The organism is Caballeronia sp. ATUFL_F2_KS9A, from assembly GCF_023630765.1.
Classification (GTDB): Bacteria; Pseudomonadota; Gammaproteobacteria; order Burkholderiales; family Burkholderiaceae; genus Caballeronia; species Caballeronia zhejiangensis.
Genome location: NZ_JALQEK010000041.1, coordinates 113,669 through 166,037 on the forward strand (window position 1 = coordinate 113,669; position 52,369 = coordinate 166,037).

Consider the following 52,369-nt stretch of genomic DNA (forward strand, 5'->3'; position numbering starts at 1 on the left):
CGACTGTGTCGGCCCGTTTGCACGGGAGATGAACACGGTCATCGACGTAATGCTCGCAATCGATCCGTCATTTCAGGGCGGCCGTGCGCGCCGCGACGTGACAGCGATACGCGTCGCGTTGCCCGATGTGCAAGCCGAAGGTCGGATCCGCGACGCGGTGGCGAGCGCGGTCGCGCGCAGCGGACTCGCGTCGCGCGCCGTGCAGCTCGAATCCATTCAGGATGCGTTCACGGCCGGTCTCGCCGTCATCAACGCCGAGACGTGGCGCGCGTTCGCTCATCTCGTCGGCAGCGGAAAGCTTGGCCCGGATATCCTGGCGCGGTTGAGCGCCGCCGCGAACACGCCGGTATCCGAGCTCGATGCAGCCGAGCGCATACGTCGCGACTTCACGGACGAGGTCGATCGCGTGCTGGCGGACGCCGACGTCCTCATTCTTCCGACCATGCCATCGCTGCCGATCACGATCGAGGCCGCGCGCGCGGGCACTCCGGTGATCGCAATGTCGTCGCTTATCCGGCCTTTCAACCTGAGCGGACATCCGGCGCTTACGTTACCGGTTCCGGTTGAAGGGGCGTCGCTCAAGGCGGGATTGCAGATTGTCGGCCGCAAAGGCGATGACGAGACGGTGTGCGCGGTGGCCGCATACATCGAAGCGATGCTCGCTCCGCATGCGTAACGAGCCGACGAGCCGTGCGCCTCTCAACGCAAGTTCGAGTCGAGCGGCAGACGCACGGTGAAAGTCGCGCCCTGCCCGCGTCCGGCGCTCGCAACATCGACCGTTCCGCCGTGCAGGCTCAGGATGTTCTTGACGAGCCACAGTCCGAGCCCCAGGCCGCCGACGCGTCCGCTCGACTGCGGCGCGATCTGCTGAAAGCGGTCGAAGACGTCCGGCAGCGCATCGGGTGCAATGCCGCGCCCCGTGTCCTGAACGGTCAGCACCGCCTGGCCGTCCGATGTGCTCACGGAAATGGACACGCTGCCCGCGTCCGTGAATTTCACCGCGTTCGTGAGCAGATTCCAGACGACTTGCTCGAGGCGGCTTTCATCCGCCATGACGATGCACGGCTCGACGTGCGGCGTCTGCAATCGCAGGCCCTTGTGCTCCGCGGTCTTGCGGATGTCTTCGACGACGTTGAGCGCGAGCGCACCGATATCCACCGGCTGCAGATGAACCGAGAGCTTGCCGGTAACGACCGCGCCGCTATCGAGCAGATCGTCGACCATATGCGACAGTTGGCGGCCGTTGCGGCGGATCGCTTCGCCCGCCCGCGCGACGTGTGAAGGATCGGCGACGACCTGCAGCAGTTCCGCCCACGAGACGATCGCGTTCAAAGGCGAGCGCAACTCGTGACTGACGGCCGCGATGAAATGATCCATTGTCTTGGCGAGCGCTTCGCTGCGCTCGCGCCCCGAACGTTCCTCGCCGGCCGTCGCGGACAGCTCGAGCTCACGTTCCTTGCGCGACGTGATGTCGAGCGTGAAGCCCATCACCGACTGCATGGTGCCGTCGTCCGCGAACTGCCCTGTGCCGCGAATCAGGACCCAGCGCCGGCCACGCGCTCCATCGATGCATCGTTCGCACTCGAAGCTTCGTTTGGCTTGCAGCGCCTGCCAGTGCTCCGCAACCGGATCGGGCTGCTCGATGAACAGCTTTTGCCGATCCAGCCCGGCGATGTCCGGCAAGCCGAGATCTTCGACGCATTGTTCGCTGCAATGTACCGCGCCCGTTCCGACGTCGAGCTCCCATGCGCCCACGCCAGCGAAAGCCAACGCCCGTTCGAACCGAACGCGATGATCGTGCAGGCGCTGCTCGGCTTCTCTCGCAAGAATCTGCCGGAGCCGCGCGTGCGAGCGCAGTCGCGCTTTCTCTCGCCGTTCCGTGCGCGTCGCCAGCGTGTGCATCGTGACGTCATCGAAGCGCAGCAGGATGAGCGGCGGTTCATCGGCGGTCGCGGGAAGATGCGAGACGTGGATCTGCCAGTACCGCGACGGCTGTTCGTGCGTGGCGGCGCGATCCGGCGTGTCCAGGCTGAAAGCGGGCGAGAGGCGGCGCTGACCCGCGTGCAGATTCGCCACGAGCGCGCGGATCAGATGTTCGCATTGCCCCAAAGCCGCTTCGGTCTCGCCGAACATCGCAAGCCATGCCCGGTTCGCGAACACGACTCTCAGGCCCGGGTCGAGCATGAGATACGGCTCGATCAAGCGGTCGAAGATCGCCCGGTCGGCCGTGCCGACAGCGCTCGCTTCCGCCGAACGGGAAGTCGAGTCGGTCATCGGAAGAGCCGTGGTGATGTTGCCAGAGGACGCTTCGTCACGATCGATCCTCTCCTTGTCCAAATCCCTGCGTGAGTTCGGCAACGGTCTTCAGGAACTGGTCCATCGACGCCGGTTTTCTGAGCAAGGCGTTCCAGAGAACGATGCCGCTTGGCCGAGCCACATGGGCGGACGTATGCAGCACGATGGGAATCGCCGCCCATTCCGGCCGCTCGCGAACGGCCCGGCACAATGCCTCTCCGTCCATGCCGGGCATCATCAGGTCTGTGATGAGCAGGTCGGGCACCGAGCGTTGCATCGCGGCAATGGCCTCTCGTCCATCGCGCGCGCGTTCCACCTCGTAGCCGGAATATTCGAGCGCGAAGCTCCACGCTTCGAGCAGATCAGGTTCGTCATCAACGAGAAGGACACGCGTCATGGACCGCTCACAGCCATACAAAAACGGTTGGAATCCCGGCGCGGGACTGAGTCAAATCCTCAGTATCCTGCTTGTTCGTCACTACGGCTGGCCGCGCAATCCGGCGCCGCCTCTTTCAACATGCAATGTCACCAGTTCGATCAGACGATACGGCGGATAAGGCTTTTGCAGTATTGCCGCGAACAACGCCCGATCGGCCGGATCGATCGCGTGCGGGGCGGCGCTGCACAGGACGATCGGAATCCGCCGGAAGTCATCGTCGCCGCTGAGCGCTCGCGCAAGGTCCACGCCTGAACTGACGGGCATCATGAAATCCGTCACCACGAGCGACGGTCTGATGCGCTGAATCGTCTGCAACCCGTCCGCGCCGTTCGAAGCAGCATGCACGACGTGCCCCAAGTCCTGCAGCAGGAACTTCAGGAAATCGGTAACGAGAGGTTCATCGTCCACGACGACAAGATTAGCCATGCGCGCAGCCTGGCTATCGTCCGCTCGCGTCGTCGCCCATTGCGCCTCGCGCCGTGGACATCGTTCCCGTGACGTGCAGCCCATCGCCGAGTCCGGAAATCTGCACTTCCGCGGTCGATGTATCGAAGAGGCTGTCGCGCACCTTGAGCACCGTGATGCTGCGTCGCAAAGGACCACCCGCCGCCTGATGGCGCATCTCGATCACGTTGTCGATCTGCGACAGGATTTCCGGCGATGGATTGGTGCGCCACGGCCCCGACAGTTCCTTCGTTTCCCAGGTGCACACCGTCGTCACGCCGATCGCGCGCAGCTCGTTGCTCAACGCGGCGAAGAATTCGACCATGCGATGCGGATCGACGGTCGCGCGTTCGAAACCGGCGAGGCCGTCGATGAACAGACGTTCTGCGCGCGTCGTGCGAACCGCGTCGAGCAGCTCGTAGGCGAGCTTGTCGAGAAGATTTTCGGTGAGCGGGCGCCACAACATGCACAGCGCCTTCTTTTCGACGAGCGTTTGCAGATCGAGACCCAGTGCCTTCGCTTTCGCGTACAGCCGCTCCGGCGTTTCATAGAAACCGAAATGCACGGCAGGCCGCTCGACGGTCGCGCAGTTGAGATAGCCGATTCCGAAGGTCGTCTTGCCGCTGCCGGCTGGCCCCACCACGACGGACATCGAGGCGGCAGGCAAACCGCCGCCGAGCCGTTCGTCGAGCCCGCCCGTACCCGTGGCGACCTTCGTCAACCCGACGGTCTCTTGCGTGGACGGTCGAGCGAGAGCGGCTTCGAGGCGAGGGAATACGGCGATGCCGCGCTCCGAAATTTCATAGAGATGCAAGCCGCTCAGCGCACGGCTGCCGCGCGATTTCGCAACGCGAATGTGCCGTACGGTGCGCGACCCGAACAGGTTCTCCTCGAGGTGCAGCACGCCATCGACCATCGTGTGTTCGGGACTGGATTCGTCGATCCGGGCACTGGTCAGGAAGAGAACCGTGCAACCGGTGAACGCAGCATGACCTTGCAATTCCGCGACGAAGGTCTTGATGTCCAGATTGGTTTCGCTGCTTTCGCGGGCATTGAGCAATCCGTCGAGCACGAGAATGCTGGCCTGCGTGCGCGCGAGCTCGGAGCGCAGCAATGCGACCAGCGCATCGAGTCCCTTCTCGCGAAGCGTGCGAAAAAGACTGAGGTAAGTCAGATCCTTGCCGAGGCGGCTCGCATCGTAGAAACTCAGCGCCGATAGCGACTGGAACAGCCGGTCGTGCGATTCCGCGAGCAGCGTGATGTAGAGAACCTTGTGTCCCTGACGGGCTTGCGCAAAGGCAATCTGATTGGCGAGGATGGTTTTTCCCGCTCCCGGCCGTCCCTGCACGATATAAGACGAGCCCGCTATCAGTCCGCCGTCGCAGATATCGTCAAGTCCCGGAACTTCGCTGCGTAGCCGCGCGAGTTTGTCCATTGCGTCGATCCATTATGTTGGGTGGCAAGCCGGGCATCGCTACCCATTTGCCGCCGCCGTTCCGTACCTGTCGGTTCCGATCCCGCCACTTCAGGTCGGCAGTGTACTCGAAATGACAGGGCAAGACGACGCTCCGGCGTTCCCGTCTCGCAGGCTCGACGTCGAGCGCGTCAGTCTTCTGCGTCGATCATGTCGTTGATTTTCAGCACGAGTTCTTCGATCGCAAACGGCTTCGTCAGCAGGTGCGCGCCCTCTTCGACCCTGCCGTTGCCGAACACCGATTTCTCCGCATATCCCGTCATGAAAAGGACCGGCAAGGCGGGCCGCCTGAACCGCGCCCGGTCCACCATCTCCTTCCCGTTCATGCCCGGCATGCCGATGTCGCTGACCAGGATGTCGATCTCCGCGTTCGAATTGAGGATGTCGAGCCCGGACGGACCGTCGCTGGCTTCGATGACATTGAAACCCGCATCCTTCAGCACTTCGGTGCAGCCCAGGCGAATATCGGCTTCGTCATCGACGACGAGCACCGTGCGCTGCTTCCCGACAGCAGGCAGGACGATCGTCGCCGGCAAATCTTCCGCTTCCGGTTTCGAATCCGTCAGTCGCGGCAGATAGATGCTCACCGTCGTGCCCTTGCCGACCTGCGACTCGATCGACACTTTGCCCCCCGACTGACGCGAAAATCCGTACACCATGGACAAGCCCAGGCCCGTGCCCTGCCCCAAGGGCTTCGTGGTGAAGAACGGATCGAACGCCTTGTCGATGATTTCCGCTGCCATGCCGTATCCCGTGTCGGCGACCGCGATCACGACGTAATCGCCATCGCTCAAACCGTGCAGGCGCGCAAGGCGTCCCTTGAAGGAGACGTTGTTCGTGCGGATCGTCAGCGTGCCGCCCGCGGGCATGGCGTCGCGTGCGTTGATGCACAGGTTGAGCACGGCGTTCTCCAGTTGCACCGGGTCGCTCAACGTCGTGTGCAGGGTTTCTTCGAGCCGCGCATTCACTTCGACGGACGGTCCCAAGGTGCGCCTTATCAGATCGAGCATGCCGTCGATCAGGCGGTTCGGCGAGATCGCCTTGGGGTCGAGCGTTTGTCTGCGTGCGAAGGCAAGCAGCCGATGCGTCAGCGCGCCGGCTCGCTGCGTCGCATCGTGCGCGCTTTGGACGAAGCGTTCGATGTCGGCGAAACGGCCCTGGCGCATGCGCAGCTTGGTCAACTCCATGTTGGTGTTGATGACCTGCAGCAGGTTGTTGAAGTCGTGCGCGATGCCGCCCGTGAGCTGACCGATCGCCTCCATCTTTTGTGCTTGCCGAAGCGTTTCTTCGGCCGTCATCAGCTCTTCGGTGCGCTCGGCGACCCGCCGTTCCAGAAGCTGCGCGGCGTCCTTGAGCTCGTCGAGATGCCGTTTCGTCTGAAGCTGCCGTGCGCGCGCGCGAATCAGACCGCGCGCCACGCTTTGAAGCACTTCCGCGGTCAACGGGCGTGCGAGCAACGTGACATTGCCGAGCGCTTCGAAGAGACGCCAGCGTTGCACCGTGCTCGGACGATCGCCCGGCACGGTCAGAATGCAGATAGGAATGTCCGACCACGGCGGCTGTTTTTCGAGGCAGTCGGCAAAATCGCCCGACGGCGCCAGCTCGGAAAGCGACTCTTCGGTCAACAGCAGCCCCGCGATGCTCATGCCGTCGTTTTGCCGAAGCTGTTTGCAGATATCGGCCAATGTGCCGATTTCGAGCGCATCGATGCCGCCGGCGCGCAGCGTCTCGACGATGATCCGCGCATCCTGTCCGACCGGCGCGAGCACCTGCACCGTCGTCGGCGCTTCGTCACGCATCATGACGCGTCAGCCGGTTGGTCGCCCTCGCCGATCAATTCTTCGCGGGCGCCTTCGTAGGTCGGAACGCCGGTGAAAATGCCGCGCAAGGTTTCGAGCGGTGGCCCGACTTCCACGCCAATCGACGAAAGCTGATATTCGTGGATCGCGTTGTCGTGCAGGCCCGTTCGCTGTTTGATGACCGAAAGTGCGCGCCGCAAACGGCCCGCGGCTTCGAAAAAGCGCAGAAGCAACACGGTGTCGCTGAGGAAACTGAGGTCGATCGGGTTCTGGACATCGCCGACCACGCCCTGTTGAGCGAGCACGATGATCGTCACGACGCCGCGCCGATTCAGATAGGTGAGCAACTCATGCAGATGCAGCACGAGCGAACGCTCTTCCGGCATCGTGCTCAGATACGAATTGATGCTATCGATGACGACCACGCGAGCGTTGCGGTCTTCGACATCGCGGCGCACGGCCCACACGAATTCGCCCGGCGAGAGACGCGACGGGTTCATCCGCCGCCATGAGAATCGCTCGCTCGCCATGGCCTCGTCCGCGCTCAGGCCCAGGCTGTGGCCGCGTCGCAGGAATGTCTCGTAGGTCTCATCGAACGAGAAGTAGGACGCAAACTCGCCGTTGTTCGCGCTCGACAGCGCATAGCTCAAGGCGATCGACGATTTTCCCGCACCCGATGGACCGATCATCATCGTGGTCGTCCCGCGATCGAGTCCGTGGCCGAGAATGCGATCGAGGTCCGCGAAGCCGCTTTCGAGCGGCGCTCCGCCGGGAAGACTCGCATGTTCGTCGGCGATCAGGCTCGGAAACACGAGCACTTCTCCCGGCACGAGCATGTAGTCATGCCATCCGCTCTGGAAGTTCATGCCGCGCATTTTTGCGACCCGCAGCCGCCTGCGCGCGGCGCCGTAGTCGCGCTCGATCAGTTGGAGCGTGATGACGCCATGGACAAAACTATGAAGTTCTCCGTCCTCTCCGCTCAGAAGGTCGTCGAGAAGGATGGCGGTGACCTCCCTTCCCTGCATGAAGCGCTTGAGTTCGAGCATCTGCCGCCGGTAGGCGAGCTTGTTTTGCGCGAGCATGTGCAACTCCGACACGCTGTCGATGACGACCCTCTCGGCGCCTGTCTCCTCCACGCGGCGGATGATCCGTTCGATGGTCCTGTCGAACTCGACCTCCGACGGAAAGAGCACCGTTTGCTGACGCGATGCGTTGGCCTCGTCCGGTATCAGTTCGAAGATATCGATACCGGACATGTCCCAGCCATGCGTGGCTGCCGCGCTTCGAAGCTCCTGCTCCGACTCCGAAAAGGTGACATACAGGCACTTCGCAGCTTTCTCGACGCCCGCAATGAGGAAGCGCATGCCGATGGTGGTTTTTCCAGTGCCGGGCGCCCCTTCGACGAGATGCAGCCGATGCGTCGGCAGCCCGCCGCGCAGAACGACATCGAGTTCGGGGATTCCTGTCTTCGTGAGCGGCAGTGGAACGATCTCTGGCATAACCGGCCTTTGAGTGGTGTTTTTTACCTCCTAGCAATTTTTCGGCCTTGAAGAGTTTTGGTCGCCAAGTCAGCTTGCTTTGCGAAAAGCACGGCTGAAACGGCAATTTCGCGCGCTCAGGACTGGACTGTCCAGTCTTCGGTCGGCGCGGGCAGAGAGCGAAACGCGGGCTTCGCGAAGAAATATCCCTGCATCAGCGTGACGCCCTGCGCGAAGAAGAAGTCCCGCTCGCCACGGGTTTCGATGCCTTCGGCGATCACGCGGATGCCGAGATCGCCGCACATGGACAACACGCCCCGCACGATGCTCTGCCGCACCGAATTCGTGTCGATTCCGCGCACCAGTTCCATGTCGAGTTTGATGAAATCTGGCTGGAATTCGGCGAGCAGCGTGAGCCCGGAGTAGCCGGCGCCGAAATCGTCGATGGCGGTCTGAAAGCCGAAGCGTCTGTACGCACGAAATATCTCGACCAGATGCGAGCGGCTGATGACGCTCTCGCCCTCTACGGTCTCGAAGATGATGCGATCGGTCGCGAACTTGAATTTCTCGGCCGCCTCGAACGTGCTGCGGATACACGCTTCAGGCTGATAAACCGCGTTCGGCATGAAATTGATCGACAGGAATCCGCTCATGTCGAGCGACGCGGCCTGTTCGATCGCCACGGTGCGGCAGCGTTGATCGAAATGGTAGCGATTGGCTTCGTCGACCCGCGCGAGCACCGATCCCGCCGATTCGCCGTTCGGGCCGCGCACCAGCGCCTCATGGGCATACGCGACGCCATTGCGCGTATCGACGATAGGCTGGAACGCGAAGGCCAGATCGATGACGTCGCTATCGGGGACGCGGCAACCCGTGCACTTGTGCGACGCATCGCCGTGCGCGAGCTGGATGGCTGGCTTATCTTTCATGAATTTTTCGGATCGCGCACGCGGCGCACGTTTTGACTAGTCTTTATCGACGCGAATCGACATGGGCTTTACACCCCGGACGAGAAACCGTGCGCTGCACAGTCGCGCGCCATGTCGCGGCGCGCTCCCGCTTTACTCAGTTCTTCCACCCGCCGAACTGCGCGATGTCGACCACCGGCAGCCGCTTGCGCGGCGCTTGCTCCCGTTCGGCCAACGCGTCGGACAGCACGCCTACATCGCCATGATGCGCAACCGAGATCACGGCGAGCGGCGTGTAGCGCTCCGCGATGCCGAACGCGTCCCGCAAGGCCTTCGCGTCGAAGCCGCTCATCGAATGGGCGGCGAGGCCGCGCGCATGCGCCTCGAGCAGCAGCGCCAGCGCCGCGGCGCCGGTATCGTAGCTCGCGTTCGGATTGACCTCGCCCTTGGCGTTGAGCGTATCCGCGAGCACCGCGATCAGCACTTGCGCGTTCCGGTTCCACGTCTGGTTGAACGGAACCAGCGTGGCGAAGGCGTCCTCGAATGCGGCAGCGTTCCGGGTCTTCTCGAACACGAGAAAGCGCCAGGGCTGCACGTTATACGCCGATGGCGCCCAGCGCGCCGCTTCGAGCAGCGCAAGCACATCGGCGTGCGCGACGGGCTGTTCGCCATAGGCGCGCGGACTCCATCGTCCGGCGAGCAAAGGATGAATGTCGATATCGGTCGGTGCGGGTCGGTGCGTCATGGATTCTGGCGATCGAAATAAAAAAGGGCTTCCAGCATAAGCCGTGCGGCGCGAACGCGATATGACTTCCCGTGCTGATTAAATCGGCGCCGACGATAAGCCGCCTTCCCGCGCCGCGGGCATGTACACGCATATCCTTAGCTCGATTCGTGCTTTCCGCTTGGCGATCCGGGCGACTATCATGGTCAGTCTTAGCCGCCCGCTGAATAGTCGCTGCGCGCTGTTCCGCCTTATCCGGAGTTGCTATCTTGTCCCGTATTGAACCCATTCGCCGGCCGCTCGTGGTCGGCATCGGCGGCACTACGCGCCCTGCATCGTCCACCGAACGCGCGCTGGGCTTCGCGCTCAAAGGCGCGGAAGAATCCGGCGCTCGCGTGCGCCTGTTCGGCGGCGCATTTCTGCACAGCCTGCCCCACTACGCGCCCGAAACGCGCGATCTCACCGACGCCCAGCGCGAACTGATCGAAGCCGTGCGCGACGCCGATGCGCTCGTCATCGCGACGCCCGGTTATCACGGCGGTATCTCCGGGCTCGTGAAGAACGCGCTCGACACACTCGAAGAACTGCGCAACGACGAGCGCCCTTATCTCGACGGCCGCGCGGTCGGCAGCATCGTCACCGCTTATGGCTGGCAGGCGGCGGGCACGGTGCTGACCTCGCTGCGCTCGATCGTGCATGCGCTGCGCGGCTGGCCGACGCCCTTCGGCGCCGCCGTCAACACGCTGGAAACGCGCTTCGAAAGCGCCGACCATTGTTCCGATCCGAAGGTCGTCGAGCAGTTGTTTACCGTCGGACAGCAGGCGTCGAACTTCGCACTCGCGTTCGCTTCGCACCGGCCGGATGCGTGGCATGCAGTGACTCGCGAAGTCGCGCTCGCACAGCGCTGAGGCAGGCAAGACGTCGAAAGCATACGGTCGATCCGTGCGCTTCGACGATGGACGATGCTTGGTATCCCGACGCACGTTCCGCGCGATGCCGAGCGCATCAGCCACGCGCGAAGAAACGGTTGGCCGGCCTCGGCAAGCCGAGATGCTCACGCAGTGTCGAACCCTCGTAAGCGCGACGGAAAATGCCGCGCCGCTGCAACTCCGGCACCACCTTGGCGACGAAATCATCCAGGCCCGCGGGCAGATACGGGAACATCACGTTGAAGCCGTCGCTGCCTTCCTCGACGAGCCACTGTTCCATTTCGTCGGCGATATCCGTCGCGGTGCCGACCATCTGCAAGCCGGAATAGCCGCCGACACGCTGCGCCAGTTGCCGCACGGTGAGCCCCTCCGCGCGCGCCATGTCGATGACGCGTTCGCGCGCACTTCTGCTCGCGTTGGTTTCGGGAATCTCGGGCAACGGGCCGTCCGGATCGAACGACGAGACATCGTGGCCGAGCGCGATCGACAGCGACGCGAAACCGCTGTCGTCATGCACGAAAGTGTCGAGCAATGCGCGCTTTTCCTGCGCTTCGTCACGCGAGTCGCCCACTACGACGAACGCGCCCGGCAGTATCTTCAGATGCTCGCGCGCGCGGCCTGCGCGCTCCATCCGGCCTTTGACATCGGCATAAAAGCGCTTGCCCGCGGCGAGATTCGGCTGCGCGGTGAAGACGGCATCGGCGGTTTCGGCGGCGAGCTGCCTGCCCGCTTCGGACGATCCCGCCTGCACCACGACCGGCCAGCCCTGCACCGGCCGCGCGATGTTCAGCGGCCCGCGCACCGACAGATATTCGCCCTTGTGATCGAGCACGTGCAGCTTCGCGGGATCGAAGAAGAGGCCGCGTTGCGTGTCCTGCACGAAGGCGTCGTCGGCCCAGCTATCCCAGAGACCGGTAACGACATCGTAGAACTCGTGCGCGCGCCGATAGCGCTCGTCGTGCTCCATGTGTTCGTCGCGGCCGAAATTCAGCGCGGCATCCGGGTTCGACGTGGTGACGAGATTCCAGCCCGCGCGCCCTTCGCTCAGATGATCGAGCGATGCGAACCGCCGCGCGATGTGATACGGCTCGTCGAACGTCGTCGATGCAGTAGCGATCAGGCCGATGCGCTCGGTCACCGAAGCGAGCGCGGACAGCAGCGTGAACGGCTCGAACGATGTCGCCGTGTGGCTGCGCTTGAGCGCGTTGACCGGCATGTTCAGCACGGCAAGATGATCGGCCATGAAGAAGGCATCGAAGCATGCTTTCTCCAGCGTCTGAACGAACCGCTTCAGATGCCGGAAGTTGAAGTTCGCATCGGGATACGCGCCGGGATAGCGCCACGCGCCGGTGTGCAGGCTCACCGGACGCATGAATGCGCCGAGATGGAGTTGTCGGGACTGTGGCATCGCGTCGATGAATGAAGGAGTGGCGAACCGCGTCAACTTACTCCAACTCGCGCAAACACGCTCGATCGCGCTGACCATTTGCAAATCATGCGACGGGACATATCCATAGCGTCCGATATTATTTGCCGGGCACGCGCCGCGCCTCTAGCATCGGCTTCTTTCAACCAGCCTGCCTGTCCATTCGTGAAGATCAAGCATTCATTCAAGACTGTCCTGTTCCCGGTCCTGCTCGCGTGCGCCGTCGTGAGCGCGCAGCCGTCGTTCGCGGCGAACCAGACCGTGCGGGTCGGCATCATGTCCGGCGAGGACGAGGATGTCTGGCGCACCGTCGCGGCCAACGCCGCGAAGCGAGGCATCACGGTCAAGGTCACGACCTTCTCCGACTATACGCAGCCCAACGAGGCGCTCGCGCAGCACGATCTCGACGCCAACTCGTTCCAGCACAAGCCTTATCTCGATGCGCAGATCCAGGCGCGCCATTACGACATCGTGCCGGTCGGCTTCACCTATGTGCAGCCGATCGGCCTCTACTCGCGCAAGGTGAAGTCGGTGGACGCGCTGCCGCAGAACGCGTCGATCGGCGTGCCGAACGACCCGAGCAACGAAGGCCGCGCCCTGCTGCTCCTGCAGGCGAACGGCGTCATCAAGCTGCGCGAGAACGTCGGCCTGCTGCCGACCGCTCGTGACATTGCGAGCAACCCGAAGCATGTGCAGATCAAGGAACTGGACGCGGGTATCGTCGGCCGCGCGATCGGCGATGTCGACGCCGCCGTCGTCAATACCGATTGGGCGATCAAGGCGGGCATCCAGATTCCGCAGGAGCGCATCGCGCAGGAAAAGGTGACGAACAATCCGTATCGCAACTTCATCGCGGTGAACGCGAAAGATGCGCAGGCGCCGTGGGTCAAGGCACTGGTCGAGAGCTATCAGCAGGCGAATGTCGCGTCGTCGATTCTTTCCGTGTATCACGGGGCGACGTTGCCGGCGTGGGAAGACGCGCCGCAGCATTGAACGCGACGGCGAAGCATCGCCGATCATCGGGACGCGGGGCCTGTTTTCGGAAGGAAACAGGCCCCGGCTTCATAGTGTCGCCGGATCGCGGCCCGCAAAGAACTGTTCGTCCGGCACCACATTCAACGCGATGGTCAGCCGGTTCGCATAGTTGAAGAACGCCGATATCTCCAGCACTTCGGTCACCGCCTGCTGCGTGAAGCCTATCGAGCGCAGCCATTGCAGATGCTCATCGCGAATGCTGCCCGGCTCGCGCGTGAGGCGCTCCGCGATCTCCGCGAGCGCCGCCTCCTTCACGGACAGCCGCACATGGCGAAAGCCCTGCGCGATGCGCTGCGCACGCACGGTATCGCCCGAGACGGCCGCCAGCGCCTGCGTGTGATTGAAAACGCAATAGCTGCATTCGTTCACGGCCGACGTGACCACCGCGATCAACTCGCGCTCGGCTGCCGTGAGATGGCTGCGGTGCGGATCGAATAGATGCTCGTAGAACGTGACGAGCCGGTACGCCGTATCGGGGTTGACGGAAAGCGCCGCAAGCCAGTTGGGCACGAAGCCATACTGACGGCGAAACTTCGCGTGGATCGCCGCGACGTGCGGCGGCAAGCGGGCCTCGTCGGGCAAGCCGAAACGGGAAACCGGTTCGCGTATTGCATCGGCATCCGAATTCAGCTGATCGGCGAACGGATCTGAAGGTGCAAGAGTGGACATCGTATGGAGTCTCCTGGCGCTATGTTCGGGCATCCAAATTAACGCACTCGCCGACGAGCGGTGTGACTGATTTTTCATAAGCTAATCGGTGTTTGGACACATCGCGCTCGCCGAATTGCAAATCGCAAATCGATATTGGATCGCACGAAAGATCGCTGCGCATAATGAGCCGCAGCTTCTCTTCACTCCTTCCAGGCGAGGCATGTGACATGGCAGAAGTTCTGAGCACTGAGACGCACGTCATCGGACGGCTCGATGTTCCGACGCACGATGCGCTGAGCGACGATCTCCGGCAACTGGTCGAGCAGCACGGCGGCGACAACTGGATTCGGGCGCTGTCCCTGAATGCCGATACCGCGCGCCGCTTCACGCAGTACTTCGAGAAACTTTTCAGCGCGACGGGCGGACGACTGCCGCTCGACGAGCGCGAGCTGATCGCGGTGATCGTGTCGCGCACGAACGGCTGCGGGCTGTGCGCAATCCATCACGCGCATGCGCTCGGCGAGGCGCTCGGCGACCGCGTGCAGGCCCGGCGCATTGCGCTCGACTATCACCTCGCGGATCTGTCCGCGCGGCAACTGGCGCTCGCCGAAATCGCCGAGACCATCACGACATCGCCGCGCGCGATTACCCGTAAGGACTTCGACCGCCTGCGCGCGCTCGGCCTCGACGACGCCGATATCCTCGAAGCGATCGAAACCGCGTCGTGGTTCAACCATACGAACCGCATCTTCATCGCGGCCGGCGTCGTGCCCGACGAGAAGTATTTCTCGGCGCTCGCGTAATGCCGATCCCGCATCCGCACACAGGAGAGTTTCGATGAGCGCCGTACTCGAACCCGTCATCGCGTCGCCCGCGCCGGGTGATGCCTCGCATCTGCTGTCCGACGCGCTGCTCGATGCGATCGGCCAGCGCGCCGCCGGTTATGACCGCGAGAATCGCTTCTTCTCCGACGACCTGCGCGATCTTCACGAAGCCGGTTTCCTGCGCGCCACGGTGCCGATCGAATTCGGCGGACTCGGCCTCACGCTGCCGCAACTGCTGCGCGAGCAGGTGCGGCTCGCGGCCCGCGCGCCATCGACGGCGCTTGCGCTGAACATGCATCTGTACTGGGTCGGCGCGGCGCTGCATCTGTATCGGCGCGGCGACAAGTCCGCGCAATGGATTCTCGAGGAAGCGGGCGCGGGCAAGGTGTTCGCGGCAGGCCATGGCGAGCCGGGCAACGATCTCGGTCTCGCGTGGTCGTCGGTGAAGGCGACGCCGTTGCCGGACGGCGGCTATCGCTTCGACGGCCGCAAGATCTTCACCTCGCTCGCGCCCGCATGGGACTGGCTCGGCGTGCATGGCATCGACGACTCCGATCCACAGGCGCCGAAGATCGTGCATGCATTCATCCGGCGTGACGCGGCGGGACATCGCACGGTGCAGACCTGGGATGCGCTCGGCCTGCGCGCGACGCGCAGCGACGATACCTGGCTCGAAGGCGCCATCGCGCCGCGCGACAAGGTGATCCGCGTGCTGCCCGCGGGCATTCCCGACGATCCTTTCGTCGATGGCATTCTCGGCGCGGTGCTGCCCGGTCTCGGCGCGGTCTATTACGGCATCGCGAAGCGCGCGTTCGACATCGCGGTGGAATCGGCGAAGCAGCGTGCATCGCCGGCCATCGGCGGCAAGACTTATGCGTACAAGCCGCTGACGCAGCAGGCGGTCGCGCAGGCGGCCATCGAGCTTGCGAGCATCGAGGCGCTCGTCGAGCGCGCGGCCGAGCGCTGGTGGACGGGTTACGGCGAAAGCGAACCGTGGATCGCGCACTTGCTTGCGGCGAAACAGCATGCCGTCGATGGCGCGTTGCGCGTGGTGAACCTCGCGCTGAAGATCGCAGGCGCGGCTTCGCTGTCGCGTCATAGCGAGCTGGAACGGCTGTATCGCGATGTGCGCGCGGGCGCGTTTCATCCGCCGAACGCGGATGCGGCGCATGAAGTCATCGGTCAGGCTTGGCTCGGGGTGCTCGGTCAGGCGTGAGCGTCGCGGCGCATGGTTGACTTTTCCATGCGTTGCGCGCTTGAACTTCTGCATTCAGGCTTGCGCTTCGCGAATAACAGTGCTTACCGCGCAACCTCCACTGCGGACGCACGCGCGCCTTCCTCACCGCTTTGCGAAAGCGCCTGCGTCACCGAAGCACCGGGCGCGACGTCGTGCGTGAGCCATACGTTGCCGCCGATCACCGCGCCGCGTCCGAGCGTCACGCGTCCGAGGATCGTCGCGCCCGCATAGATGACCACATCGTCCTCGACGATCGGATGACGCGCGAGGCCCTTCTCCAGATGACCTTCCGCGTCGCGCGGGAAGCGTTTCGCTCCGAGCGTCACCGCCTGATAGACGCGCACGCGATTGCCGATGACCGCCGTCTCGCCGATCACCACGCCCGTGCCGTGATCGATGAAAAAGCCCGAGCCGATGCGCGCGCCCGGATGAATGTCGATGCCTGTTTCCCCATGCGCGAGTTCCGCGACGATGCGCGCGAGCAGCGGCAACCCGAGCCGGTAGAGCTCGTGCGCGACGCGATGGTGAATCATCACGAGAATGCCGGGATAGCAGAGCAGCACTTCATCGACGCTGCCCGCCGCCGGGTCGCCCTGATAGGCCGCGAGGATGTCGCTGTCGAGCAGACTGCGAATGCGCGGCAGGGTTTTCGCGAACGCGCGTATCGCATCGCTCGCGCGCGTTTCGACGGCGTGATCGTCGCGCGGCAGATGACGCGCCTTGTATTGCAGTTCGAGCTTCGCCTGCACGAGCAGCCCTTGCAGCGCGAAGTCGAGCGCGTGGCCGACGTAGAAGTTTTCGCTTTCCTGTCGCAGGTCGGGCGGTCCGAGCCGCATCGGAAAGAGCGCGCCTTTCAGTGCGCCGATGATGTCGCCAAGCGCCTCGCGTGCGGGAAGCTCGCGCCCGCCCGGTTCGAGCGAGCGCTTCTGGGCTTCGCGCCACTGCTGGCGGACTGTCTGAAGCGATTGGACGATGTCGTCGATGTCGAATACAGCCACAGTGCAGTCCTTTCTATGTAATGGGTCAGCTCGCGTGGGCGCGCGATGCGCGAGCGGTAAATTCGTCGCGCGCGCTCATCGATGGGAGCGAGCGGTCGACGCGCCGCCTGCATCGCAGCGAAACAGCGGCGGTTCGACCGGCGGCTGAAACATGTCGACCGCATGGCCCATGTTGAAGTAGCCCGCCTGCGCGAATAACGCGATGTGTTCAAGCCGCTCCGCGCGGCTCGCCTCTCCGTCGCCGCGCGTAGAAGTGCGCGGCGGTTCGCACCCGCACGCATTCATCGCGCGTCTGGCTTCACGCAGAAAGCGGCGCTCGCGCGACCGTTCGAAACGGTTGGACAGCATGTGCCAGCAAGACGTCAGGATATGCGCCATGACTCGCTACCTTCAAATGACGATGACATCAATCTAGGCCCGCGCGACGCGTTTCACAAACGAGCTTTTCTGCGTTGCATTGCAGGCATCGTGCGGACCCGGCTGCGCTCTGCGGAGCGGCGCGAGAGCAGTGCGTGCGCGAGCGCTTGCAGCGCACCGCATAGCATCAGATAGACGAAGCCGACGAACAGGAAGATCTGCGCCGGATAGACCATCAACCGGTTGTTGAGCTGATTGGCGAGGAACGTGAATTCCGGCACGCCGACGATATAGGCAAGCGACGTATCCTTGATGAGCGAGACCCATTGATTGACGAACGACGGCATCATCACGCGCACGGCCTGCGGCAGCACGACTTCGCGCAGCGCCTGCCAGCGCGTGAGGCCGAGCGACATCGCCGCCTGCCACTGCCCGTTGCCGATCGACACGATGCCCGCATGGACCGAATGCGACAGATACGCGCCGCCGATCAGCGCGAGCGCGCATACGACGGTCGCGAGGCCCGGCACATTGACGTGCAGCAGAATCGGCATCAGAAAGAAGGTCCAGAAAATCAGCATCAGCACGGGAATCGCGCGAAAGAACGCAACGAGCGCGGTCAGCAGGATCTGCGCGACGCCGCGTGTCATCGAAAGCGCGATGCCGCCCGCGAGCCCGATGATCGCCGCAAGAATCGCGGAGGAAATGGAAAGCGCGAGCGTCAGCGCAACGCCGCCGAGCGGTCCGGAAGGAAACGCGCCCAGCAGGAGATAGCGCAGCGACGCGAACCAGTCGACCTCGTTCATGCGTGGACTCGCCGCAGCGCGCGCACGCCGGTGCGCTGCCACACGACCAGCGCCGCTTCAATGACCGCGATGGTCAGCACATAGAACACCGTGGCCGTGCCGAATGCCTGAAATGTCCTGAAGGACTCGGTATCGACCTGACGCGACATGTACGAAAGCTCCGCGACGCCTACCGCCATCGTCAGCGACGAGTTCTTCACCACGTTCATGTATTGCCCGGCGAGCGGCGGCGTCGCGATGCGCAGCGCCTGCGGCAGGATCACGTAGCGCAGCGCGGCATATCGGCTCATGCCGAGCGCGGCCGCCGCCTGCTCTTGCGCCGCACTCACGCCACGCATACCCGCACGAAACTCCTCGCCGATGAACGCCGTCGTGTAGCAGGTCAATCCGATCCAGCCCGCGAACAGCTCGAAACTCGGCCAACGCAAAACGAACGGCCCGAACGTCGCGGCATGCGGCGTGTTGAGCCACGTCATCCATTCGGACGGCAGCAACGCGGCCGCCCCGAAATACCAGAACAGCAACTGGACGAGCAGCGGCGAATTGCGAAAGACGAAGACATACGATGCCGCGACGCGTGCGAGCGCCGCATTGCCCGACGTGCGCGCGACGGCCAGCGCGAAGCCGAGCAGCGTCGCGCAGATCGCCGCGCAGGCGGACAACATCAGCGTGACGGCGAAGCCCTGCTCCAGCCACGCGAGATATTTCGGATCGAGCCAGCTATGCATGATCGACGGCGATCAACCGTTCTTCTGCGGATCGCCGATCTTGAAGAGGCGCGGCAGCGGCGCGGCGCTCTTCGGGCCGAACCACTTGTCGTAGATGCGCGTCGCTTCGCCGTCCGTTTCGAGTTTGGTGAGCGTGCCGTTCACGGCGTCGAGCAGGCGCGTCTCGCCCTTCGGCACGCCGACGCCTTCGTAATCGTTGGAGATCGTGAAGGCCGGAATTTCGTAGCTGGCCTTGTCCGGCACGCGCGCGAGCAACGCAACGAGCTTCGGTCCGTCCTGCGTGATCGCCTGCACGTTGCCCGTGCGCAGCGCGGCGAAAGCGAACGGCGTGTCGTCATAGGCGACGATGGTCGCGTTCGGGAATTTCGCCCGCACCTGCTGTTCGTTCGTCGTTCCCTTGTCCGCGCCGATGCGCAGGCTGTTGATCTGATCGGGCGATTTCAGCACGCCCTTCTTCGCGATGAACTGCGTGCCCGATGCGAAGTACGGCGTGCTGAAATCGACTTCCTTTTTGCGCTCGTCGGTGATCGTGAAGTTGGCGAAGACGAGATCGACCTTGCCCGACTTCAGAAACGCGATGCGGTTGGCCGGATTGGTCGGCTGCACTTCCAGCTTGACGCCCAGGCTCTTCGCCACCGCGCGCGCATAGTCGACATCGAGACCGACGAGCTGATTGTCCTTCGGATCGACGAAGCCGAACGGCGGATTGCTGTCGAACGCCGCGACGCGCAGCACGCCGGCTTTCTTGATGTCGTCCAGCCTGTCCGCATGCGCGGCATTCGAAGCCACTGCCAGCAGTGCAGCGAGCACCGCGCCCCAGGTCCTGATTTTCATTGGTGAGTTCCTTGTTCGTTGCGCCGGTGTGCGTCGCCGGGCGGCGGCACGATGGCGAGGCTGGCACTCTATCGGTGCCGCCGCTCCGACGGAACGAAGTTTTTGTCACGAAGAAAGCAGGCGTGGAGATTTGGCGCGACGCCCGCATTGCCGTCGCGTGCACATGCTTATGACTTCCGTTGCGATAGCGATATGTGCATCGCTACGTTGGTCCGAATGGGCGCTCGTCTTAGCATCGGAAGCTCTCGCCAACCAGAGCTTCCGCCATGTCGAAAACAAAAACCACCGATCGCCGCGCTTTTCTCTCCCTGACCGCGCGGGCCGCGACGGGCGCCGCCGCGCTCGCGGTCACGCCGGCATCGTTCGCCCAGCAAGCCGCGCAAGCGCAGCCGCGCGTGTTGCGCATCGGCAATCAGAAAGGCTATCTGAACCTGCTCAAGGGACGTGCAACGCTGGAGAAGCGTCTGGCTCCGCTCAACGTATCCGTGAGCTGGACGGAGTTCTCCGCGGGTCCGGTGCAGCTCGAAGCGCTCAATGTCGGCTCGATCGATTTCGGCGACGTGGGCGAAGCGCCGCCGATCTTCGCGCAGGCGGCCGGCGCGCCGCTCGCCTACGTCGCCGCCACGCCGACGCGGCCGCATTCCGAAGCCGTGCTGGTGCCGGCGCAATCGTCCGTCAAAACGGTGGCGGATTTGAAAGACAAGCGTATCGCGTTGAACAAGGGCAGCAATGTCCATTACTTCCTCGTGAAGCTGCTGCGCCAACATGGCCTTCAGTATCGCGACGTCGAACTCGCCTATCTCGCGCCCGCCGACGCGCGCGCCGCCTTCGAGCGCGGCTCGATCGATGCGTGGGTCATCTGGGATCCGTACTTCGCCGCCGCGCAGCAGTCGCTGAATGCGCGCGTCGTGGCGGACGCGAGCGGCGTCGTGAGCAACCGCGCCTACTATTTTTCGTCGCAAGACTATGTGGCGAAGAATGCCGACGTGATCCGGATCGTCATCGAGGAGATCAAGGCCGTCGATCAATGGGGCAAGCAGCATCCGGACGAACTCGCGAGCGAACTCGCGCGGCTTTGGGGCCTGCCCAAACCTGTCGTCGATCTCGCGGTGAGCCGGCAGGTCTTCGGTACGGAAGCCATCACGCGGGCGATCATCGCGGAGCAGCAGCAGATCGCCGACACCTTCGTCGAGCTCGGGCTGGTGCCGAAACATGTCGACGTGCTGAGGGCCGCGCCGCCCGGTCTTGCCTGACGGCCGTCGATGCCTTGCGCGCCGCGCCTGAAAGCCGCGGCATCGTGTAGCGATCCGCGCAAGACGTCAGAACACGCGCCCTTCGGTCAGATGCGTCGTCACGCCGTTGAGCGCGTAATCGCCGATCACGCGCGCCTTATGCATCAGCGGATTGTGGCTGAAGATCGTGCGCAGATTGCGCCAGTGGCGATCGAAGTTATGCGCGCGCGCCGTCGCCGATGCGCCGCCCGCTTCGAACATGCGCTCCGCCGCGCTCAACGCGAGCTTGCTGACGACGATCTGCGTGCGCGCCGTCGCGAGCGCGCCTTCCAGCACGAGCGCGTCGGCGTCGGCATCGCCGTTGCGGATCGCTTGCGACGATCGTTCGAGCACGCGCGCGTTGTCGCGCACGAGCGCATCGATCGCGTGACTGTTCGCGCTCAATTCGCCCACGACCTGCTGAATGAACGCATCCTCGCGCGCCGACGGCGCCGCGCTATGCAGCACGGGGCGTCCGTGTTTCAGCACATAGCGCTCCGCATCCGCGACGACGTTGCGTACGATGCCCGCCGCCACCGCCACCAGATGCAACTGACGCAGCGCGCCACCGTGACGGCCCGTGAGCGTCGTCTGCACGCGCGGCGTGACTTCGTCCGCGTACACGATCAGATCGTCGAACTCGAGACTGCCGCTCGCGGTCATGCGCTGCCCCATGCCGTCCCAGTCGTCGAGCACGCGCAGCCCCTCGCGTTGAACCGGCACGACGGCTATGGCGGCCTCGCCGTGTTCGTCCTGCACGTTCAGGCGCGCGTAGTCGGAGAACGCGGTGCCCGTCGCGTAGTACTTGCGGCCGCTCAGACGAAAGTGATCGCCTTCGCGCCGAAGTTGCGTCGTGATTTCGCCGGGGCGCGACGTGCCCGCTTCGGTCGATGCGCCGCCGAAGATCGCGCCTTCCGCCACGCGCTTGATCTGCAATGCATTGAACGGCGTGCGCGGCGCAAGCAGCAGCGCTTCGGTCTGGTCGAAGTGAATGCGCAACGCGTGCGCGACGTTGCTTTCGTGCGCGGCAAGCGTTGCGATCACGTCGAAGACGTCTTCGAGCGAGCCGCCGAGTCCGCCCCATTCGAGCGGAAAGCGCAACGTCCCGAGGCCCGATCGACGAAACAGCGCAAAGGCATCGAACGGCAGTTCGCGGCGCGCCTCGCGCGCGGCCGCATCTTCGCCGATGGACTGTGCCAGCTCAGGCAGCGCGGCGAGCGCGGCTTCGAGTTTCTGATTTTTATTCGACATATGACGTGACGTTCCTATGGTATTGATGCGTGCTCTACGCGGCCTGCGCGTCGAATCGTTTGCCGGGAATCGCTTCGAGCAGCGTGCGCGTGTACGCATGCTTCGGCGCGCGCCATATCTCGCGATGATCGCCGCTTTCGACGATGCGCCCGCCATGCATCACATGGACGCGGTCGGCGATATAGCGCACCACCGAGAGATCGTGCGAGATGAAGAGATAAGCGAGCCCGAGGTCGCGTTTCAGCTCGACGAGCAGATTGAGTATCTGCGCCTGAATGGACACATCGAGCGCGGAGACGGGTTCGTCGCAGATCAGCAGCGCGGGCTCGAGCACGAGCGCGCGCGCAATGCCGATGCGCTGCCGCTGACCGCCCGAAAACTCGTGCGGATAGCGATCAAGCGCGGCGCTCGGCAAACCGACGCGATCGAGCATCGCGCTTGCGCGTCGGCGGCGTTCGCGGGCATCCGCGATGCCGTTCACGATCATCACCGTATCGAGGATGTCGCCGACGCTGCGGCGTGGATTCAGCGACGCATACGGGTCCTGAAACACCATCTGCACCTGCGCCCGCAGCGGGCGCAACGCGCGTTCGCTCAGGGGCGCCAGATCGACGCCGCGCAGGCGGATCGCGCCACCCGACGCCGGCACGAGACGCAGGATCGCTTTCGAAAGGGTCGACTTGCCGCAGCCGGATTCGCCGACGAGACCCACGGTTTCGCCGCGCGCGATATCGAACGACACGTCGTCGACGGCGCGCAACGCGCCCCTGCCATGCCGATGCACATAATCGACCGTCAGATGTTGCACCGAGAGCAGCGGCGCGTCGTTGTCGAATCGCGTTTCCGGCGCGCTGACGGGCGCAAGCGGCGTCACGTTGAACGCGGGCTTGTCATCGGCGCCTTGCACGTGACGAATCTCCGGCAGCTTCCAGTCGCGGTAATGCAACTCCGTTGCCACGTTCAGCGATGCGCCCAGCAGCCCGCTCGTGTATGCATGCCGCGGCCGCTCGAAGAGTTGACGCACCGGCGCTTCCTCGACCTTTTCGCCCGCGAGCATCACGGCGACGCGATCCGCATGTTCGGCGACGACGCCGAGATCGTGCGTGATGAGCAGCAGCGACATCGACAGATCGCGCCGCAATTCGGCAAGCAGTTCGAGAATGCGCGCCTGAATCGTGACGTCGAGCGCGGTGGTCGGTTCATCCGCGATCAGCAGACGCGGACGGCATGCGACGGCCATCGCGATCATCACGCGCTGGCGCTGTCCGCCCGACAGCTCGTGCGGATAGTCGAAGACGCGTCGATGCGGCTCCGGAATATGCACGAGATCGAGCAGTTCGACGGCGCGCTTCATCGCCGCTGGCTTCGACAGCGCTTCGTGCCGTCGCAAGGTCTCGACGATCTGCGCGCCGACCGTGAGCACCGGATTGAGCGATGTCATCGGCTCCTGAAAGATCATCGAGATGTCGCTGCCGCGCACATCGCGCATTTCACGCGGGCTCAGCGCGAGCACGTCGCGTCCGTCGAAGCGGACGCTGCCGGTCACGCGGCCCGGCTCCGGCACGAGCCGCATGAGCGACAGCGCGGTCGCCGATTTGCCGCAGCCGGACTCGCCGACGAGCGCGAGCGTCTCGCCTTCGGCTATGTCCAGATCGATGCCGCGCACCGCGCGATGCGCGCCGAAACTCACGCGCAGATCGCGCACTTCAAGAAGATTCGCCACGGACAGGTCTCGGGTCAGGAACGTTCGCGCATGCGCGGGTTGAGTGCGTCGTTGAGGCCGTCGCCGAGCAGATTGAGCGCGAGCACCGCGAGCACGATCGCCGCGCCCGGCACGGCGGTCAAATACCACGCGGTGCGCAACGAATCGCGCCCCGCGCCGATCATGCCGCCCCATGTGACGACGTTCGGGTCGCCCATGCCCAGAAACGACAGCGAAGACTCGATCAGGATCGCGCTCGCGACCATCACCGATGCGGTCACGATCACCGGCGGCAGCGCGTTCGGCAAGATCTCGCCGAAGATGATGCGCGCGTCGGAAAAGCCCTGACTGCGCGCGGCGAGCACGAAGTCCGACGAACGCAGCGTGCGGAACTCGGCGCGCACGATACGCGCGACCGTCGGCCACGAAGCGATGCCGATGGCCAGCGCGATCACCGTCACGTTCGGCCGCCCTATCGCGACGATCACGATCACGAGCAGAAACGACGGCACGGTTTGAAACAGCTCGGTGACGCGCACGAGAAGATCGTCGATGACGCCGCCGAAGAAGCCGCCGATCGCGCCGACGAGCGTGCCGATGACGAGCCCGATCGCCGCCGCCGATGCGCCGATCAGCAGCGACACGCGTGCGCCGTGCGCGATGCCGGCGGCGACATCGCGGCCGAGCGAATCGGTGCCGAGGCGATACAGCGGGTCGCTGCCCGGCCATTCGAAGGGCGCGGCGACCATATCGAGCGGATCGCCGGGAAAAAGATACGGCGCACTCAGCGCAAGCGCGATGAACGCAGTCAGCAGCACGATGCCCGCGAGCGCGGACGGATTGCGCAGCAGCGCGCGCCACACGCCGCGCGAGGCGCGAGCGTAAGGCGCACGTTGAGCGCGCCGCGCGCCGAACAGCGCACCGGCGAGCTGGCGCCGCCACGCCGAGCCGTGGCCGGATGAAGCGAGTTCGGTGGAATCGGAAGCCATGCGTTTTCAGGTTCGATGAGTCAGACGATGCGTGGATCGAGCCACGCCTGCAGCAGATCGACCGTCACGTTGGCGACGATCACGAGCAGCGACGAAAGCAACAACACGCCGAGCAGCACGCTGAAATCGCGCGCCATGACGGCATCGAGCGCAAGACGCCCGAGGCCCGGCCAACTGAACACGGTTTCCGTGACGGCCGCGCCGCCGAGCAGCGTGCCGAAGTGAATGCCGACCATCGTCGTGAGCGGCATCAGCGCGTTGCGCAGCACATGACGCACGGTGACGCGCAGCGGATGCAGCCCCTTCGCGTGCGCGGTACGCACGAAGTCCTGGCGCTTCACTTCGAGCATCGCGGCGCGCGTGAGACGCGCGTAGATGGCGACGAAGAAAGTCGCGAGCGTCACGGCCGGCAGCAGCACATGTTTCGCGACATCGGCGGCATACGCGAAGCCGTGCAAGGACGCGCCCACGGTGATATCGCCGCCGCTCGGCAGCCAGCCGAGATGCACCGAGAACAGCACGATGGCGAGCAGGCCGATCCAGAAGCCGGGCGTCGAATACAGCACGAGCGCGAGCACGGACAGCACGCGATCCGGCCACTTGCCCGCCCAATGCGCCATGACCGCGCCGAGCACGATGCCCGCGACGATCGCAAGGGCGAGCGCCGTGCCCATCAGCAGCAAGGTGTTCGGCAGCCGCGACAGAATCAGCTGCATGACGGGCGCGTCGTAACGCGGCGAATAGCCGAGACTGCCGTGCGCGAGATGCGACAGATACGCGCCGAGCTGATGCAGCACCGGCTGATCGAGGCCGAACTTCGCGCGCAATGCCTGCAGCGTTTCGGCGGTCGCGGAGCCCGCTTCGCCCGCGAGCACATCGGCGGCGTCGCCGGGCATCAGCTTCAGCAGGAAGAAGTTCAGGACCACGATGGCGAGCATCGTCGGCAGGGCCTGCCATGCGGTGCGCCGCGCGATGGCGGCGAAGCGCGTGCGTCGGTTCATCGGCGTCCGTCCTCAGGCGCTCAGCCACACATCGGCGAGATTGCCTTCCAGCCCCTGCGCCGACACCGTGTGATTGCGCACGCGCCGGTTCGCGAGCGTGACCATGCGCGGCGCGACGAGATTCAGGATCGGCAGGTCGCGATACACGATCTGCTGAAACTGCTGATAGAGCGCCACGCGCTTCTTCTCATCCGTTTCGATCGATGCCGATTCGAGCAGCGTATCGACTTCCGCATTGCTGTAGTGCGGCGCGTTCGAGAACGGCACGCCGGGCCGGATGTTCTTCGACCAGTAGAGACGCTGCACGCCCACGCTCGGATCGAACAACGTATTCACGCCGATGCTCGTGAAGTCGAACTGACGGTCCGCATACACGCGCTTGAGGAACGAAGGCAGATCCTGCGAACGCACGGTCACGTCGATGCCCACACGCGCGAGCGCCGACTTCACGTAATCGGCCTGACGCCGGTACATGTCGCCATAAGGCAGGAAATCGTGCGTCAACTGGAAGCGCGGGCCGCCGTTCTTGCGCGGATAACCCGCGGCATCGAGCAGCTTTTCCGCGTTCGCGATATCGAATGCGTAAGGCGCGAGCTTCCCGTCGTGATACGGCGAGGCGGGCGTGATCGGCGTCGGAGAAATGTCGGCGTAACCGTAGGCGATCGTCTTCTGCACGATCTGCGGATTGATCGCATGGGCGATCGCCTGACGCACGCGCACGTCCTTCAGGATCGGATGCGCGAGATTGAAATCGATCTCCGAGAGCGGTTCCAGAAAGCGATAACCGCGCGTTTCCACGGCGAGCTGCGGCAATTGCGTGAGACGCGGCAGATCCGAAAGCGGCACCGGATTCTCGCCGCCGAGATCGAGCGCGCCGGTTTCGAACGCGGCGGAGCGCGCGGCGGCATCGGGAATCACTTTGAACACGAGCGAATCGATATACGGCTTGCCCGCGTCCCAGTAATCCGGATTGCGCTCGTAGACGATGCTCGCGCCCCGCGTCCACGACTTGAAGCGGAACGGCCCGGTGCCGATGGGCGCGTTGTTATGCGGGTTCGTCAGCGGATCGCCGTTCGCGTAGAGATGCTTCGGCACGATCGGCGATTCGCCCGCCGACAGCGCCTTCAGCAGATACGGCGCGGGCTTCGACAATTCGATGATCGCGGTGCGCGCATCGGGCGTCGACACGCGCGTCACGTTGGCGAAGGTGCTGCGCCCGCGCGGATGGATCGACTTCAACAAGTCGATGGAAAACGCCACATCCGCCGATGTGAACGGCTCGCCGTCGTGCCACTTCACGTTCTGGCGCAGCGTGAACGTGTACTTGAGACCGTCCGGGCTCACGTTCCACGCGGTCGCGAGCTGCGCCTTCGGCTTCAGATCGAAGTCATAGGCGAGCAGGCCTTCGAGCACCTTCGAACTCGCGACGAGCGCGGGGCCCGTCGTCTGGAAGATCGATACGAGCACGGGCGGCTCGGGATTGATCAGCATGTTGAGCGTGCCGCCACGCCTGGGTGCCGCTTCCTGCGCGAAGGCGAGCGAAGACAGGCCGGCGGACGCGAGCGCCGCGCCTGATGAGACCAGAAAATCGCGTCGGTTGAAGCCTGCCATGTGATGCCATTCCTCTCTGTTCGTTGTTCGACGGCCGAATATGACGCGCCGCGGCGATCACGATAAAACGGCTGCGCGCGCGCGTGAACGAACGGTTATGCATATGGAAAGCATGGCGGCGCGAAAAGCATGTGACGTTGGGTGCAATGCCGAGAGGCGTGTTCACACTATCGAAGTGTTTCCACGATGAGGGCGAAGTTGATAAAGCCGATGAACATCAGAATGACTTTGTCGAAGCACGAGAAAATCCGACGAAAGCCCTTCAACCGACGGAACAGCCGCGCCACTTCGTTGCGACGTTCGTACATTATCCGGTCGTACTACCAAGGCTCGACGCGCGTGCTTAACGGAGCAATACGTTGAAGTTTGTAGATTCGAAGATTTTTTTACCAGCATCCCGTTGAACTTTTCCAACGAGTTCGTATGCTGACGTCACTACTTCAACCGAGTGGCGTCTTTCCAAAAGCCTGAAAACATATGCCAAAAAGCAAGAATAACCAAACAGGTAGCAGGGCCCAATCATGATGCGCCGGTTTGCTGTGGTCGGCGATAAGCTAAGTAACAACGGTGAGATTTGCGATTACAAAGGGCCCTTTTTCACGTTGAGCGGCCATCAAGCCGCGCTTATCAACGGTGCCGCATATTGTCCCGTCTGCAAGACAACCGGCTATATCGCGAAGGAAGGCGGTCCGCGCCGCATGACGTTAGGTGCAAGCGAGATAGCGCTAGAAAATGATGTCGTCATATGCGACTGTCCGGACCATCCGCGCATCTTCGCAAGACTCGCGGGGGAAGCTTGGTACGAAGATCTTGTCGAGAGTCTCGGGGCCATCCGTCATTGCGCGACTGGAAGTGACAACATCGCTGCCGCGCCTTTGGCGTCCGTGTTCGATGAAGCGTACGTTCTTCGCAGCAAGATGAACGGCAAGCCACTCTCTAACGTGGCGTATCGCCTGATTGGCGAAAGCGGAACGCTCATCGAGGGCGTGACCGACGCAGCCGGCAGGACGCAACGCATCAGGACCAATGCGGCCGAGCGTGTGACGGTCGCGGTGGAGGATGTGAAGTAATGGCAAAGGAGTTCTTCGAAGTTCATTCGTCGATGACTAACACGGTCGAGGGTTCGTCCGTGGATGTGTATGTCAACACGGAGCGCATTTGCCCGAATATGACGAATGCGGAATTCAGAAAGATGTTCGCTGCGGCGCAGGACGAAGCAGTTCAGAAGATTGAAATGCGCCTGGCTGCGTTAGATGTCTGGAGCGCCAGCGAAAAGGCTCGTGTATGGCGATGGTTCGGCCGCAACGACGAGGCCACTCATAGGCGGCTTCGAGATGGACTCACGAAAGTCCTTGAGGTAGTGCGCGGCTTCGGGCCCGAAAACGTAGTGCGAAGTGGGAGCGAAGCAGACCATGCAACAGGCTGCCTTCCGAACTCACGCACGGATGGCGTTGCGGCGCACGTATGCGCCCCGGATACCGCCACGCACACAATGGCAATCGATCTGAACTTTTGCACGATGCGGCCGTGGAGCGGCACAGGTGACTCGCAGGCATCAACTATCATTCATGAGGCGACTCATTTTCTCGACACGATGGCAACGGGCGACCCTCAGTACACGATAACTTTCAGGCTAAAGGAATGGGGCAGGCGCATCCGGATCTTGCAATAGTGAATGCTGACAGCGTGGCGGGGTACTGTGTCTTTTCTGAAAATTAAGCTCCTGATTCCGGCGCTCTTGCTCACGTGGTTCGGTTCAGCACTGGCCTGTGATGGCCCACAGAATCAACGTGGAGAAAATATCGATGTTCTCTTCGCGCGAAATTCTGCGTCGCTCAGTGTCAAGGAATTGGCACGGCTCTCGGCATGGTCCGCAGAAATGCGAAAGTTTGAATACGCGGACGTTATTCAAGTGGTCGGCCTCGCGGAAACAATCGAGGTTATGCCGAGGAAGCTGGCAGAGCAGCGTGCCCAAAAGGTGTGGAGCGCCATGCAGCAGTTCGGCTTACAAAGTTCGCATTTGTGGGTAACTGGGCGCGTTTATACCGTGCGTGAGCCACGAAGGTTTTCCGAGCCGGGTGGGCAGCGGGTGGAAATCACGTTCGGTCCCGGATGCCCGAACAACTGTTGCACGCGCTAGAGGCGATCGCTACGCCACGCGCACCGCTCCCCCACCTCCCGCCTAATGCATGTCGAGCACCGCGCCCTCGGGCACCGACAACCCCAGATGGCTGCGCAAGGTCTTGCCCTCATACGCGCGACGGAAAATGCCGCGCCGCTGAAGTATCGGCACGACGCCTTCCGTGAAGGCTTCGAGACCATCGGGCAGCACGTCGGGCATCAGATTGAAGCCGTCGGCGGCGCCGTTCCTGAACCAGTGCTCGATGTCATCCGCGACTTGCTCGGGCGTGCCGACGATCACGCGATGTCCGCCGCCGCCCGCCAGCGCACGGATGAGCTCGCGCACCGTGTAGCCATGCGTGCGCGCCTGCGCGAGCGTCGCGTTGAAGAACGTGTGATTGCCGTTGCCGCCATTGGGCAGCGGCAAGTCGTCGGGCAAACGCCTGTCGAGCGAAAGCGAATCGACGGGCACGCCGAGCGTGCCAGCGATGCGGTTCAGGCTGTACTGCACCGGAATCAGATCGACGAGTTCGTCACGGCGTCGCAGCGCCTCGCTTTCCGTCGAACCGATGATCGTCGTCAGTCCCGCGAGCACTTTCACCGCGTTCGCGCCGCGTCCGTAACGCGCCGCGCGCGCGTTGAGATCTTCGCGATATGCACGCGATTCATCGAACGATTGCGAGGCCGAAAACACCGCTTCCGCGTGACGCGCGGCAAGCTCGCGTCCGTCGCCCGATGCGCCCGCCTGCACCAGAACCGGATGACCCTGTGCCGAGCGCGGCAGATTCAGCGCGCCGCGCACGCTGAAGAATCGCCCACGATGATCGGCCGGATGCACCTTGTCGAGATCGACGAAGCGCCCGCTCGATTTGTCCGCGATGAATGCGTCGTCATCCCAGCTATTCCACAGCGTCTTGACGAGCGCCGCGAACTCGTCCGCGCGTGCATAGCGCGTTGCATGGTCGGGGACCGTGTCGTGACCGAAGTTGCGCGCAGACGGCAGGTCCGCGGTCGTCACGATGTTCCAGCCCGCGCGCCCGCCGCTGATCAGATCGAGCGTCGCGAATCGGCGTGCGATGTTATACGGCTCGTTGTAACTCGTCGATGCCGTCGCGATCAGCCCAAGATGCGTGGTCGCGGCTGCAATGCTCGTGAGGAGCATTGTCGGTTCGAGCGCCGTGATGGGGCGCATGTCGAGCTGATCGGAGATCGCGGCGCTATCGGCGAGAAAGATTGCATCGAGACACGCGCGTTCCGCCAGCTGCGCCAGGCGCACATAGTGGCTCACGTCGAGAAATACGTTCGGATCCGAATCCGGCAGACGCCATGCCGACGGCACGAATCCGGAATGAAGCGCGTTGATGTTCAGATGCAGTTGGCGCGGGGCATCGCCGCTCATGGAAAGCTCCACAGAAAGGGATAACTCTCCATCTTGTACGGGCGACGCGAACGACGCCACGAACGAATTCGACGAAGCATATGAAAAGCGGCGCTAAACGGATAAGGCTTGCGTAGCGCGCGTCGATGCTTACCTGATCTGCAACACCGCCTGGCGCACATCGATGCGGCGCGGAATCACCTTCGTATCGAAAGCCAGATTCGCCGAGTCCTGCTGCGCGCTAAGGACGTCGTCGGGAATCGGATAGCTCGCGCCCCACTCCAGGCGCGAGATCGCCCGGTTCCATACGGCGAGCGGCACGCCCGTATTGGCGGACAGAAAGCGCGCCGTATCCTGCGGATGCGCGAGGCTGTCGTTCGTCTGACGTGCAAGCTGATCGAACAGCAGACGCAGCGCGGCGGGATACTTTTGCGCGAAGTCGCGCGTCGCGATATAGAAGCCGTATTGCGGCACCGACAGATCCCCGATGGTGAGAATGGTCCGCGCGCCGGTGGTCAGTTCGGTGTCCGCGTAACGCGGATCGGGCACGGCCCACGCATCGATGAAGCCGCGCTCGAACGCCGAGCGCGCATCGCCATAGGACAGGTACGTGAACTGCGCGGCGTTCGGGTCCATGTGGGCATCCTGCATCGCCTTCAGCACGAACAGGTGCCCTTGCGAGCCCTTGGCGAAGGCGATCTTTCTGCCCTTCAGATCGCGCAGGTCCTTCACGGGCGAATCCTTCGGCACGACGATCGCATAGCTTTTGACGAGTCTCGGCGCATACGCCACATACACGACCGATGGCGCCGCGCCCGCCTGCGCCATGATCGGCGGCGTCGAGCCGACCGTGCCTACATCGACGTCGCCCGCATTGATGGCTTCGACGAGCGGCGCGCCATACACGAACTCGTGCCACGAAACCTTGACGTGATGCGAAGCGAAAGCCTGCTCCAGCTTGCCCGATGCCCGCAGCGCGACGAGACCGTCGCCCTTCTGGATTCCGATGTTGATCTGCGCGGGATAGCCCTCGTCAGCGTGCGCGGCAAACGCGGCGGCGAAGCAACCGGCGGCGATGATGGATTTCAGGAATCGGATCGGCATCAAGACTTGAAATAAGGATTGGCGGGACGTGCGAGACCGTAGTGACCGCGCAGCGTGGCGGCTTCGTACTCGCGCCGGAACAGGCCGCGCCTTTGCAGAATCGGCACGACATGCTCGGTGAAGTGCTCGAGCTGCGCGGGCAGTACGGGCGGCATCACGTTGAAGCCATCGGCGGCACGGCTTTCGGTCCAGTCGGCAATGACATCTGCAATCTGTTCGGGCGTGCCGGACAGCGTGAAATGCCCGCGCGCCGCCGCGAGCTTCCTCAACAGGCTGCGCAAGGTCGGACGCTCGCGCGCCACCAGTTGCGTGATGACTGCCGCGCGGCTTTGCGCGGCCTGCACCGTCGACGGGTCCGGAAAGTCATCGACGGACAGCGGCTGATCGAGCGGCAGCGTCGAGAAATCGTAGCCGCCGAAGCGGTTCGACAGGCGGCCGAGTCCCACGCTGACATCGGTGATCGAGTCGAGTTCGTCGAGCAGAGCGCTGGCTTCGGCTTCGGTCGAACCGATCGCCGCGCTGATGCCCGGCAGGATCACGATGTCCTGCTCCGAGCGGCCCGCGGCCCTCGCGCCCGCCTTGAGCTCGGCATAAAAGTCGATCGCGGATTGCTTCGTCAGATGCGCGGTGAAAACGGCTTCCGCATGGCGCGCGGCGAACGCCTTGCCCGTCGCCGACGAGCCCGCCTGCACCAGCACCGGATGCCCCTGTGGCGGGCGCGGCAGATTCAGCGGCCCCGCCACGCGATGAAACTTCCCGCGATAGCCGATCTTGCGCACGCGCGCCGGATCGAGAAAGCGTCCGCTCGACGCGTCATCGATGATGGCGTCATCGGCCCAGCTATCCCACAGTTGCGTGACGACTTCGAGGAACTCGTGCGCGCGTGCGTAGCGCTCCGCATGCTCGATCTGCTGCTCGTAGCCGAAGTTCGGCCCCGCGCCGCCGACCCACGAGGTCACGATGTTCCAGCCGATGCGCCCGCGCGAAATGTAATCCAGCGAAGCGAACTGACGCGCGAGATTGAACGGCTCGGTGTACGTGGTCGATGCCGTCGCGATCAGCCCGATGCGCGAAGTCGCCTGCGAAAGCGCCGCGAGCGTGGTGATCGGTTCGAGCGCGCCGGACGCGACGAATTGCGCGCCATCGCCGAGCGCGAGGGCATCGGCGAAAAACACGGAATCGAACAGGCTTTGCTCGGCCCTGACGGCGAGATCGCGAAAATAGTCGATATCGGTCAGCGCCTGGCGCGTCGCGCCGGAATGACGCCAGCCTGCTTCATGATGGCCGCGTCCGTGAACGAAGAGATTCAGATGTATAGGTCGGGGCATGAGCGAATAGTCTCGTTTGCCGGATCAGTCATGCACTTTGGGAAAACCGTGGCGCTCGGCGAGCAACGCGAGAATGCGGCGCGTATCGGTGACGAAGCGTTTCTCGCCGACGGTTTGCGCGTCGGACGGCGCGGGGTACGCATCGCCCAGCACCAGCACCGGCAGACTTTGATGCGCCTCGCTCAGTGCTTCGACCGCGGCCTTGCGGGGACGCTCGAAGGGCACGCGGCGGATATCGAGGCGCGCGTTGCGCGCCGGATCGCTTGCGAGCAGACCTTCGATCGGCGCACCGTCCGGGCAGATGAACACTTCGCCCGGGCGCTTCGGATCGGTGAAGCCCGGTTCCAGCAGAATGAGTAGATCGCGTTGGGTCATGGTCGGCGTCATGCGTGGTTGAGAGCCGCCACAGCGTAACCATCCCGCGCGGAGATTGGAACGAATTGGATCTGCTAACCAAATCTGCGGCGCGCATGACGAAAGACGGATCGCGGGCGCCTTCCGGACCGACAGCTCATGCGGCTATCCGATGCTTCGTCGACGTTATCCGCGCTTCTTGCGCGCGCTGCGCTGATCGATCCACAGCCGCGCCCAGCGTGCCGCATAGGCGATCGCATGATCGCGCTCGAAGAAGTAATCGAGCGCATCGAAAGTGAAGCTTGCACCGTGCGCGTGCCGGCGATGTTCGATCGTCAGGTTGGCCGCATACAAGCCGCTCGGCATGGCCTGAGCGGAGGGTGCAACCTCATAACCTTTGTATTGCATGGAGCGAGTCCTCGCGGCAAATTCAGGCAACATTGCCCGAACCGCTTCATGCTAGGGGCCGACGAACGCATGGCCAACCAATCCTTTTACGTTTGCAAATCACCGGCCGCATCGATTCGTCATTACGTCATGCTATGCATGTCAAAGGCGTCCCGGTCGCGGGTCCGGAACGAATCCATCGCGATTCGGCATGCGGATGGCGGCAAGCGAATGCGCATCGAGGCGGGCGTCGTCGGGAACGATGCCGTTCTGATTCAGGATCCACGCGCTCACGGCATACACCTCGTCCGCACTCAGCGATTGCGGCGCGTTATAGGGCATCGCGCGGCGAATGTAATCGAAGAGTGTCGTCGCGTATGGCCAGTAGCTTCCGACCGTGCGCACCGGCTTCTCGCTCGCGAGCGTGCCACGCCCGCCGATCAGCCGGTCGCCCAGCACGCCCTCGCCTTTCGCGCCGTGACACGAGGCGCACTTGGCCGCGAAGATCCGCGCACCGGTCACCACGTCGCCGCTGCCCGCGGGCAGGCCGCGACCGTCAGGCGCGACATCGATGTTCCACGCGGCGATGTCCGCCGCGCTCACGGGCGTGCCGATCGTGCCGATCGTGCCGACAGCCGCGCGATGCGTTGCATCGTCCAACCCGGCCTGCGACGCGCGCCCGTCCCGCCACGGCCCCGAGCAGGCGGTAAGACACAGCGCCGTCAGACCCACGATCAGCGGGCGCACGGCGCGAAGTTGTCGAGTTGATTCCCTATGCATTTTTCACGCTGCCATCGGCGTCGACGCGCCATTGCTGAATGCCGTTGTAGTGGTAGTTCGAGTTCAGCCCGCGCGCGGCGACGAGCGCCTCGCGCGTCGGCTGGATGTATCCGGTCGAATCCGTTGCCCGCGAGAGGATCGTGGCCGGTTCACCGTTCCACACCCATCCCGCATGAAAGCGCGTGAGCGCGCGATCGCCGGGCGTGCCATCGAGCCGCGCCGCTTGCCATGAGCGGCCACCATCGACGGATACTTCGACCTGACGGATCGCACCGCGTCCCGACCAGGCGAGCCCCACGATCGGGTAGTAACCGTGAGTCGTCAACTTGTGCCCGGGCGATGGCCGCGTGATGACCGATTTCGCATCCATCTCGAACACGAACTGGCGCGCGCGACCATCGGCCAGCAAGTTCGTGTATTTCGACGTTTCCTCTCGCGTTTCGAGCGGCGCGTCGACGAACTTCAGCCTGCGCAGCCACTTCACGTTGGTGTTGCCTTCGAAGCCGGGGACCAGAAGCCGCAGCGGATAGCCGTTCTCCGGCCGCAGCCGCTCGCCGTTCTGCGCATACACGACGAACGCGCGATCCAGCACGCGATCGAGCGGCAGGCTGCGCGTCATCGCGGCTGCATCGGCGCCCTCCGCGAGAATCCAGCGCGGCGCGTGGCCGTCGTTCGCAGCGAGCCCGCCGGCCGCCTCGATCAACGTCGAAAGCCGCACGCCGGTCCACTCGCAGCACGACAGAAGCCCGTGCGTGAGCTGAACGGGCAGCCCGCTCGGCCCTTTCCATTCGCTCGCGGTGTTGCCCGAACATTCGAGAAAGTGCACGCGCGACTCGGAAGGCAGCCGCAGCAAATCGTCCATCGTGAAGAGCTTCGGCTCGCGCACGAGGCCATGAATCACGAGCCGGTGCTGGTCCGGGTCGATATCCGGCACGCCGGCGTGATGGCGTTCGTAGACAAGCCCGTTCGGTGTGATCGCGCCGTGCAGATCGGCGAGCGGCGTCAGCGACGAAGCCGCTCCCGGCACCGGCCACGCACGCGCCGCGCGACGCACGACCTCGGATTCGCGCGGGGATGGCAGGCCATAGGGATGATCGAGAATCGGCGCGCCAGGCATGCGCGTCCACGGCTCGACGCTGAGCGGCTGCAAGAGTCCGGACGCCGCATTCGCGTGAGGCGCCACGACTGCCGACAGCGCGAGGCCGCCCAGCATCCGGCGTCGCGGCGACGCGGGAGCGTGTTGCTCCGGCTTCGCGGGATCGCCGGGCCGTGTGGCGGAAAACGATGAGAAACGCGGGATTTTCGGCATGCTCGATGAGTCGGGCAGAGAAGACAGGCAGTCGGGCGCCCGATTATAGGTCGCGGTTTCGGGATGCCCAATCGCGATTGCGACTATGCAAATGACAAGGGTTGCTTAAGCGCCATCGTCTAACGCGCTCCTGCGAATGCGATGACATCATGAGTCGCTCACGCCGACGACGGCGCGCAGGATCACCGGCTGCCCGCCGCGCAACGACACGGCGCCGAACACCGAGCGCGCGTGCACGCCGGCATCGCCCAGAACCTCGACCAGCAGATCCGATGCGCCGTCGAGCACCTTCGCGTGGTCTTCGAAGGCGGCGTCGGCGTTCACGAAGCCCTGCACGTCGAGCACCTGCTTCACGCGTTCGAGCGAGCCGAGTTCATCGCGCAGCACGAGCAGCAGTTCCAGTGCCGCCTCGCGTGCGAACGAAACGCCGTCTTCGAGCGTGAGCGTGTCACCCAGCCTGCCTTTGGACGGCTTACCGTCGATGGCGGCGCCCGCCGACTTGCCCGACACGAACACGAGATCGCCCCAGCGGGTGGCATTGCGATAGTTCGCCTTCGGGTTGCTCGAAGTGCGTTCGGGGTCGATCAGACGGTCGAGTCTTTCGTCGGCGCTCATGGTGCTCCTGTCGGTATGAATGCGTGACATCACGCGCAGCCGCTCATGTTATGCAGCAACGGCCGGCGCGCTAACCAACGAAGCCTCATATCGATATGACCGGCCTCGCGCGGCGCGAAGCGTTCGTTGCGCGCCTGCTCGCGATTTCTGCATCGCTTCTCCGATGTAATCCGGAATCCAAATCAGACGCTCCGACCATTACAAACGAAAAATCCTTTGTTGGACTTCGGTAAGCACGACCGTAGTATCCGGCTTCCTCGAACTCATGGTTAATACCTAAGGAAGCGAATGAAACGAGTCGCACTCGCCGGCGCCGCTGGCTTACTGGCCGCCCTTCCGGGCATCGTTCAGGCACAGAGTTCCGTCACCTTGTACGGGATCATCGACGCCGGCCTCGCCTATACGAACAATCAGCGCGGCGCATCCAACGTGCAGGCGACGAGCGGCAAGCTCAACGGCAGCCGCTGGGGCCTCAAAGGCGTCGAAGATCTGGGCGGCGGCTACAAGGCGCTGTTCACGCTCGAGAGCGGCTATCGCGTCAACGACGGCACACTCGCTCAAGGCGGACGCGAATTCGGGCGGCAAGCTTATGTGGGCGTGGCGAAGACGGGCATCGGCACGCTGACGCTCGGGCGTCAGTACGATCCGAACACGGATCTCGTTGCGCTCTTCGCGGGGCCGGGATTCTGGTCGCCCGCCACGCACGTCGGCGATAACGACAATCTGAATCAGACCTTCCGCATCAACAATGCCGTGAAGTTCAAGAGCGATACCTTCGCGGGCGTGACTGTCGATGCGCTCTACGGGTTCAGCAATCAGGCGAGCAACGGCGCGGGCGCGGGCTTCGGCAACAACCGCGCTTGGGGCGTATCGGCGAGCTACGCCAGCGGGCCGTTGCAACTCGGCGCGGGCTATTTGCTGCTCGATCATCCGAATGTCGCGTCGAACACGAGCGGCGCGGTCGGCGGTGCATCGACCACGTCCGGCGACGACTACAGCGGCGCCTTCTTCTATGGCCTGAACGGCGGCGTCGCGCGGCAGCAAGTGGCGGTCGCGGGCGGCAACTATGCGATCGGATCGGTCGCGACAGTCGGCTTCGCATGGAGCCACACGCAGCTCGACTACAACGATGGCTCGTCGCGCAAGTTCAACAACTACGATGTGAACGGCCGCTACAACATTACGCCGGCGACGACGCTGATCGGCGTGTACACCTTCACCGATGGCCGCGCCAACAGTCTGCCCGGCACCGGCGGCGCGACACTCAAGCCGCGCTGGCATCAGCTCACGCTCGGCGTCGACTATGTATTGTCGAAGCGCACGGACCTCTATCTCTCCGGCGTCTATCAGCTCGCGGCGGGCGATGCCTCGACGCGCGTCGGCAACGGCTATCAGAAGATCGCGGCTATCGCCGACGCGGGCACGCCGTCGTCGACGAACCGGCAAGTGGCGGCGTTCGGCGGCGTGCGCGTGCGCTTCTGAGCTGCGAAGAACCGCATCGAACCGGTGAAAATCCCGCGGCGAAAGCGCGGAACGACACCCTCGATACGCTGCGCTCACACCGTTTCCCTACGCGCTTACACGAATCGGGCGCATCCGGAAGACACGCTCGAAGCCTCGTGCTTCGAGCGTCGCCGAGCGCATTCGCGCGACGCGCAATCGCGGTTCTTTCAAATCTCTGAAGGCGACAAGCAAAGCAGAAATCGATCTTTGGCGGCCTTGAGCCGGTTGCTAAGATCGCCGCTCGCTTTCAACGGACCGCCATAACGACAATGACCTTGCACCGCTCGATCGCTACCCGCCGCGCCGCCGTTGCGCTCGCCGTCGCCAGCCTCTTCGCGCTGGCATCGTGCGGCTCTTCCAGCGACAGCTCGCCGACGACCGCGCCGGTCGCCGCCGCCAAACGGCCGAACATCCTGTACATCATGGCCGACGATCTCGGCTACTCGGATATCCACGCGTTCGGCGGCGAAATCAACACGCCGAATCTCGATGCGCTCGTCGCATCGGGCCGCATCCTCACGAACCATCACACCGGCACGGTCTGCGCGATCACGCGCGCCATGCTGATCTCAGGCACCGACCACCATCTCGTCGGCGAAGGCACGATGGGCACGCCGACCGACGAACGCAAGGGCCTGCCGGGATACGAAGGCTATCTGAACGACCGGGCGCTCTCGGTCGCGCAGTTGCTGAAGGATGGCGGTTATCACACGTACATGGCGGGCAAGTGGCACATCGGCTCGGGAATCGTAGGCAGCACCACAGGCGGCGGGCAAACGCCGGATCAGTGGGGCTTCGAGCATAGCTATGCGCTGCTCGGCGGCGCCGCGACGAATCACTTCGCGCACGAACCCGCAGGCTCGAAAAACTACACGGAAGACGGTCAATACGTTCAGCCGGGACAGCCCGGCCAGCCAGGCGGCGCAGGCGGCAGTCCGAGCGTCTTCTATTCGACCGACTTCTATACGCAGCGCTTGATCTCCTACATCGATTCGAACAAGGGCGACGGCAAGCCCTTCTTCGCCTACGCAGCCTACACGTCGCCGCACTGGCCTTTGCAGGTGCCCGAGCCTTACTTGCACAACTATGCGGGCAAGTACGACGCAGGTTACGACGTCATCCGCAATGCGCGGATTGCCCGGCAGAAGGCGCTCGGCATCATTCCCGCCGATTTCAATCCGTATCAGGGCGCGCCGGAAACGCTGACCTCGTCGCCCGCCACGGCGAACAATGGCACCGCGAACGCGAAATACATCAGCGCCGTGCACAACGCCGCGCAAGGCTACAGCGACTATGGTCCCGGCACGGTCAACAAGTCGTGGAACAGCCTGTCCGCCGCCGAGAAGAAGGCGCAAGCGCGCTACATGGAAATCTATGCCGGCATGGTCGAGAATCTCGATCACAACATCGGCCTGCTGATCCAGCATCTGAAAGACATCGGCGAATACGACAACACGTTCATCCTGTTTCAGTCCGATAACGGCGCGGAAGGCTGGCCGATCGACTCGGGCGCGGATCCGACCGCGACCGATACCGCGAACGCATCCGATGCGATCTATTCGACGCTCGGCACCGACAACGGTCAGCAGAACGCGCGGCGTCTGCAATACGGCCTGCGCTGGGCCGAAGTCAGCGCGACGCCGTTCCGCCTCACCAAGGGCTACGCGGGCGAAGGCGGCGTATCGACACCGCTCATCGCACATTTGCCCGGACAGACGGCGCAGTTGCCCACCTTGCGCGCCTTCACGCACGTCACCGACAACACCGCGACCTTCCTCGCCGTCGCACAGATCACGCCGCCGACGCAGCCCGCGCCGGCTTCGATCAATACGCTTACGGGCGTCGATTCGAACAAGGGCAAGGTGGTCTATAACAACCGCTACGTCTATCCGGTCACCGGACAGTCGCTGCTCCCGATTCTCAAGGGCGACGGCACCGCGGAAGTGCACACCGCCGCGTTCGGTGACGAAGCCTATGGACGCGGCTATCTGCGCAGCTCCGATGGCCGCTGGAAGGCGCTTTGGACCGAGCCGCCGACCGGTCCCGCCGACGGTCACTGGCAGCTCTTCGACCTGCAGGCCGATCGCGGCGAGAACAACGACGTATCGGCGCAGAATCCGTCGGTCATCGACAGTCTCGTGCAGCAGTGGAACAGCTACATGAGCACGGTGGGCGGCGTCGAACCGCTGCGGCCGCGCGGCTACTACTGAGCGCGCGATGAGTCGTCGATGGACATCCGTTGCAGGCGCCGGCGCCGTGACGCTCGCGTTGTTCGGCGCGGGCTTCGGCGGGGCGCTCGCCGTGAACGCGGAGCACGGCTTCGATCCGCGCAATCTCGCGCGCACGCTGGCGCCGCTCGGCTCCGAGCAGCAATGCGAACGCTATTCGGGCATTCCCGCCAAGTGGCGCGACGATCCGCGCGCGGGCATGGTGCACCTGCGCGGCGGCGAATTCGTCTTCGGCAGCACACTGGGTTATGACGACGAGCGCCCGGTGGGCGATGGCAAGACGAAGGTCGGAGCCTTCTGGATCGACCAGACCGATGTAACCAACGCGCAGTTCGCCGCTTTCGTCGACGCGACGGGCTATGTGACCGAAGCCGAGCGTCAGGGCGGCGCTGTCGTGTTCCATGTCCCGACGCGCGAAGAAATGAACGCACGCGATCTCGCGTGGTGGTCGTGGGTGAAAGGTGCGTCGTGGAAGCATCCCACGGGATCGTCGAGCACATGGAAAGGGCACGAAAATCGTCCGGTGACGATCGTGACGCTCGCCGACGCCCTCGCCTACGCGCACTGGCTCGGCCGCGATCTGCCGAGCGAGGCCGAGTGGGAATACGCGGGCAAGGCCGGGCGGGAAGGCGCGCAGCTCGACGCCGCTCCGCGCGATGCGCGCGGCAAGCCATCGGCGAATTACTGGCAAGGCGTGTTTCCCGTGCTCGACTCCGCCGAAGACGGCCATGCGGGTTTGGCGCCGGTCGGTTGCTATGCGGCGAACGATTTCAGGCTGTACGACATGATCGGCAACGCATGGGAATGGACGAAGGATCCTTACACCGGTCCGCGTCAGCCGCATTCGAACGGCGACACGGCGGCGGTGATCCCAGCGCGCAAGCACGACACGGCCGTGGTCATCAAGGGCGGCTCGTTCCTGTGCGCGCAGGATTATTGCGTGCGCTACCGGGCGTCGTCGCGCGAGCAGCAAGAAGCGGATTTGCCCGCGTCGCATATCGGCTTTCGCACCGTGCTGAGGGACGGCTGATGCGCGCGCGATTCGTTTTCGCGGGGGCGGTTCTGGCAGCCTCCTTCGTGACGACAGCGCATGCCGCGGAGCAGACGGTTCGCATCGGCGTGATGCCGGGCGAGGAAGCGACGATCGTCGCGCATGTGCGTGAAGTCGCCGCGAAGCAGGGCTTGCCGCTCGCCGTCGTGACTTTCGACGATGCCGCGCGCATCGACGCCGCGCTCGCAAACGGTACCATCGATGCCGCCAGTTTCGAGGACGAAGCCAGCCTCGCCGCCCGCAGCGCGCGCAACGGCTACGCGATCGAAAGCGTCGCCGCGACCGTGACCTTGCCGATGGCGCTCTACTCGCGCAAGCTCGCATCGATCGCCTACTTGCCGCGCGGCGCGACCGTCGCCGTTCCGGCCGATGCCGCCGGCACCGCGCGCGCATTGATCCTCCTGCAGAACTATGCGCTCATCACGCTGAAGGACGGCGCGGGCCTTCATCCGACGCTCGGGGATATCGCCGGCAATCGCTTCGGTCTGAAGATCCGCCGGGTGGAACGTGCGAAGCTCTACGAAGCGCTCGACACGGCGAGCTTCGTCGCGATGAACGCCGACGACGCCGCGCGCAACAAGCTGAAGCCGGGCCGCGACAGCATCGGCATCGAAGATGCGCGCTCGCCTTATCAGCATGTTCTCGCCGTGCGTACGCGCGACGCGAAGGCCGCCTGGGTCGGGCGACTCGTTCGTGTCTTTCATTCCGACGACGTCGCGCATTTCATCCTCACGCAGTATCAGGATTCCGTGCGCCGGCCTTGGTGAATAGCTACTCGTTCGACTGCACCGCGTGCGGCAAATGCTGCAACAGTCCGCCGGCGATGTCGCTACGCGAACTGTTCGAACACCGCGACGTATTCGTCGGCTGCATCGCGCTCGGACGCATGCCGCGAGGCGCAGACACGCCACTGCACGCGTTTCCCGTCGATGAGGCCAGTGCCATCACCATCACGACGCTTGCGCTCGATTACCCGTCGCTCGGCCGCTGTCCCGCGCTTGCGCATGACGGGTTGTGCGGCCTTCATGCAAAGGGCAAGCCGGATCAGTGCATCGCGGTGCCGCTCGACCCGCTCGTGCCCGATCACCTGCAACATGCGGTGCTTGCGCAGCGCTCGCATGGCGCGGGATGGATCGGCGCGCAATGCATCCGCCCGGGCGAGCATCCGGGTGCGTTGCTCCTCAGGGCTGGCGAGATCGTGGATGAAGAGGCCAAGGCGGCCGTGCAACGCAGACGGCACGCGCTAGGCATCGAGCGCGAGCTATGGGCCGCGCCGTTGTTCGATGTCCTGAGACGCGACTTCGCCGATCCGCGCCGCGCGCTCGCGATGCTTCCTTCCGACGGTTATCGCACCATTGCGAGCGTGCCGGCGCTCATGGGTATCGGCACGTTATCGACGGCGCTCGCGCGCGCGTGCATCGCCTATATCGATGCGCAGACGGCGCTGATACACCGGAACGTCGCGCAGGCCGTGCAACGCCGCCGCCTCGACGACCGGCCGACGACGCAGACACTGCGCGGTTTCTCCGATGCACTTCAGCATGCACGCGCGCATCTCCACGCGCTGCCCGAACGCACCGCAGCCTCGCCGCTCGCGAAAGACGCCGAGGCGTGGTTTCTCTTCTGAGGCTCGGCGAATGCGCCGTTCGTGCCGACGGGCAGCATACGAATCCGCCTTTTTGCTACGCAGCAATCGGACCGTCCAACGTGCGTCTAAAGAAATTGAGTCAATGCTCTATTTCAACGTATCTCATGCCAATCGCCCCCAGCCCGCAGCCGATTTCCGGATTTCATCCTGTCGTAAGGTTTACCCCGATTTAAACGCAAACCAACAAAAGGGACATTCTGGCTGCTGCATGTAATCGAAGCGCAACCCAATTGACGTCATTCTGAAGCGCCAGCTCTGCGGCTGGCGTCGTGCATGCCGAGAGGAGAGCGATTTGGTCCTTGAACTGGAGCGGGTCAGTGTCGTTTCTGGCGGGCAGCCGTATCTGTACGGCGTGGATTTGCGCCTTGTCCCAGGCGCCATCAACGTGCTTCTCGGACCCACGCAGGCCGGCAAAACCACGCTGATGCGCGTGATGGCGGGTCTCGACAGGCCGAACGACGGCCGGGTGCTCGTCGACGGCCAGAACGTGACAGGCGTCAGCGTGCGCCAGCGCAATCTCGCGATGGTCTATCAGCAGTTCATCAACTACCCCGCGATGACGGTGTTCGAGAACATCGCCTCGCCTTTGCGTCTGCAAAAAACCGACCCTGCCGAAATCCGCCGGCGCGTGCACGAAGTCGCGGCCCGACTGCATATCGACCATTTGCTGGAGCGGCGGCCAGGCGAACTGTCGGGCGGACAGCAGCAGCGCTGCGCGCTCGCGCGTGCACTCGTGAAGCGCACGTCGCTGGTGCTGCTCGACGAACCGCTCGTCAATCTCGATTACAAGCTGCGCGAGGAATTGCGCCTCGAACTGGCCACGCTTTTCGCCGACGGCAAGACGACGGTCGTCTACGCGACCACCGAACCGCTCGAAGCGCTGCTGCTGGGCGGCCATACGGCAATCGTCGATAAAGGCCGGGTTCTGCAGTTCGGTCCCACGCTCGATGTCTATAACGCACCGGTCAACGTCGCGGCCGCAGCCGTCTTCAACGACCCGCCGATGAACATGCTGACGAGCGACTGCGGCAACGGCCGCGCGCGTCTGCCGATCGGCGTCGAGGTTCCGGTCCGGCACGGTCTCGCCGCGAACGGCGCATGCCGCATCGGCATCCGGCCGGGGCACGTGCGTCTCGAGGCGAAGGCCGCTCATGCGATCGCCGTTGCGTGCCGGCTCGAACTCGCTGAACTGAGCGGCTCGGAAACATACCTGCACTTGCGCACGCTGACCGGCGCGGTCGACCTGGTTGCGCAATTGCAGGGCGTGCATCAGATCGAGCTCGGCACGCAGCTCGATGTGTTCATCGACCCTGACGAACTGTTCGTGTTCGGCGCGGATACCCAACTGGTGTCCAGCCCGGAGGCAGCTCATGGCGTGCATTGAGTTCCAGAATCTCGGGCACGCGTACGGACCGGCCCCCGCGACGCTCGACGACTACGCGCTTCAACCCATGAGCATGGTCTGGGATGACGGCGGCGCTTACGCGTTGCTCGGGCCATCGGGTTGCGGCAAGACCACGCTGCTGAATATCGTGTCGGGGCTCGTCAAGCCGTCGGAGGGAAAGGTGCTGTTCGACGGACGCGACGTGACTGCGCTCGGCGCACGCGAGCGCAACATCGCGCAAGTGTTCCAGTTCCCCGTGGTCTACGACACGATGACCGTGTTCGACAACCTCGCGTTTCCGCTGCGCAATCGGATGATGTCGACCGCCGAGGTCACGAAGCGCGTGCACGAAGTCGCGGAAATCCTCGATATGACGCGCGACCTGCCGCTCAAGGCGAGCAATCTGGCCGCCGACGCCAAGCAGAAAATATCGCTCGGGCGCGGCCTCGTGCGCAAGGACGTGGCGGCGATTCTCTTCGACGAACCGCTCACCGTGATCGATCCCGCGATGAAGTGGATGCTGCGCCGGCAGTTGAAGAAGATCCATCAGCAACTCAAGCTCACGCTTATCTATGTGACGCACGATCAGGTAGAAGCGCTGACTTTCGCGGATGAAGTCGTGGTCATGACGAATGGCCGCGTCGTTCAGAAAGGCGGAGCCGATGCGCTTTTTCTGCGGCCGGATCACGCTTTTGTCGGCTACTTCATCGGCAGTCCGGGCATGAATCTCTGTCCGATCGAGCTCGACGCAGACGGCGCAAAAATCGGCTCGCAGCGCCTGCCGCTCGACGCGGGCACGCTCGCGACGCTACGGGCCGCGCATCAGCAGACAAACGGCGCGCTCAAGCTGGGGATTCGCCCGGAATTCGTACGGCTTTCGCATGAAGGCGGAGCGGGTGCGCTCAACGCGCGGGTGCTTCGCGCACAGCAACTCGGCAACTATCAACTGGTGACCGCGCAATGCGACGGCCATGTGTTCAATGCGAGGCTCGAACCGCATGTGCGGATTGTCGACGGACCTGCCTGGCTGCATCTGGTTGCGCCTGAGACCGTATTCTTCTGCAACGACGAACGAGTCGAAACCCGCATCTCCGAAGAGGCCGCGCGATGAAGCCCGTCAATCAGAAAGCGTGGTTGCTGGTCGTTCCGGTGTTCATCTGCGTCGCGTTCTCCGCGATCCTGCCGCTGATGACCGTGGTCAACTATTCGGTGCAGGACATCATCGGCCCGACGCAGCATGTGTTCGTCGGTACGGAGTGGTTTCGCAACACCATGACCGATCCGGATTTGCGCCAGGCACTCGGCAGACAGGTCATTTTCTCTGCGTGCGTTCTGCTGTTCGAGATTCCATTGGGCGTGGGCCTCGCACTGTCGATGCCGGCTTCGGGATGGCGCGCATCGGCGACGCTCGTCGTGCTCGCCATGCCGTTGCTGATTCCATGGAACGTGGTGGGCACGATCTGGCAAATCTTCGGGCGCCCGGATATCGGACTGCTCGGCTACTGGCTCAATAGTCTCGGCTTCGACTACAACTACACGGCGAGTCCCACCGCCGCATGGCTCACGGTGCTGGTGATGGACATCTGGCACTGGACGCCGCTCGTCGCGCTGCTGTGCTATGCGGGCTTGCGCGCGATTCCGGACGCCTTCTATCAGGCCGCGGAGATAGATGGCGCAAGCCGCTTTGCGGTATTCCGCTACATCGAGTTGCCGAAGATGCGCGGCGTGCTGATGATCGCCGTGCTGCTGCGCTTCATGGACAGCTTCATGATCTACACGGAGCCGTTCGTACTGACAGGCGGCGGACCCGGCGATTCCACGACCTTCCTCAGTCAGTACCTGACGCAAAAAGCGGTCGGCCAGTTCGACCTCGGCCCGGCCGCGGCTTTTTCGCTGATCTATTTCCTGATCATTCTGCTGTTGTGCTTCATTCTCTATAACTGGATGAATCGCGTCGGCAGAGGCGGCCCCGCTGCGCAAGGAGACGACCATGCAGGATAAGCGCCGCTGGATGCGGACGTTGGTGCTCGTCGTCTATATGCTGTTCGCGCTGATTCCGCTTTACTGGATGTTGTCGATCTCCCTGCGCACGAACGAGGAGACCATGTCGACGTTCGCCACGCTGCCGCAGCACGTGACGTTCGACAACTACAAGGTGATCTTCACCGATCCCTCGTGGTACTGGGGCTACATCAATTCGATCATCTACGTGCTGATGAACACGGTGATGTCCGTGCTGGTCGCGCTGCCTGCCGCGTATGCGTTCTCGCGTTATCGCTTTCTCGGCGACAAGCACATGTTCTTCTGGCTGCTCACCAACCGCATGACGCCGCCCGCCGTGTTCCTGCTGCCGTTTTTCCAGCTCTATTCGAGCATCGGCCTGACCGACACGTACATTGCCGTCGCACTCGCGCACATGCTCTTCAACGTGCCGCTTGCCGTATGGATTCTCGAAGGCTTCATGTCGGGCGTCTCGCGCGAGATCGACGAAACCGCGTATATCGACGGTTATACGTTTCCCGCCTTCTTCGTGAAGATCTTTCTGCCGCTCATCAAGTCGGGCGTCGGTGTCACGGCTTTCTTCTGCTTCATGTTCAGCTGGGTCGAACTGCTGCTCGCGCGCACGCTGACTTCGGTCAATGCGAAACCTATCGCTGCCGTGATGACGCGCACCGTGTCGGCGGCCGGCATGGATTGGGGCGTGCTGTCGGCTGCGGGCGTGCTGACGATCGTTCCCGGCGCGCTCGTGATCTACTTCGTGCGCAACTACATCGCGAAGGGCTTCGCGATGGGGAGAGTGTGATGTTCACGTGGATGTACTGGACGCCCGAGGTGGCGATTTTTTTCGGCTGCATCGTCGTGATGCTGGGCGGCATGACGGTATGGGAACTGTGCTCGCCGACTCATGAACGCAAGGGTTTTCTGCCTATCGCGACGACTCGCGGCGATCGCCTTTTCATCGGCCTGTTGACTGCCGCTTATGTGAATCTCGCGTGGCTTGCGATCAGCGCGGAGGGCTCGAGTTCGTGGCCGGGCTTCATAGCCTCGGTGCTGGTGCTGCTCGCGATCATGTGGAAAGGCTAGCAAGCCGACGCATGCAGCGATGACTGACAACTGCCGGTTCCGCTGATGCCCCCAGCGGGCGCCGACAAGATCGAAGGGGCACGGAAGACACAGGAGAAGACCATGCATCAGAGGAGACGGATCGTCGCGCTGGCAGTGGCAAGTATCGTGTCGGGTGCCTTCGCGAACCAGGCTCTGGCGGGAACGCCCGAGGCGCAGAAATGGGTGGACAGCGAGTTTCAACCCAGCACGCTGTCGAAACAGCAGCAGATGGACGAGATGAAATGGTTCATCGATACCGCGGCGAAACTCAAGTCGCAGGGCGTCAAAGAGATTCATGTCGTGTCGGAAACCATCGACACGCACACCTACGAATCGAAAACGCTAGCGAAAGCGTTCAGTGAAATCACCGGCATTCAGGTGAAGCACGACATCATTCAGGAAGGGGACGTCGTCGAGAAATTGCAGACCTCGATGCAATCCGGCCAAAGCATTTACGACGGCTGGATTTCGGACTCGGACCTGATCGGCACGCACTATCGCTATGGCGTGATCGTTCCGCTATCCGATTACATGGCGGGCGAAGGCAAGGAATACACGAACCCTGGTCTTGACCTGAAAGATTTCATCGGCACGAGCTTTACGACCGCGCCGGACAAGAAGCTCTATCAGCTTCCCGACCAGCAGTTCGCGAACCTTTACTGGTTCCGCGCGGACTGGTTCGCACGCAAGGACTTGCAGGACAAGTTCAAGGCGAAATATGGCTACGAACTCGGCGTGCCGGTCAACTGGTCCGCGTATGAAGACATCGCCGAGTTCTTTACGAACGACGTGAAAACCATCGACGGAGAAAAGGTCTACGGCCATATGGATTACGGCAAGAAAGACCCGTCGCTCGGCTGGCGCTTCACGGACGCGTGGCTTTCCATGGCGGGCGAAGCCGACAAGGGCATTCCGAACGGCATGCCCGTCGACGAATGGGGCATCCGCGTGACGCCTGATGGCTGTCATCCGGTAGGCGCGTCGGTATCGCGCGGCGGCGGCACTAATAGCCCGGCAGCGGTCTACGCGACGACCAAATACATCGACTGGCTCAAGAAATACGCGCCACCGGAAGCGTCGGGCATGACCTTCAGCGAAGCGGGCCCGGTGCCCGCGCAGGGACGCATCGCGCAACAGGTGTTCTGGTACACCGCGTTCACGGCGTCGATGCTCAAGCCGGGCAACGTCACGAATGCGGATGGCACGCCGAAGTGGCGCATGGCGCCCTCCCCGCACGGCGCTTACTGGAAGGAGGGCATGCAAAACGGGTATCAGGACGTCGGCTCGTGGACCTTCTTCAAGTCGACGCCGCCGAATCAGCGCGCTGCCGCGTGGCTATACGCGCAGTTCGTGACGTCGAAGAGCGTGTCGCTCAAGAAGTCGATTGTCGGTCTCACGTTCATTCGCGACTCCGACATTCATAGCGACTACTTCACGAAGAACGCGGATAAATACGGCGGCTTGATCGAGTTCTATCGCAGCCCGGCGCGCGTCGCGTGGACGCCGACCGGCAACAACGTGCCCGACTATCCGAAGATGGCGCAACTCTGGTGGAAGAACGTCGGCACTGCTGTCGCCGGTGAGAAGACGCCGCAGGCTGCGATGGATAACCTGGCGAAGGAAATGGACCAGGTGTTGTCCCGTTTGCAGCGGGCGGGGATGAAGGTTTGCGCGCCGGAGCTGAATGCGCAGAGCGATCCGTCGAAGTGGCTGTCCGACCAGCACGCGCCGTGGAAGGCGCTTGCCAATGAGAAGCCGAAGGGGGAAACGGTGAAGTATGAGCAACTGCTGTCGGCGTGGAAGGCGGGTAAGGTGCGGTAGGGGTTTTGGTTTTTGGATTGGCGGCACTTGGTTGTGCCGCCTTTTTTGTGGGTTGCTGGACGGGCGCGGTGGGCTGGAAGCAGCAGCGACGATTCGATGCGGATGCAATCTCTGACGGCCCTTGATGACCATCAGCCGAAATTCGCGGATTACCGCCTCGTTGTTCTGCGACGACCGTGGTCCGAAGGGCTGAAGCCGACCCCTTTCCGCCATTGAGACGGTTGGTCTATGACTGGCTGCTGATGGGCCGGGTACGGCCTATCGTGGAGACCTCGGACGGGTCTTTCGCGCGCTCCTGACAAACTGATCGGGAGCGTCCGAACCTCTCCCAAGCACCTTCCCAGCGACGAGCGGCCATGTCGCCTTGATTGACGGCCTTGCGTCAGCCGCGTATACCGACTTCCGCCTCTTGAGCCGTCCAGCCTGCTACGCGGTCGCTCAGTGTGAGTCCCAGGCCCGGTCGTGTCGGAACCAACATCCGGCCGTCACGCGTCTCCAGCTTCTCGTTGAACAGCGGCTCAAGCCATTCGAAATGTTCGACCCAGGGTTCACGGGAATAACAAGCCGCGAGATGCACGTGCAATTCCATCGCGAAGTGCGGCGCCAGCATCAGCCCCGCGTGATCAGCCAACGTCGCGACCTTCAAGAATGGCGTAATGCCGCCGACACGCGGCGCGTCCGGCATCAGGTAATCCGCGCCGCGCTGACGGATGAACTCCCAGTGCTCGGATACGCTCGTCAACATTTCGCCGGTTGCGATCGGCGTATCGAACTGGGCAGCCAGCGCAGCGTGACCTTCCGCGTCATAGCAATCGAGCGGCTCCTCGATCCAGATCAAATTGAACTGCTCGAAGGTGCGGCACATACGTTGAGCGGTCGGCCGGTCCCACTGCTGATTGGCATCCACCATCAACGGAAAGGCGTCACCCAAATGCTTGCGCACCGTCTGGACCCGGTGAATGTCAATCGCACAGTCTGGTTGCCCGACCTTGAGCTTGATCCCGCCGATTCCCTTCTCGCGCGAGGCGTCGGTGTTGACAAGCAACTGATCGAGTGGCGTGTGAAGGAACCCGCCCGAGGTGTTGTAGCAACGCACCGAATCGCGGTGGGCGCCGAGGAGCTTGGCAAGCGACAGATTCGCGCGTTTAGCCTTCAGGTCCCACAGTGCAACGTCGAACGCGCCGATCGCCTGTGCCGCCATGCCACTGCGCCCTACCGATGCCCCTGCCCACGCCAGCTTGTCCCACAATCGAGCGATGTCACTCGGGGCTTCGCCGATGAGCACAGGAGCGATCTCCTTCGCATGCGCGAACTGGCCAGGGCCACCGGCACGCTTCGAATAACTGAAGCCGAGCCCGCGATGACCGTCTGCCGTCTCGATTTCGACAAACAGAATGGCGATCTCTGTCATCGGCTTCTGCCGACCCGTCAGGACTTTGGCGTCGCTGATCGGGTTGGCGAGCGGAAGAAACGTGGATGCAACGCGAATCCACTTGATCGAGTCGTTCGACGGTCCAGCGATGAGCGAAGATGTGGCATTCATGGGAGGGGCTCCTTGCGATAAGGTGTTGGGAGGCGGCGACTCAGTGGCCGTGGCGCGGTTTGAGGGAGGCGGTGGCGCTCTTGCGCGATCCGTCGCCTTCGTCGTCGGTTTCCAGACGCTGGAGTTTTCCGACGATCAGCAGGTATGAGCACGCGCCAAGCAGCGACAGCGCACCGATGTAAGTCAGCGCGACTTCAAACGACCCGGTGCTCTTGATCATCCAGCCGATCGCAAGCGGCGTAACGATGCTCGCGAGATTGCCGCACAGGTTGAAGATTCCGCCGCTGATGCCCATCGCGCGCTTGGGTGAAACGTCGCCGACAATGCACCAGCCCAAATTGCCGACGCCCTTGGCGAAGAACGCAATCGACATGACGAGAATCACAATCGTCGTCGAATGCACATAGTTGGCAACCACGATCGTGCTCGACAGAACGAGGCCGCAGATGATCGGGGTCTTCCGAGAGGCGGTGAGACTGAAACCGCGTTTAAGCATCCAGTCGGACCAGAGGCCACCGACAAGCCCGCCCACGCAACCTGCCACTGCCGGCAGCGCCGCCACCATGCCGACCTTAAGGATCGACATGCCTTTCGCTTCGATCAGGTAGGTCGGGAACCACGTCAGGAAGAACCAGGTGATCGACGTCAGACAGAACTGGCCGATATAGATGCCTATCATCATGCGGTTCGCAGCGATTGCCCTCACCTGTTTCCACTTGAACGGCTGCGGGCTGTCGCCGATGGTCGGCAGACCACCGCCTGCCGCGATGTACTCAAGTTCGGCCGCACTCACGCGATGATCGCGCTGTGGTTCCCGCACCGACCTGAGCCACCAGAATCCTAGAAGAACGCCCACAGCGCCGGTCGTGTAGAAGACGTAATGCCAACCCCAGATGCTCACGGTGTACGTCATGACCGGCGTGAACACTGCGAGCGCGAAGTACTGTGCCAATTGGAACACCGACGTCGCGAGACCGCGCTCGGCGCTCGGGAACCACATGACGGTAAGACGACTGTTGCACGGGAACGCCGGCGATTCCGCGATTCCCATCAGGAAGCGCAAGGCAAAGAGCGCCACGAATGCTGACGCAAACAGATGAACGAAACCTTGGGCGAACGTCAGTGCCGACCACAGAATCAGACTGATGCCGAGCACGGTCCGGGCGCCGAAACGGTCAAGAATGAGACCGCCGGGAATCTGCATCGCGGTGTAGGCCCAGCCGAACGCCGAGAAGGCAATGCCCATTGTCAACGCGTCGAAACCAAGGTCGTGGCGCATGCTCGGCGCGGCGATCGATAACGTCGCGCGGTCTACATAGTTGAAAACCGTAACGATGAAAATGATCGCGAGAATGAACCACCGCACTCGCGTGCGCTTGCCATTGTCTGGAATGCTGCTCCGAGTAACCACTGCCGCCTCCGTTTGTCTCGACGGTCGGCGCTCAGTCGCCGCACCGAGCGCCGTGTCTCGTCATGATTGCGCAATCATGTTCGCTCAT

The 52,369-nt window shown here is 63.4% G+C and carries 49 protein-coding genes and 1 pseudogene (1 of these 50 only partly in view); 20 read left to right on the forward strand and 30 right to left on the reverse strand.

Translation table 11 applies throughout. The annotated features are described in order from the left end of the window. Positions 1 to 676, forward strand: the 3' portion of a protein-coding gene (locus tag NCS67_RS26430; protein ID WP_250437288.1) for an amidase. It extends 467 nt beyond the left edge of the window; the window shows 676 of its 1,143 coding nt (coding positions 468-1,143); the start codon falls outside the window, past its left edge; the stop codon is at positions 674 to 676. A 23-nt stretch (positions 677 to 699) separates the two neighbouring features. Here the strand turns inward: NCS67_RS26430 and NCS67_RS26435 are convergent, their stop codons facing one another. The 8 genes from NCS67_RS26435 to NCS67_RS26470 form a co-directional block, all read right to left on the reverse strand. Further along, a complete protein-coding gene (locus tag NCS67_RS26435) occupies positions 700 to 2,274 on the reverse strand; it encodes a sensor histidine kinase (protein WP_250437290.1) in 1,575 nt (524 codons plus the stop codon). A gap of 37 nt (positions 2,275 to 2,311) precedes the next feature. Next, complete coding sequence (locus tag NCS67_RS26440) at positions 2,312 to 2,692, reverse strand: response regulator (RefSeq protein ID WP_008346733.1); 381 nt, start codon at positions 2,690 to 2,692, stop codon at positions 2,312 to 2,314. Between the two features lie 81 nt (positions 2,693 to 2,773). Continuing rightward, on the reverse strand, positions 2,774 to 3,160 hold the full coding sequence (locus NCS67_RS26445) for a response regulator (protein ID WP_008346734.1): 387 nt from the start codon (positions 3,158 to 3,160) through the stop codon (positions 2,774 to 2,776). 13 nt (positions 3,161 to 3,173) lie between these two features. Further along, positions 3,174 to 4,613, reverse strand: a complete 1,440-nt coding sequence (locus NCS67_RS26450) for an ATPase domain-containing protein (protein ID WP_008346736.1) — start codon at positions 4,611 to 4,613, stop codon at positions 3,174 to 3,176. Between the two features lie 170 nt (positions 4,614 to 4,783). Further along, positions 4,784 to 6,454 (reverse strand): ATP-binding protein, encoded by a 1,671-nt coding sequence (locus NCS67_RS26455; RefSeq protein ID WP_250437291.1) that lies wholly within the window; start codon positions 6,452 to 6,454, stop codon positions 4,784 to 4,786. Continuing rightward, entirely contained in the window at positions 6,451 to 7,950 is a 1,500-nt protein-coding gene (locus tag NCS67_RS26460; protein ID WP_008346739.1) for an ATPase domain-containing protein, read from the reverse strand. Before NCS67_RS26460 ends, NCS67_RS26455 begins: the two co-directional genes overlap by 4 nt. Positions 7,951 to 8,066: 116 nt before the next feature. After that, on the reverse strand, positions 8,067 to 8,858 hold the full coding sequence (locus NCS67_RS26465) for an EAL domain-containing protein (RefSeq protein WP_250437292.1): 792 nt from the start codon (positions 8,856 to 8,858) through the stop codon (positions 8,067 to 8,069). A 136-nt stretch (positions 8,859 to 8,994) separates the two neighbouring features. After that, on the reverse strand, positions 8,995 to 9,582 hold the full coding sequence (locus NCS67_RS26470; RefSeq protein WP_008346743.1) for a nitroreductase family protein: 588 nt from the start codon (positions 9,580 to 9,582) through the stop codon (positions 8,995 to 8,997). Positions 9,583 to 9,830: 248 nt separating this feature from the next. Between NCS67_RS26470 and NCS67_RS26475 the strand changes: the two genes are divergently transcribed. Continuing rightward, complete coding sequence (locus NCS67_RS26475; RefSeq protein ID WP_033535800.1) at positions 9,831 to 10,469, forward strand: NADPH-dependent FMN reductase; 639 nt, start codon at positions 9,831 to 9,833, stop codon at positions 10,467 to 10,469. 97 nt (positions 10,470 to 10,566) lie between these two features. On the opposite strand, the gene NCS67_RS26480 is transcribed toward NCS67_RS26475, so the two are convergent. Then, positions 10,567 to 11,898 (reverse strand): LLM class flavin-dependent oxidoreductase, encoded by a 1,332-nt coding sequence (locus NCS67_RS26480; protein ID WP_250437293.1) that lies wholly within the window; start codon positions 11,896 to 11,898, stop codon positions 10,567 to 10,569. Positions 11,899 to 12,081: 183 nt separating this feature from the next. On the opposite strand from NCS67_RS26480, the gene NCS67_RS26485 reads away from it, so the two are divergent. Beyond that, positions 12,082 to 12,909: a MetQ/NlpA family lipoprotein gene (locus tag NCS67_RS26485; protein ID WP_008346747.1), complete on the forward strand. Its 828-nt coding sequence runs from the start codon at positions 12,082 to 12,084 to the stop codon at positions 12,907 to 12,909. A 69-nt stretch (positions 12,910 to 12,978) separates the two neighbouring features. Here NCS67_RS26485 and NCS67_RS26490 read toward each other — a convergent pair whose 3' ends face one another. Further along, on the reverse strand, positions 12,979 to 13,620 hold the full coding sequence (locus NCS67_RS26490; protein ID WP_175981605.1) for a peroxidase-related enzyme: 642 nt from the start codon (positions 13,618 to 13,620) through the stop codon (positions 12,979 to 12,981). 209 nt (positions 13,621 to 13,829) lie between these two features. On the opposite strand from NCS67_RS26490, the gene NCS67_RS26495 reads away from it, so the two are divergent. Together NCS67_RS26495 and NCS67_RS26500 are read left to right on the forward strand one after the other, a co-directional pair. Next, positions 13,830 to 14,405 (forward strand): peroxidase-related enzyme, encoded by a 576-nt coding sequence (locus NCS67_RS26495; protein ID WP_250437294.1) that lies wholly within the window; start codon positions 13,830 to 13,832, stop codon positions 14,403 to 14,405. 34 nt (positions 14,406 to 14,439) lie between these two features. Next, positions 14,440 to 15,642, forward strand: coding sequence for an acyl-CoA dehydrogenase family protein (locus tag NCS67_RS26500; protein ID WP_008346754.1), 1,203 nt, complete (start codon positions 14,440 to 14,442; stop codon positions 15,640 to 15,642). Between the two features lie 83 nt (positions 15,643 to 15,725). Here the strand turns inward: NCS67_RS26500 and epsC are convergent, their stop codons facing one another. From epsC to NCS67_RS26520, 4 genes are all read right to left on the reverse strand, one after another. Further along, positions 15,726 to 16,661 (reverse strand): serine O-acetyltransferase EpsC, encoded by a 936-nt coding sequence (gene epsC, locus NCS67_RS26505; protein ID WP_008346756.1) that lies wholly within the window; start codon positions 16,659 to 16,661, stop codon positions 15,726 to 15,728. Positions 16,662 to 17,092: 431 nt separating this feature from the next. Then, positions 17,093 to 17,824 carry an amino acid ABC transporter permease gene (locus tag NCS67_RS26510; protein WP_008346760.1) on the reverse strand — a complete coding sequence of 244 codons (732 nt, stop codon included), beginning with the start codon at positions 17,822 to 17,824 and terminating at the stop codon, positions 17,093 to 17,095. Continuing rightward, positions 17,821 to 18,552, reverse strand: coding sequence for an amino acid ABC transporter permease (locus tag NCS67_RS26515; RefSeq protein ID WP_008346762.1), 732 nt, complete (start codon positions 18,550 to 18,552; stop codon positions 17,821 to 17,823). The genes NCS67_RS26510 and NCS67_RS26515 overlap by 4 nt, the downstream gene beginning before the upstream one ends. Positions 18,553 to 18,564: 12 nt before the next feature. Next, the gene (locus NCS67_RS26520) at positions 18,565 to 19,386 is read right to left on the reverse strand and encodes an ABC transporter substrate-binding protein (RefSeq protein ID WP_008346764.1); all 822 of its coding nucleotides are present in this window, start codon (positions 19,384 to 19,386) and stop codon (positions 18,565 to 18,567) included. A gap of 266 nt (positions 19,387 to 19,652) precedes the next feature. On the opposite strand from NCS67_RS26520, the gene NCS67_RS26525 reads away from it, so the two are divergent. Next, positions 19,653 to 20,639, forward strand: a complete 987-nt coding sequence (locus NCS67_RS26525; RefSeq protein ID WP_250437295.1) for a sulfonate ABC transporter substrate-binding protein — start codon at positions 19,653 to 19,655, stop codon at positions 20,637 to 20,639. A 66-nt stretch (positions 20,640 to 20,705) separates the two neighbouring features. On the opposite strand, the gene NCS67_RS26530 is transcribed toward NCS67_RS26525, so the two are convergent. The 6 genes and pseudogenes from NCS67_RS26530 to NCS67_RS26555 all read right to left on the reverse strand — a co-directional run. Beyond that, positions 20,706 to 21,908: an acyl-CoA dehydrogenase family protein gene (locus NCS67_RS26530; RefSeq protein ID WP_250437296.1), complete on the reverse strand. Its 1,203-nt coding sequence runs from the start codon at positions 21,906 to 21,908 to the stop codon at positions 20,706 to 20,708. Between the two features lie 34 nt (positions 21,909 to 21,942). Continuing rightward, complete coding sequence (locus tag NCS67_RS26535) at positions 21,943 to 23,631, reverse strand: ABC transporter ATP-binding protein (RefSeq protein WP_250437297.1); 1,689 nt, start codon at positions 23,629 to 23,631, stop codon at positions 21,943 to 21,945. Positions 23,632 to 23,645: 14 nt separating this feature from the next. Further along, on the reverse strand, positions 23,646 to 24,599 hold the full coding sequence (locus NCS67_RS26540; RefSeq protein ID WP_250437298.1) for an ABC transporter permease: 954 nt from the start codon (positions 24,597 to 24,599) through the stop codon (positions 23,646 to 23,648). Positions 24,600 to 24,619: 20 nt separating this feature from the next. Next, complete coding sequence (locus tag NCS67_RS26545; RefSeq protein ID WP_250437299.1) at positions 24,620 to 25,600, reverse strand: ABC transporter permease; 981 nt, start codon at positions 25,598 to 25,600, stop codon at positions 24,620 to 24,622. Positions 25,601 to 25,612: 12 nt separating this feature from the next. Then, positions 25,613 to 27,211, reverse strand: a complete 1,599-nt coding sequence (locus NCS67_RS26550) for an ABC transporter substrate-binding protein (protein WP_250437300.1) — start codon at positions 27,209 to 27,211, stop codon at positions 25,613 to 25,615. Positions 27,212 to 27,378: 167 nt separating this feature from the next. Continuing rightward, positions 27,379 to 27,567: pseudogene (locus tag NCS67_RS26555) on the reverse strand (IS5-like element ISCARN85 family transposase); the annotation flags it as partial. 165 nt (positions 27,568 to 27,732) lie between these two features. Here NCS67_RS26555 and NCS67_RS26560 point away from each other — a divergent pair. Genes NCS67_RS26560 through NCS67_RS26570 form a run of 3 tightly spaced genes read left to right on the forward strand, consistent with a single transcriptional unit; the run spans position 27,733 to position 29,351 of the window. Continuing rightward, entirely contained in the window at positions 27,733 to 28,281 is a 549-nt protein-coding gene (locus NCS67_RS26560) for a PAAR domain-containing protein (protein WP_175981591.1), read from the forward strand. Then, positions 28,281 to 28,883: a M35 family metalloendopeptidase gene (locus NCS67_RS26565; RefSeq protein ID WP_250437301.1), complete on the forward strand. Its 603-nt coding sequence runs from the start codon at positions 28,281 to 28,283 to the stop codon at positions 28,881 to 28,883. Before NCS67_RS26560 ends, NCS67_RS26565 begins: the two co-directional genes overlap by 1 nt. 27 nt (positions 28,884 to 28,910) lie before the next feature. Continuing rightward, positions 28,911 to 29,351, forward strand: coding sequence for an OmpA family protein (locus tag NCS67_RS26570; RefSeq protein ID WP_250437302.1), 441 nt, complete (start codon positions 28,911 to 28,913; stop codon positions 29,349 to 29,351). A 42-nt stretch (positions 29,352 to 29,393) separates the two neighbouring features. On the opposite strand, the gene NCS67_RS26575 is transcribed toward NCS67_RS26570, so the two are convergent. The 8 genes from NCS67_RS26575 to NCS67_RS26610 all read right to left on the reverse strand — a co-directional run bounded on the left by NCS67_RS26575 (position 29,394) and on the right by NCS67_RS26610 (position 36,587). Continuing rightward, positions 29,394 to 30,731: an LLM class flavin-dependent oxidoreductase gene (locus tag NCS67_RS26575; protein WP_008346778.1), complete on the reverse strand. Its 1,338-nt coding sequence runs from the start codon at positions 30,729 to 30,731 to the stop codon at positions 29,394 to 29,396. A gap of 129 nt (positions 30,732 to 30,860) precedes the next feature. Then, a complete protein-coding gene (locus NCS67_RS26580; protein ID WP_250437304.1) occupies positions 30,861 to 31,814 on the reverse strand; it encodes an aliphatic sulfonate ABC transporter substrate-binding protein in 954 nt (317 codons plus the stop codon). Next, the gene (locus NCS67_RS26585) at positions 31,814 to 33,142 is read right to left on the reverse strand and encodes an LLM class flavin-dependent oxidoreductase (protein ID WP_250437306.1); all 1,329 of its coding nucleotides are present in this window, start codon (positions 33,140 to 33,142) and stop codon (positions 31,814 to 31,816) included. The genes NCS67_RS26580 and NCS67_RS26585 overlap by 1 nt, the downstream gene beginning before the upstream one ends. A 24-nt stretch (positions 33,143 to 33,166) precedes the next feature. Continuing rightward, the gene (locus tag NCS67_RS26590; RefSeq protein ID WP_033535827.1) at positions 33,167 to 33,517 is read right to left on the reverse strand and encodes a DUF3088 domain-containing protein; all 351 of its coding nucleotides are present in this window, start codon (positions 33,515 to 33,517) and stop codon (positions 33,167 to 33,169) included. 165 nt (positions 33,518 to 33,682) lie between these two features. Then, positions 33,683 to 33,904: a DUF6566 family protein gene (locus NCS67_RS26595; RefSeq protein ID WP_250437308.1), complete on the reverse strand. Its 222-nt coding sequence runs from the start codon at positions 33,902 to 33,904 to the stop codon at positions 33,683 to 33,685. A 141-nt stretch (positions 33,905 to 34,045) separates the two neighbouring features. Next, on the reverse strand, positions 34,046 to 34,630 hold the full coding sequence (locus NCS67_RS26600) for a c-type cytochrome (protein ID WP_250437310.1): 585 nt from the start codon (positions 34,628 to 34,630) through the stop codon (positions 34,046 to 34,048). Between the two features lie 25 nt (positions 34,631 to 34,655). Beyond that, on the reverse strand, positions 34,656 to 35,876 hold the full coding sequence (soxC, locus tag NCS67_RS26605; protein ID WP_250437332.1) for a sulfite dehydrogenase: 1,221 nt from the start codon (positions 35,874 to 35,876) through the stop codon (positions 34,656 to 34,658). A 243-nt stretch (positions 35,877 to 36,119) separates the two neighbouring features. Next, positions 36,120 to 36,587, reverse strand: coding sequence for a RidA family protein (locus NCS67_RS26610; protein WP_008346786.1), 468 nt, complete (start codon positions 36,585 to 36,587; stop codon positions 36,120 to 36,122). 288 nt (positions 36,588 to 36,875) lie between these two features. Between NCS67_RS26610 and NCS67_RS26615 the strand changes: the two genes are divergently transcribed. From NCS67_RS26615 to NCS67_RS26665, 11 genes are all read left to right on the forward strand, one after another. Continuing rightward, the gene (locus NCS67_RS26615; RefSeq protein ID WP_250437312.1) at positions 36,876 to 38,069 is read left to right on the forward strand and encodes a porin; all 1,194 of its coding nucleotides are present in this window, start codon (positions 36,876 to 36,878) and stop codon (positions 38,067 to 38,069) included. Between the two features lie 290 nt (positions 38,070 to 38,359). Beyond that, entirely contained in the window at positions 38,360 to 40,300 is a 1,941-nt protein-coding gene (locus NCS67_RS26620) for an arylsulfatase (protein ID WP_250437314.1), read from the forward strand. 7 nt (positions 40,301 to 40,307) lie between these two features. Beyond that, positions 40,308 to 41,348: a formylglycine-generating enzyme family protein gene (locus tag NCS67_RS26625; protein ID WP_250437316.1), complete on the forward strand. Its 1,041-nt coding sequence runs from the start codon at positions 40,308 to 40,310 to the stop codon at positions 41,346 to 41,348. Next, a complete protein-coding gene (locus tag NCS67_RS26630) occupies positions 41,348 to 42,136 on the forward strand; it encodes a MetQ/NlpA family ABC transporter substrate-binding protein (RefSeq protein ID WP_250437318.1) in 789 nt (262 codons plus the stop codon). Before NCS67_RS26625 ends, NCS67_RS26630 begins: the two co-directional genes overlap by 1 nt. A 56-nt stretch (positions 42,137 to 42,192) precedes the next feature. After that, positions 42,193 to 42,996: a hypothetical protein gene (locus NCS67_RS26635; protein ID WP_250437319.1), complete on the forward strand. Its 804-nt coding sequence runs from the start codon at positions 42,193 to 42,195 to the stop codon at positions 42,994 to 42,996. 313 nt (positions 42,997 to 43,309) lie between these two features. After that, positions 43,310 to 44,401: an ABC transporter ATP-binding protein gene (locus tag NCS67_RS26640; protein ID WP_250437321.1), complete on the forward strand. Its 1,092-nt coding sequence runs from the start codon at positions 43,310 to 43,312 to the stop codon at positions 44,399 to 44,401. Further along, a complete protein-coding gene (locus tag NCS67_RS26645; protein WP_250437323.1) occupies positions 44,388 to 45,512 on the forward strand; it encodes an ABC transporter ATP-binding protein in 1,125 nt (374 codons plus the stop codon). Before NCS67_RS26640 ends, NCS67_RS26645 begins: the two co-directional genes overlap by 14 nt. After that, positions 45,509 to 46,402: a carbohydrate ABC transporter permease gene (locus tag NCS67_RS26650; RefSeq protein ID WP_008346800.1), complete on the forward strand. Its 894-nt coding sequence runs from the start codon at positions 45,509 to 45,511 to the stop codon at positions 46,400 to 46,402. Before NCS67_RS26645 ends, NCS67_RS26650 begins: the two co-directional genes overlap by 4 nt. Next, positions 46,392 to 47,204: a carbohydrate ABC transporter permease gene (locus NCS67_RS26655; protein WP_008346802.1), complete on the forward strand. Its 813-nt coding sequence runs from the start codon at positions 46,392 to 46,394 to the stop codon at positions 47,202 to 47,204. The genes NCS67_RS26650 and NCS67_RS26655 overlap by 11 nt, the downstream gene beginning before the upstream one ends. After that, positions 47,204 to 47,485 (forward strand): DUF2160 domain-containing protein, encoded by a 282-nt coding sequence (locus tag NCS67_RS26660; protein WP_008346804.1) that lies wholly within the window; start codon positions 47,204 to 47,206, stop codon positions 47,483 to 47,485. Before NCS67_RS26655 ends, NCS67_RS26660 begins: the two co-directional genes overlap by 1 nt. Before the next feature lie 102 nt (positions 47,486 to 47,587). Beyond that, positions 47,588 to 49,327 (forward strand): ABC transporter substrate-binding protein, encoded by a 1,740-nt coding sequence (locus NCS67_RS26665; protein ID WP_008346806.1) that lies wholly within the window; start codon positions 47,588 to 47,590, stop codon positions 49,325 to 49,327. A 382-nt stretch (positions 49,328 to 49,709) separates the two neighbouring features. Here the strand turns inward: NCS67_RS26665 and NCS67_RS26670 are convergent, their stop codons facing one another. Together NCS67_RS26670 and NCS67_RS26675 are read right to left on the reverse strand one after the other, a co-directional pair. Continuing rightward, positions 49,710 to 50,870 carry an L-talarate/galactarate dehydratase gene (locus tag NCS67_RS26670; RefSeq protein ID WP_250437324.1) on the reverse strand — a complete coding sequence of 387 codons (1,161 nt, stop codon included), beginning with the start codon at positions 50,868 to 50,870 and terminating at the stop codon, positions 49,710 to 49,712. 40 nt (positions 50,871 to 50,910) lie between these two features. Continuing rightward, the gene (locus NCS67_RS26675; RefSeq protein ID WP_250437325.1) at positions 50,911 to 52,281 is read right to left on the reverse strand and encodes an MFS transporter; all 1,371 of its coding nucleotides are present in this window, start codon (positions 52,279 to 52,281) and stop codon (positions 50,911 to 50,913) included. Between the last annotated feature and the right edge of the window lie 88 nt (positions 52,282 to 52,369).

Coding starts and splice junctions, on each gene's coding strand:
- NCS67_RS26435 (WP_250437290.1), bottom strand. CDS start 2,274: ATGACCGACTCGACTTCCCGTTCGGCGGAAGCGAGCGCTGTCGGCACG.
- NCS67_RS26440 (WP_008346733.1), bottom strand. CDS start 2,692: ATGACGCGTGTCCTTCTCGTTGATGACGAACCTGATCTGCTCGAAGCG.
- NCS67_RS26445 (WP_008346734.1), bottom strand. CDS start 3,160: ATGGCTAATCTTGTCGTCGTGGACGATGAACCTCTCGTTACCGATTTC.
- NCS67_RS26450 (WP_008346736.1), bottom strand. CDS start 4,613: ATGGACAAACTCGCGCGGCTACGCAGCGAAGTTCCGGGACTTGACGAT.
- NCS67_RS26455 (WP_250437291.1), bottom strand. CDS start 6,454: ATGATGCGTGACGAAGCGCCGACGACGGTGCAGGTGCTCGCGCCGGTC.
- NCS67_RS26460 (WP_008346739.1), bottom strand. CDS start 7,950: ATGCCAGAGATCGTTCCACTGCCGCTCACGAAGACAGGAATCCCCGAA.
- NCS67_RS26465 (WP_250437292.1), bottom strand. CDS start 8,858: ATGAAAGATAAGCCAGCCATCCAGCTCGCGCACGGCGATGCGTCGCAC.
- NCS67_RS26470 (WP_008346743.1), bottom strand. CDS start 9,582: ATGACGCACCGACCCGCACCGACCGATATCGACATTCATCCTTTGCTC.
- NCS67_RS26480 (WP_250437293.1), bottom strand. CDS start 11,898: ATGCCACAGTCCCGACAACTCCATCTCGGCGCATTCATGCGTCCGGTG.
- NCS67_RS26490 (WP_175981605.1), bottom strand. CDS start 13,620: ATGTCCACTCTTGCACCTTCAGATCCGTTCGCCGATCAGCTGAATTCG.
- NCS67_RS26495 (WP_250437294.1), top strand. CDS start 13,830: ATGGCAGAAGTTCTGAGCACTGAGACGCACGTCATCGGACGGCTCGAT.
- NCS67_RS26500 (WP_008346754.1), top strand. CDS start 14,440: ATGAGCGCCGTACTCGAACCCGTCATCGCGTCGCCCGCGCCGGGTGAT.
- NCS67_RS26510 (WP_008346760.1), bottom strand. CDS start 17,824: ATGAACGAGGTCGACTGGTTCGCGTCGCTGCGCTATCTCCTGCTGGGC.
- NCS67_RS26515 (WP_008346762.1), bottom strand. CDS start 18,552: ATGCATAGCTGGCTCGATCCGAAATATCTCGCGTGGCTGGAGCAGGGC.
- NCS67_RS26520 (WP_008346764.1), bottom strand. CDS start 19,386: ATGAAAATCAGGACCTGGGGCGCGGTGCTCGCTGCACTGCTGGCAGTG.
- NCS67_RS26525 (WP_250437295.1), top strand. CDS start 19,653: ATGTCGAAAACAAAAACCACCGATCGCCGCGCTTTTCTCTCCCTGACC.
- NCS67_RS26530 (WP_250437296.1), bottom strand. CDS start 21,908: ATGTCGAATAAAAATCAGAAACTCGAAGCCGCGCTCGCCGCGCTGCCT.
- NCS67_RS26540 (WP_250437298.1), bottom strand. CDS start 24,599: ATGGCTTCCGATTCCACCGAACTCGCTTCATCCGGCCACGGCTCGGCG.
- NCS67_RS26545 (WP_250437299.1), bottom strand. CDS start 25,600: ATGAACCGACGCACGCGCTTCGCCGCCATCGCGCGGCGCACCGCATGG.
- NCS67_RS26550 (WP_250437300.1), bottom strand. CDS start 27,211: ATGGCAGGCTTCAACCGACGCGATTTTCTGGTCTCATCAGGCGCGGCG.
- NCS67_RS26560 (WP_175981591.1), top strand. CDS start 27,733: ATGATGCGCCGGTTTGCTGTGGTCGGCGATAAGCTAAGTAACAACGGT.
- NCS67_RS26565 (WP_250437301.1), top strand. CDS start 28,281: ATGGCAAAGGAGTTCTTCGAAGTTCATTCGTCGATGACTAACACGGTC.
- NCS67_RS26575 (WP_008346778.1), bottom strand. CDS start 30,731: ATGAGCGGCGATGCCCCGCGCCAACTGCATCTGAACATCAACGCGCTT.
- NCS67_RS26580 (WP_250437304.1), bottom strand. CDS start 31,814: ATGCCGATCCGATTCCTGAAATCCATCATCGCCGCCGGTTGCTTCGCC.
- NCS67_RS26585 (WP_250437306.1), bottom strand. CDS start 33,142: ATGCCCCGACCTATACATCTGAATCTCTTCGTTCACGGACGCGGCCAT.
- NCS67_RS26590 (WP_033535827.1), bottom strand. CDS start 33,517: ATGACCCAACGCGATCTACTCATTCTGCTGGAACCGGGCTTCACCGAT.
- NCS67_RS26595 (WP_250437308.1), bottom strand. CDS start 33,904: ATGCAATACAAAGGTTATGAGGTTGCACCCTCCGCTCAGGCCATGCCG.
- soxC (WP_250437332.1), bottom strand. CDS start 35,876: ATGCTGGGCGGCCTCGCGCTGTCGGCAGTCGTGGCGCCTCACGCGAAT.
- NCS67_RS26610 (WP_008346786.1), bottom strand. CDS start 36,587: ATGAGCGCCGACGAAAGACTCGACCGTCTGATCGACCCCGAACGCACT.
- NCS67_RS26615 (WP_250437312.1), top strand. CDS start 36,876: ATGAAACGAGTCGCACTCGCCGGCGCCGCTGGCTTACTGGCCGCCCTT.
- NCS67_RS26620 (WP_250437314.1), top strand. CDS start 38,360: ATGACCTTGCACCGCTCGATCGCTACCCGCCGCGCCGCCGTTGCGCTC.
- NCS67_RS26625 (WP_250437316.1), top strand. CDS start 40,308: ATGAGTCGTCGATGGACATCCGTTGCAGGCGCCGGCGCCGTGACGCTC.
- NCS67_RS26630 (WP_250437318.1), top strand. CDS start 41,348: ATGCGCGCGCGATTCGTTTTCGCGGGGGCGGTTCTGGCAGCCTCCTTC.
- NCS67_RS26635 (WP_250437319.1), top strand. CDS start 42,193: ATGTCGCTACGCGAACTGTTCGAACACCGCGACGTATTCGTCGGCTGC.
- NCS67_RS26645 (WP_250437323.1), top strand. CDS start 44,388: ATGGCGTGCATTGAGTTCCAGAATCTCGGGCACGCGTACGGACCGGCC.
- NCS67_RS26650 (WP_008346800.1), top strand. CDS start 45,509: ATGAAGCCCGTCAATCAGAAAGCGTGGTTGCTGGTCGTTCCGGTGTTC.
- NCS67_RS26655 (WP_008346802.1), top strand. CDS start 46,392: ATGCAGGATAAGCGCCGCTGGATGCGGACGTTGGTGCTCGTCGTCTAT.
- NCS67_RS26660 (WP_008346804.1), top strand. CDS start 47,204: ATGTTCACGTGGATGTACTGGACGCCCGAGGTGGCGATTTTTTTCGGC.
- NCS67_RS26665 (WP_008346806.1), top strand. CDS start 47,588: ATGCATCAGAGGAGACGGATCGTCGCGCTGGCAGTGGCAAGTATCGTG.
- NCS67_RS26670 (WP_250437324.1), bottom strand. CDS start 50,870: ATGAATGCCACATCTTCGCTCATCGCTGGACCGTCGAACGACTCGATC.